The sequence below is a fragment of the Chitinophaga sp. genome (genome assembly GCF_019236475.1).
In the GTDB taxonomy this organism is placed as follows: Bacteria; Bacteroidota; Bacteroidia; order Chitinophagales; family Chitinophagaceae; genus Chitinophaga.
On sequence record NZ_JAFAIX010000004.1, the window covers coordinates 576,714 to 634,384 of the forward strand.

The 57,671-nt window shown below is 44.4% G+C and carries 46 protein-coding genes and 1 tRNA gene (2 of these 47 cut by a window edge); 26 read left to right on the forward strand and 21 right to left on the reverse strand.

Annotation, left to right across the window (positions count from 1 at the left end; all coding sequences use genetic code 11):
* Positions 1-1,070, reverse strand: partial view of an FUSC family membrane protein gene (locus JO154_RS06395; RefSeq protein WP_291942940.1) — the beginning only. 1,153 nt of this gene lie to the left of the window's left edge; the window shows 1,070 of its 2,223 coding nt (coding positions 1-1,070); it begins with the start codon at positions 1,068-1,070; its stop codon lies beyond the left edge, outside the window.
* A gap of 270 nt (positions 1,071-1,340) precedes the next feature.
* On the opposite strand from JO154_RS06395, the gene smc reads away from it, so the two are divergent.
* Together smc and JO154_RS06405 are read left to right on the forward strand one after the other, a co-directional pair.
* Positions 1,341-4,871: a chromosome segregation protein SMC gene (gene smc / locus JO154_RS06400; RefSeq protein WP_291942942.1), complete on the forward strand. Its 3,531-nt coding sequence runs from the start codon at positions 1,341-1,343 to the stop codon at positions 4,869-4,871.
* A 75-nt stretch (positions 4,872-4,946) separates the two neighbouring features.
* Positions 4,947-5,345 (forward strand): DUF4259 domain-containing protein, encoded by a 399-nt coding sequence (locus JO154_RS06405; protein ID WP_291942944.1) that lies wholly within the window; start codon positions 4,947-4,949, stop codon positions 5,343-5,345.
* Between the two features lie 87 nt (positions 5,346-5,432).
* Here JO154_RS06405 and JO154_RS06410 read toward each other — a convergent pair whose 3' ends face one another.
* Positions 5,433-6,698 carry a nucleoside transporter C-terminal domain-containing protein gene (locus JO154_RS06410; protein ID WP_291942946.1) on the reverse strand — a complete coding sequence of 422 codons (1,266 nt, stop codon included), beginning with the start codon at positions 6,696-6,698 and terminating at the stop codon, positions 5,433-5,435.
* Positions 6,699-6,833: 135 nt separating this feature from the next.
* Between JO154_RS06410 and JO154_RS06415 the strand changes: the two genes are divergently transcribed.
* From JO154_RS06415 to JO154_RS06430, 4 genes are all read left to right on the forward strand, one after another.
* On the forward strand, positions 6,834-9,104 hold the full coding sequence (locus JO154_RS06415) for a c-type cytochrome (protein ID WP_291942947.1): 2,271 nt from the start codon (positions 6,834-6,836) through the stop codon (positions 9,102-9,104).
* 390 nt (positions 9,105-9,494) lie between these two features.
* Positions 9,495-11,057: an FMN-binding glutamate synthase family protein gene (locus JO154_RS06420; protein ID WP_291942949.1), complete on the forward strand. Its 1,563-nt coding sequence runs from the start codon at positions 9,495-9,497 to the stop codon at positions 11,055-11,057.
* 556 nt (positions 11,058-11,613) lie between these two features.
* Positions 11,614-12,279: a hypothetical protein gene (locus JO154_RS06425; RefSeq protein ID WP_291942952.1), complete on the forward strand. Its 666-nt coding sequence runs from the start codon at positions 11,614-11,616 to the stop codon at positions 12,277-12,279.
* Positions 12,280-12,319: 40 nt separating this feature from the next.
* Positions 12,320-12,871, forward strand: a complete 552-nt coding sequence (locus JO154_RS06430; protein WP_291942954.1) for a hypothetical protein — start codon at positions 12,320-12,322, stop codon at positions 12,869-12,871.
* Between the two features lie 128 nt (positions 12,872-12,999).
* Here JO154_RS06430 and JO154_RS06435 read toward each other — a convergent pair whose 3' ends face one another.
* From JO154_RS06435 to dnaE, 5 genes are all read right to left on the reverse strand, one after another.
* Positions 13,000-13,530: a DUF192 domain-containing protein gene (locus JO154_RS06435; RefSeq protein ID WP_291942955.1), complete on the reverse strand. Its 531-nt coding sequence runs from the start codon at positions 13,528-13,530 to the stop codon at positions 13,000-13,002.
* An 11-nt stretch (positions 13,531-13,541) separates the two neighbouring features.
* Positions 13,542-14,723, reverse strand: a complete 1,182-nt coding sequence (mqnE, locus tag JO154_RS06440) for an aminofutalosine synthase MqnE (protein ID WP_291942957.1) — start codon at positions 14,721-14,723, stop codon at positions 13,542-13,544.
* Positions 14,720-16,864: a M43 family zinc metalloprotease gene (locus JO154_RS06445; RefSeq protein WP_291942958.1), complete on the reverse strand. Its 2,145-nt coding sequence runs from the start codon at positions 16,862-16,864 to the stop codon at positions 14,720-14,722. Before JO154_RS06445 ends, mqnE begins: the two co-directional genes overlap by 4 nt.
* A gap of 209 nt (positions 16,865-17,073) precedes the next feature.
* Positions 17,074-17,391: a thioredoxin gene (gene trxA / locus JO154_RS06450; RefSeq protein ID WP_291942959.1), complete on the reverse strand. Its 318-nt coding sequence runs from the start codon at positions 17,389-17,391 to the stop codon at positions 17,074-17,076.
* A 123-nt stretch (positions 17,392-17,514) separates the two neighbouring features.
* The gene (gene dnaE, locus JO154_RS06455) at positions 17,515-21,156 is read right to left on the reverse strand and encodes a DNA polymerase III subunit alpha (RefSeq protein ID WP_291942961.1); all 3,642 of its coding nucleotides are present in this window, start codon (positions 21,154-21,156) and stop codon (positions 17,515-17,517) included.
* A 149-nt stretch (positions 21,157-21,305) separates the two neighbouring features.
* On the opposite strand from dnaE, the gene JO154_RS06460 reads away from it, so the two are divergent.
* On the forward strand, positions 21,306-21,983 hold the full coding sequence (locus JO154_RS06460) for an NlpC/P60 family protein (RefSeq protein WP_291942962.1): 678 nt from the start codon (positions 21,306-21,308) through the stop codon (positions 21,981-21,983).
* Between the two features lie 178 nt (positions 21,984-22,161).
* Here the strand turns inward: JO154_RS06460 and JO154_RS06465 are convergent, their stop codons facing one another.
* On the reverse strand, positions 22,162-23,646 hold the full coding sequence (locus tag JO154_RS06465; protein ID WP_291942963.1) for a polysaccharide biosynthesis C-terminal domain-containing protein: 1,485 nt from the start codon (positions 23,644-23,646) through the stop codon (positions 22,162-22,164).
* A 112-nt stretch (positions 23,647-23,758) separates the two neighbouring features.
* Between JO154_RS06465 and JO154_RS06470 the strand changes: the two genes are divergently transcribed.
* The 8 genes from JO154_RS06470 (at position 23,759) to JO154_RS06505 (ending at position 30,919) form a co-directional block, all read left to right on the forward strand.
* Positions 23,759-24,409 (forward strand): methionine biosynthesis protein MetW, encoded by a 651-nt coding sequence (locus JO154_RS06470; protein ID WP_291942964.1) that lies wholly within the window; start codon positions 23,759-23,761, stop codon positions 24,407-24,409.
* A gap of 140 nt (positions 24,410-24,549) precedes the next feature.
* A complete protein-coding gene (locus tag JO154_RS06475) occupies positions 24,550-25,455 on the forward strand; it encodes a hypothetical protein (protein WP_291942967.1) in 906 nt (301 codons plus the stop codon).
* Between the two features lie 28 nt (positions 25,456-25,483).
* Positions 25,484-26,209 (forward strand): class I SAM-dependent methyltransferase, encoded by a 726-nt coding sequence (locus JO154_RS06480; RefSeq protein WP_291942969.1) that lies wholly within the window; start codon positions 25,484-25,486, stop codon positions 26,207-26,209.
* A 12-nt stretch (positions 26,210-26,221) separates the two neighbouring features.
* Positions 26,222-27,223 (forward strand): hypothetical protein, encoded by a 1,002-nt coding sequence (locus JO154_RS06485; RefSeq protein WP_291942971.1) that lies wholly within the window; start codon positions 26,222-26,224, stop codon positions 27,221-27,223.
* A 14-nt stretch (positions 27,224-27,237) separates the two neighbouring features.
* Entirely contained in the window at positions 27,238-27,624 is a 387-nt protein-coding gene (locus JO154_RS06490; RefSeq protein WP_291942972.1) for an FdtA/QdtA family cupin domain-containing protein, read from the forward strand.
* A complete protein-coding gene (locus JO154_RS06495) occupies positions 27,621-28,703 on the forward strand; it encodes a DegT/DnrJ/EryC1/StrS aminotransferase family protein (protein WP_291942973.1) in 1,083 nt (360 codons plus the stop codon). The genes JO154_RS06490 and JO154_RS06495 overlap by 4 nt, the downstream gene beginning before the upstream one ends.
* 2 nt (positions 28,704-28,705) lie before the next feature.
* A complete protein-coding gene (locus tag JO154_RS06500) occupies positions 28,706-29,464 on the forward strand; it encodes a glycosyltransferase family 2 protein (RefSeq protein WP_291942974.1) in 759 nt (252 codons plus the stop codon).
* Positions 29,465-29,512: 48 nt separating this feature from the next.
* Complete coding sequence (locus JO154_RS06505) at positions 29,513-30,919, forward strand: hypothetical protein (protein ID WP_291942975.1); 1,407 nt, start codon at positions 29,513-29,515, stop codon at positions 30,917-30,919.
* A gap of 123 nt (positions 30,920-31,042) precedes the next feature.
* Here JO154_RS06505 and JO154_RS06510 read toward each other — a convergent pair whose 3' ends face one another.
* Positions 31,043-31,957, reverse strand: a complete 915-nt coding sequence (locus JO154_RS06510; protein WP_291942977.1) for a hypothetical protein — start codon at positions 31,955-31,957, stop codon at positions 31,043-31,045.
* A gap of 196 nt (positions 31,958-32,153) precedes the next feature.
* On the reverse strand, positions 32,154-34,694 hold the full coding sequence (locus JO154_RS06515) for a YfhO family protein (protein ID WP_291942978.1): 2,541 nt from the start codon (positions 34,692-34,694) through the stop codon (positions 32,154-32,156).
* A 343-nt stretch (positions 34,695-35,037) separates the two neighbouring features.
* Here JO154_RS06515 and JO154_RS06520 point away from each other — a divergent pair, with 343 nt between their 5' ends.
* Positions 35,038-35,844 (forward strand): queuosine precursor transporter, encoded by an 807-nt coding sequence (locus JO154_RS06520; protein ID WP_291942980.1) that lies wholly within the window; start codon positions 35,038-35,040, stop codon positions 35,842-35,844.
* Positions 35,845-36,026: 182 nt separating this feature from the next.
* On the opposite strand, the gene JO154_RS06525 is transcribed toward JO154_RS06520, so the two are convergent.
* The 4 genes from JO154_RS06525 to JO154_RS06540 form a co-directional block, all read right to left on the reverse strand.
* Positions 36,027-36,479, reverse strand: a complete 453-nt coding sequence (locus JO154_RS06525; protein ID WP_291942981.1) for an NUDIX domain-containing protein — start codon at positions 36,477-36,479, stop codon at positions 36,027-36,029.
* 12 nt (positions 36,480-36,491) lie between these two features.
* The gene (locus JO154_RS06530; protein ID WP_291942983.1) at positions 36,492-37,430 is read right to left on the reverse strand and encodes a magnesium transporter CorA family protein; all 939 of its coding nucleotides are present in this window, start codon (positions 37,428-37,430) and stop codon (positions 36,492-36,494) included.
* Positions 37,431-37,462: 32 nt separating this feature from the next.
* A complete protein-coding gene (gene dapF, locus JO154_RS06535; RefSeq protein ID WP_291942984.1) occupies positions 37,463-38,248 on the reverse strand; it encodes a diaminopimelate epimerase in 786 nt (261 codons plus the stop codon).
* A gap of 96 nt (positions 38,249-38,344) precedes the next feature.
* Complete coding sequence (locus JO154_RS06540; RefSeq protein ID WP_291942985.1) at positions 38,345-39,223, reverse strand: nucleoside phosphorylase; 879 nt, start codon at positions 39,221-39,223, stop codon at positions 38,345-38,347.
* A gap of 204 nt (positions 39,224-39,427) precedes the next feature.
* On the opposite strand from JO154_RS06540, the gene JO154_RS06545 reads away from it, so the two are divergent.
* Positions 39,428-39,498 (forward strand) — tRNA-Cys (locus tag JO154_RS06545).
* Between the two features lie 57 nt (positions 39,499-39,555).
* Here JO154_RS06545 and JO154_RS06550 read toward each other — a convergent pair.
* Both JO154_RS06550 and JO154_RS06555 read right to left on the reverse strand, forming a co-directional pair.
* Complete coding sequence (locus JO154_RS06550; RefSeq protein ID WP_291942987.1) at positions 39,556-40,146, reverse strand: NAD(P)H-dependent oxidoreductase; 591 nt, start codon at positions 40,144-40,146, stop codon at positions 39,556-39,558.
* A 425-nt stretch (positions 40,147-40,571) separates the two neighbouring features.
* On the reverse strand, positions 40,572-41,282 hold the full coding sequence (locus JO154_RS06555; RefSeq protein ID WP_291942989.1) for a HAMP domain-containing sensor histidine kinase: 711 nt from the start codon (positions 41,280-41,282) through the stop codon (positions 40,572-40,574).
* A 345-nt stretch (positions 41,283-41,627) separates the two neighbouring features.
* Here JO154_RS06555 and JO154_RS06560 point away from each other — a divergent pair, with 345 nt between their 5' ends.
* The 7 genes from JO154_RS06560 to JO154_RS06590 all read left to right on the forward strand — a co-directional run bounded on the left by JO154_RS06560 (position 41,628) and on the right by JO154_RS06590 (position 50,975).
* The gene (locus tag JO154_RS06560) at positions 41,628-41,870 is read left to right on the forward strand and encodes a helix-turn-helix transcriptional regulator (protein WP_291942990.1); all 243 of its coding nucleotides are present in this window, start codon (positions 41,628-41,630) and stop codon (positions 41,868-41,870) included.
* A 21-nt stretch (positions 41,871-41,891) separates the two neighbouring features.
* Positions 41,892-42,656, forward strand: coding sequence for a sigma-70 family RNA polymerase sigma factor (locus JO154_RS06565; protein WP_291942991.1), 765 nt, complete (start codon positions 41,892-41,894; stop codon positions 42,654-42,656).
* Between the two features lie 79 nt (positions 42,657-42,735).
* Positions 42,736-43,890 carry a FecR family protein gene (locus JO154_RS06570; RefSeq protein WP_291942992.1) on the forward strand — a complete coding sequence of 385 codons (1,155 nt, stop codon included), beginning with the start codon at positions 42,736-42,738 and terminating at the stop codon, positions 43,888-43,890.
* A 270-nt stretch (positions 43,891-44,160) separates the two neighbouring features.
* Complete coding sequence (locus JO154_RS06575; protein ID WP_291942993.1) at positions 44,161-47,634, forward strand: SusC/RagA family TonB-linked outer membrane protein; 3,474 nt, start codon at positions 44,161-44,163, stop codon at positions 47,632-47,634.
* An 11-nt stretch (positions 47,635-47,645) separates the two neighbouring features.
* Positions 47,646-49,100 (forward strand): RagB/SusD family nutrient uptake outer membrane protein, encoded by a 1,455-nt coding sequence (locus JO154_RS06580; protein ID WP_291942994.1) that lies wholly within the window; start codon positions 47,646-47,648, stop codon positions 49,098-49,100.
* Between the two features lie 30 nt (positions 49,101-49,130).
* Positions 49,131-50,318 (forward strand): thioredoxin family protein, encoded by a 1,188-nt coding sequence (locus JO154_RS06585; RefSeq protein ID WP_291942995.1) that lies wholly within the window; start codon positions 49,131-49,133, stop codon positions 50,316-50,318.
* 180 nt (positions 50,319-50,498) lie between these two features.
* Positions 50,499-50,975: a GNAT family N-acetyltransferase gene (locus JO154_RS06590; protein ID WP_291942997.1), complete on the forward strand. Its 477-nt coding sequence runs from the start codon at positions 50,499-50,501 to the stop codon at positions 50,973-50,975.
* 120 nt (positions 50,976-51,095) lie between these two features.
* Here the strand turns inward: JO154_RS06590 and JO154_RS06595 are convergent, their stop codons facing one another.
* Entirely contained in the window at positions 51,096-52,394 is a 1,299-nt protein-coding gene (locus JO154_RS06595) for a Gfo/Idh/MocA family oxidoreductase (RefSeq protein ID WP_291942998.1), read from the reverse strand.
* A 156-nt stretch (positions 52,395-52,550) separates the two neighbouring features.
* On the opposite strand from JO154_RS06595, the gene JO154_RS06600 reads away from it, so the two are divergent.
* Positions 52,551-53,204 carry a hypothetical protein gene (locus tag JO154_RS06600; RefSeq protein ID WP_291943000.1) on the forward strand — a complete coding sequence of 218 codons (654 nt, stop codon included), beginning with the start codon at positions 52,551-52,553 and terminating at the stop codon, positions 53,202-53,204.
* A 67-nt stretch (positions 53,205-53,271) separates the two neighbouring features.
* Positions 53,272-53,709 carry a hypothetical protein gene (locus JO154_RS06605; protein ID WP_291943002.1) on the forward strand — a complete coding sequence of 146 codons (438 nt, stop codon included), beginning with the start codon at positions 53,272-53,274 and terminating at the stop codon, positions 53,707-53,709.
* A 92-nt stretch (positions 53,710-53,801) separates the two neighbouring features.
* Here JO154_RS06605 and JO154_RS06610 read toward each other — a convergent pair whose 3' ends face one another.
* The 4 genes from JO154_RS06610 to JO154_RS06625 all read right to left on the reverse strand — a co-directional run.
* Positions 53,802-54,179, reverse strand: a complete 378-nt coding sequence (locus JO154_RS06610; protein ID WP_291943003.1) for a hypothetical protein — start codon at positions 54,177-54,179, stop codon at positions 53,802-53,804.
* A 95-nt stretch (positions 54,180-54,274) separates the two neighbouring features.
* Positions 54,275-54,736 (reverse strand): hypothetical protein, encoded by a 462-nt coding sequence (locus tag JO154_RS06615; protein ID WP_291943004.1) that lies wholly within the window; start codon positions 54,734-54,736, stop codon positions 54,275-54,277.
* A gap of 342 nt (positions 54,737-55,078) precedes the next feature.
* Positions 55,079-56,575, reverse strand: coding sequence for a sigma 54-interacting transcriptional regulator (locus JO154_RS06620; protein WP_291943005.1), 1,497 nt, complete (start codon positions 56,573-56,575; stop codon positions 55,079-55,081).
* Positions 56,576-56,604: 29 nt separating this feature from the next.
* A protein-coding gene (locus JO154_RS06625) for a VWA domain-containing protein (protein WP_291943006.1) crosses the window boundary here: on the reverse strand, positions 56,605-57,671 show its 3' portion. 28 nt of this gene lie beyond the right edge of the window; only the last 1,067 of its 1,095 coding nucleotides appear in the window; its start codon lies off the right edge, out of view; it ends in the stop codon at positions 56,605-56,607.

Below are 57,671 nucleotides of genomic sequence, written 5' to 3' on the forward strand. Positions count from 1 at the left end.
CGATGAAGGTTGTAGATGCGTTGGGACATATCCTGCAAGTTGGAGAGGATATTGGTCAATGGCATCGTACGGGTCCTTTCCTTCAGGGTCGGGAGTTTGAGGGTAATGTCGGCAATGGTTTTGCGGACTTTTTCCATACCCAGTTTGAGATTGGCTTTAGGGAGACTGCGTTGGCCTGCGGCGACTGCCAGTCCTATGGTTTTCAGTTCCTCTACAAAGTCGAGGATGAGGGTATGAAATTTATCCAGGATTTCATCGTCTTTGAAATCGCGCTGTAATGCCTTGTAATCCGTTTGGGAGGCCATGATCTGCTCTTGCAGGTCCACCATGTCTAGGAAGATCAGCACCATGCTTTTATTGATACTGGTAGTACCTTGTTGGTCGGAACGTCTTTTCAGCAGCAGTTCCCGCACATTTTCCTGTTTTTCATTTACCAGTACTTGCTGTGCCAAAACGGCCCGGTAGTTTTCGTCTACATGGATGCCAGGCGTATAGAAATTAGCCCGGAGTTCCAGGTATTTAGCCGTTTGCAGGATACAATCGCCCAAAGCTTGTTGAACGTTCAAGTAGGGGCGAATCTGCCAGAGTAGGAGCGCCAGCAGGGAATACCAGATACATCCCAGCAGTACCATGCCTGAGTGCAAAAATACGGTGGACGGGGATTGTAGGGATTCTCCCAACATAGATACCAGAATCAGGAGGCAGCCTGTTCCGATGTTCCCGCCACGGTTGCCATACACCAGCAGCATCGCGAAGAAGAAGCAGCAGCCCGCGATCCAGAAGATCATGGGAATGGTGTATGGAATCAGGAGCCCGGTTATAAGCGCAGTCAGAAAAATCAGGATCGTACTGATAATAAGGCCGTTCCGTTTATGGATGATGGTACCTGGCACATCGCTCAGGGCAGTACAGAGGGCGCCCATAGACATGGCAATGCCAAGTCCCAGTTGTCCTAAGGCTGCAAATACCAATGATGGCACGACTACACTGATGGTAGTACGTAAACCGTTGCTGAAATGATAACTGTAAAGGAAAGTCTTAACGTCGTTGATCCAATTTTCTGTACGCAATCTCTTACGGGTTTTTCGAGCCACAAAGGTAGATAATACCCTTTGTTAAAAGAATAACCTGTATTAAATCTGACAGGAATTTAAATTTTAATTATTGTTTTCACTATATTTATAATCAGACCATTATAAATCCGGTAGAATGTTTGGGAATATTAAATTATTCACAACTGTGAATAAAAAAATGCCGGAGATAATGAGTTCTCACTTAATTTACTTTTCCTTCGGGTAAAATTATATCTTTGACGCCTTAAAAAATCTCGGAGTAAAGTCGTGCGCTTAAAAACACTAGAAATTAAAGGCTTTAAAAGTTTTGCAGATAAGACCGTTTTGCAGTTCGATGAGGGGATTACTGGGGTAATTGGGCCGAATGGTTGTGGCAAAAGTAATATTATCGACTCTATCCGCTGGGTGATCGGGGAGCATAAAATCAGTAACCTGCGTTCTGAGAACCAGGCAGGCCTGGTTTTCAATGGCTCGAAGACACGTTCTTCCAGTGGTATGGCGGAGGTGAGCCTCACGTTCGAGAATACCAAGAATGTACTGCCTACCGAGTTTACTACGGTAACGATTACCCGTAAATTCTACAAAAATGGGGACAGTGAGTACCGCCTCAATGATGTAGCCTGTCGTCTGAAAGACATCCACAACCTGTTCATGGACACCGGTGTAAGTACCGATTCCTATGCGATCATTGAGCTGGGTATGGTGGACGACATCATCAAAGATAAGGAGAACAGTCGCCGCCGCATGCTGGAACAAGCTGCGGGTATTTCCATTTACAAAACCAGGAAAAAGGAAGCTAAAGCCAAACTGGACGCCACTGAGGGCGACCTTAACCGCATTGAAGACCTCCTCTTCGAAATCAACAACAACCTCAAAACATTGGAAAGCCAGGCCCGTAAAGCCGAGCGTTTCTATGAGGTGAAGAAGGAATACCGCGATGCGAGTATAGAACTGGCAAAAGCTGCCCTGGAAGGCTTTAATATCACTTTCAAAGACCTGTCCGAAAAGCAACAGGAGGAAAGCGATCGCAAACTGGCCTTGGAAACGGAGATCAAATCTGCCGAGGCTGCCGTGGAAGAAGATAAACTTCACTTCGTCGCCAAGGAAAGAGAACTCCAGACCCTCCAGAAATCGTACAACGAACTGGTAGCCACCATCCGTACCAAAGAAAACGACAAAAACCTCGCTTCCCAACAGCTCACTTATCTGAAGGAACGCGAAAAAAATATTACCGACTTTCTCAATAATGCGGAAGGACAGCTCTCCGGGCTGACTTCCTCCATCGAATTTTCCGAAAAACAAGTGGTAGAAGAAGGTGAAATCTTCGAAACCATGACAGATGAGCTGGAAACACTCCGGGAAATGGTGGATGAGAAAAAGGATAAATTCCAGCAAAAGAAACAAGCCCTCGAAACGCTCCGTAATGACCAGCAGCGCTGGCAGCGTCAGCAGTTCGAAGCGGAGAAAAAAGTGGCCGTTGCCGATACCTCCGTTCAAAACTTGCAGCGTAGCATGCAGCAGTTGCAAGAAGAAAAGGTAGGCCGTCAGCAACAAATCACACAGTTGGAAGGGGAGAAAACGACCCTCCAACAAACCCTGGAAACAGAAAAGACTGCCCTCGAGGAAATGATCCGATTCCAGGACGAAACCAAAGAAAAAATCCTCGCTACCCAATCCGATATTGAAGGGCTCCGCGATCAACTCGTAGACGAGAATCGTAAGCTGGATTCAAAAAAGAATGAATACGACCTGCTTAAGTCGTTAGTAGACAGTCTGGAAGGTTATCCTGAAAGTATCAAATTCCTCAAGAAGAACCCCGACTGGAATAATGCCGCTCCCATTCTCTCCGATATCTTTTTCTGTAAGGAAGAATACCGCACTTGCGTAGAAAATCTCCTGGAGCCTTACCTGAACTATTACGTTGTCAATAATGCTGCGGAAGCTGTACAGGCTATCCAGTTGCTGGATAGTAACAAAAAAGGAAAGGCGAATTTCTTTATCCTGGATCAGTTCCGTCAACAGGCAGAAAATATTCTGACGCCACCTGGTACCATTCCGGCCTTGCAGGTAGTGGAAATCGAAGAGAAGTACAAAGGACTGGGTAATTTCCTGCTGGGGAAAGTATTTATAGGGGAAGACATCAGCCGCTTAGAATTCAGTCAGTTGTCCAGTGATGAGATATTTTTGCTGGAGAAATCTGGCCGTATGCATCGCGGGAAATATAATATCTCTGGAGGTTCTGTAGGACTCTTCGAAGGTAAAAAACTCGGACGTGCTAAGAACCTAGAGAAGCTGGAAGCTGAAATCAAAGACCTGGAAGCTATTGTAGGCCGATTGAAAGTGGCCATACAAGAGAAACACAACCAGGTGTTGGGATATAACAGTCAGCTCAATGAAAATAATATCAATGCCGGGAAGGATAAGATCAACCAGTTGAACAACCAACTGTTTGGCCTCCAGAACAGGATTGAGAACTTCCATCACCTCATCGAAGCAGGGGATAAGCGCCTGGCTGAAATGCAACAATCCCTGGAAAGCAACCAGGAAAGCATTTCTGGTGTAAGAGAAGAACTCGATAACCTGAACGACCGGGTAAATGAATTGCAGGATACTATTGTTGAGGCAGATAGAAATGCCCAAGAATCGGAACAGCAATTCAATATGGCGAATGTGCAGTTCAATAACCAGAACTTGCAACAAACCCGCCAGCAGAGCAAGGTACAGGCCCTCAAGCAAGAACTTGAATTCAAACGCAAGCAACTGACAGACCTGCATACCCAGATCACTAGCAACAAAGCACAACTGGAAGATGCAGTGGCCAATATCGCTGCTGCCCAGGATAAACTGAACCATGCAGATGATGGCCTCGTAGAACTGTTCCGTCAGCGCGAAGAGGAAGAAAAAGCCCTCAACGAAAAAGACCAGGAATACTACAACTTCCGTAACCATCTGCAAGAGTTGGAAACGACCCTGCGCAACAAGCAAAAGGCCCGTGAACAGTTGGACCAGCAATTGAATACCATCAAGGATAAGGTGAACGAACTGAAACTGCAATTGGCCTCCATGAAAGAAAGGCTCAGCGTAGAGTTCAAAGTAAACCTGGACGAGATCATTGATGAACAGCGTAGTTCACAGTTGCCAGTGGAAGAACTCCAAGCTAGTGCTGAACGCCTGAAGAAACGCCTGGAAAATATGGGTGAAATCAACCCTACTGCTATTGAAGCATTCCAGGAAATGAAGAAAAGATATGAGTTCATCTTGGAACAGAAAACAGACCTGGTGAATGCGAAAGACTCCCTGCTGGCCACGATCCAGGAAGTGGAATCTACCGCCAACCAGAAGTTCCTGGATACTTTTAATACCGTAAAAGAGAACTTTATCCGGGTATTTAAAGCCCTGTTTACAGAGGAAGACCAGTGTGATATGATCCTGAGCGACCCTGAAAACCTGGCAGATACCGGTATTGAAATTATTGCGAAACCGAAAGGGAAACGTCCGGCGGCGATTACACAGCTCTCCGGTGGTGAGAAAACCCTCACTGCTACGGCGCTGTTGTTTGCCATCTATCTCATCAAGCCAGCACCATTCTGTATCCTGGATGAGGTAGACGCACCACTGGACGATGCCAACGTAGGTAAATTTACCAACATGATACGCAAGTTCTCCGATAACTCTCAGTTCATCATCGTTACCCACAATAAGCAAACTATGGCTGCTGTGGACGTTATTTACGGCGTAACGATGCAGGAACCTGGCGTCAGCAAACTAGTTCCGGTAGATTTCCGAAGTTTGAACTGATCGCAGGTTTGAGTTGTTGTAGATAATTGACTGCTAAATTCTTTATTCTAAAAAAATAAAAAAACTGTAAACACTATGGGCGCATGGGGCACCAGGAACTTTGAAAACGATGGATCACAGGACTGGGTTTTTGACCTGATTGAAAGCAAAGACGGCGGGCTGGTTACTGATACACTGGCACGTATCATCAACAATCACGAAAAGCTGGAAGTCTCTGATTGTGAAGAAGCACTGGCGGCTGCTGAAACAGTTGCCGCACTGGTAGGTAGACCCAGTGAAGATTATCCGGAAGATCCGCTGGACAAACTGGATATCCTGAATCTGATCGGAACCAAAGCATTAAGAAACCAGGCTATTAACGCAGTAAACAAGGTTATCAATAGCTCCGAAATGCGTAGCTATTGGGAAACTGAGGGTAACCTCGAATCTTGGGAAGCTGTACAGGCAGGACTGATTAAAAGACTTGAAATCTAATGTCCAAACAGACATACAGATAAAAAAATAAAACCCGTCCGGATTATCCGGACGGGTTTTATTTTTTTATGATGAAGATCTTGTCTTTTACATCAAAATACCTGCAATGGTAGCAGATAGGTAAGAAGCCAATGTACCACAGAACAGGGCTTTCAGGCCTAGTTTTGCCAGGTCACTTCTTCTGTCTGGGGCCAGTTCTCCGATACCACCGATCTGCATACCTACACTGCTGAAGTTTGCAAAACCAGCAATCGCAATGGTGACGATGGCAATACCTTTAGGTGAAACCACAGGAACGGTGTGGCTGGTCATACTTTTGAACGCTACAAACTCATTGATGGTGAGTTTTTGTCCGAGTAAGGTAGCAACATTATTGACATCAGTAGTTGGAACACCCATGGCCCAAGCCATTGGAGTAAAGAGTTTACCGAAAATCCAGTCGAGGCTAAGGTTGAAATTAGGATTGAAGATATGACCGATGTGGATCAGTAACCAGTCGATACAAGCAATGAGCGCGATGAAACCAATCAACATGGCTATAACGTTCATGGCTATCTTAAAACCATCGCCGGCGCCATGAGAGATAGCATCGATTACGTTGGTATAGTTACTTTTTACTTCCATTTTCACGCGGCCCATGGTCTGGCTTTCTTCTGTTTCCGGGAAAACAATTTTAGAAATTACCAGTGCACCTGGAGCAGCCATCAAGCTGGCGGTAATGAGGAAAGGAGCGATGTCCATACCTGCTTGGAAGCCCATGTTGGCGTATACTACAAGGATACCACCAGCGATACAGGCAAGACTTCCACTCATAGAAGCGAGCAATTCACTTTTGGTCATAGTAGGGAGGTAAGGACGAATCATTACCTGTGCTTCCACTTGGCCTACGAAGGCACTGGCCACATTACTCAGCGCTTCTGCACCACTCACGCGCATCACCACATTCATGGCGCGAGCAATCACCGCTACTACGCGCTGCATGATGCCATAGTGATATAAAATAGCTACCAGTACGCAAACGAGGATAATAGTGGCTGTAACGTTGAATGCGAAAACAAAACCACCGCTGGCAAAATCACCAAATGCGCTACTACCGGGTTGGGCTACACCAATACCACCGTAAACAAAGGCAGCACCTTGACGTGCGAATGATTCTAGTTTACCCATTGCATGGCCTACTTGCTGAAAAAACCAGGTTACGGGAGGAACCTTAAAAACCAGTATGCCAATTACTACCTGTAATGCGATGCCACTAAATACTAATCTGTAGTTGATCTTACTCCTGTTGTTGGAAAATAAGTAGGCTATACCCAGAATAAGTATTATGCCTATCAAGCCCTGAAAGCGTTCCATAAATGCAAATAAATCGTAAAATGTATGCAATGAAGCGACGAAGATAGGATTTTTTTCAAACGGGGAACGCTTATGTAATAAGGAATGAAAAAAACAGTTGAAAAATGTATTTTTAACCCTTGCAACAGATTCAAGATGGGTTTTTATAAATTCCTGGGTATATCCACGTTAGCGCTGGCATTTTTTGCATGTGGCCAGCCACAATCTTCTATATTTAATAGTGCAGCCGCAGATACGGCGGCAGCTCCCACGTTGGGAGGCAAAGAGGCTATTGGCCATATGCAGGTCGATTCCGGGCTGGAAGTGCAATTGGTGGCGCAAGAGCCAATGGTGGTAGCTCCCGTGGCCATGAGCTTTGATCCGCAGGGGAGGATGTGGGTAGTAGAGATGATGGGCTTTATGCCCGATACCAGTGGCACCGGAGAAGATGTACCGGATGGAAAAGTAGTCATCTTGCAAGATACCAATGGAGATGGAGTAGCAGATAAACGCACGGTATTCCTGGATTCCCTGGTACTGCCAAGGGCTATCTGTTTGATAGACAGTGGTATACTCGTAGCTACGCCGCCTCAACTTTGGTATTATGAAATCAAAAACGACCAACCCGGCAAACGTACCCTGGTAGATGATAAATATGCCGATGGCGGCAACGTAGAACATCAGCCCAACGGGCTTTTACGGGCAATGGACAACTGGATTTACAGTGCAAAATCGGATAGGCGTTACCGTAGGATCAATGGTAAATGGGTGAAAGAAAACACGCATTTCCGTGGCCAGTGGGGTATTAGCCAGGATGATGAAGGGCGACTCTTCTATAATAATAACTCTCAGAACCTGTTAGGAGATTATTTCCTGCCGGGGATGGCCGCTAATAACCCCCATCAGCGCGATGCTGCGGGCTTTGATGAAAAAATTGTACGCGATAACCGCGTATTCCCTATTCGCCCGAATAGGGGCGTCAATAGAGGATATGTAAAAGGAGTGTTGGACGATAGTGGCAGGTTGGTTTCTTTTACAGCGGCTTGTGGTCCGCATATTTATCGAGCTATGACTTTGCCTTATCAATATTATGGCAATGCCTTCGTAGCAGAACCTGCGGCCAACCTGATTAAGCGGGACATCCTCTTAGATAGTGGCGTGGTAGTTACTGGTCATGAGGCGTACCAGGATATGGAGTTCTTGGCCAGTACAGACGAGCGTTTCCGACCGGTGAATATCACCACTGGGCCTGATGGTACGCTCTATATTGTAGATATGTATAGGGGAATTATCCAGCACAAAACGTATCTCACAGGCTATTTAAAACAACAGATTGCTTCCCGCCAACTTACGCGACCCTTGAACTGTGGCCGTATTTATCGCATTGTGCCTAAAGGCCAGCGGGTAGAAAACCATCCGCTGTTGCTGAACCGCCCGGCGAAGCTGATAGAGCTATTGCATGATGCCAATGGTATGCGCCGAGATATGGCCCAACAGTTGATTATAGACAATCACCTGGTCACATTAGCGCCTGCTTTACGGCAAATGTTACAGGATACGACGCAGCCACTAGGGCAGCGACATGCCCTCTGGACCTTAGAAGGACTAGGGCTGTTACAGTGGGATGATGTCTCCCGAATCATACATACCAACACAAAACCTTTACAAATACAGGCAATAGGCGCTATTCCTGCTGTGTTAACCGCTACTACTATCAAACCTGCGGTTATTTTGATCGATAGTTTGCTGGCCGATAAAGCCCTGGCGCCTTATGCAGCTTGGCTTTTGCCCGTTGTAGGAAAATTGGATAAAGCTGCTGCCAAACGGATGGAATTGCAATTAGTGAAATCGTATGCCCATGACCGTTATATCGCAGCCGCGTTGATCAATAATGCTTATGACCGGGAACCTGCTATGCTAAAGGAATTGCAGGCCATCAATTCAGATACTTCGTTGGCATTGAATAAGGCATTAGTTCATGTATTGGAAGATATGCAAAGTGCAGAAGAGAAGAAGCGTATGGCAGCATTGGAGCTGACGTATCCGCGGGGGCATGAGATATTTACCACCGTTTGCCAGACTTGTCATGGTAAAAATGGGAAAGGGATTGCTTCTATGGCGCCGCCGCTGAATGAAAGCAATTGGGTGAATGGGAATAAGCAATCATTGATATCCATTGTATTATATGGCCTCACCGGTCCGGTGACGGTACATGGAAAAGTATATCAGGCCCCAGAAATCAGTGGAGATATGCCTGGCATTGGCGGAAGTGCAGAGTATAGTAATGAAGATATATCGCAAATAATATCATATATCCGCAATGCTTGGAAGAATAATGCAGATAAAGTAACAGCAGCAGAGGTAAAAGCGGTGAGACAACAGTACAATGGCCGGCAAAAACCATTTACTGTTGGGGAATTGCAATAGGTGCCACTGGATAATCCTAAAATACTGCCGGAAATACTGGGTAAATATTCAATGTTGTGTTGGCAGCATTGAATATTTACAAAAGAAAAAGCAACAATATTTAATGTATTATAATCATATTATAAGTTCATTTCCGTGAAGGAAATTAACCCTATCTTTGCGTCATTATATGAACAACGCAACGAATATATTACCGCAGAAGAACCTATGTACAACATGCAGTACTTGCGGTTTTTTGTTGCCATTTTTATCCTGCCCCAAAGACTTCAACACTTGAACCCGGACAACATTAAAAAAAGCGATTAGTTGTTCGGGGAGGATGACTACCTGTCGTACACCAGACAGTTAGATCCAGAGAAAATTACCAAACAATCTTATAAAATCAATTTTATGAATCATCGGATTGCACGATGGGCAGTTTATGCTTTATGCCTCATATTGGATATTAGTGTAGCAGTGGGGCTTTATCGCGGCTACATCACCGGGTGGGTATTGTTACCAGTTGCGGTTGGATTGAGTATTCTGACTTTATATGACCGTTTTCAGGGCAAGCATGCATTATTGCGTAACTATCCTGCTCTCGGACGTTTGCGTTACTTATTGGAGAACATCCGTCCGGAGATGCGTCAATACTTTTTTGAATCAGACACTGATGGTCGTCCTTTTAGTCGCCGTCAGCGTTCCGTAGTATATCAGCGTGCAAAAGATGTAAAACAAACCGTTGCATTTGGTGCGCTGGCAGATATGTATGAACCGGGTTATGAGTGGGCATCACACACTGCATTTCCGGTGAAAGTGAAAGCAGAATCATTGCGTGTAAATATTGGTAACGAACAATGTTCCCAGCCATATAATGCGAGTTTGCTCAATATCAGTGCTATGTCTTATGGTGCGTTGAGTAAAACAGCGGTACTGTCGCTCAATGGCGGTGCGCAGTTGGGAGAATTTGCACATAATACTGGTGAGGGTGGTATCAGTCCTTATCACCTAGAAAATGGTGGTGCGCTGATCTGGCAGATTGGTACTGGATATTTTGGTTGTCGTGATGAGCAGGGTAATTTCTCTCCGGAGGAGTATACCAGATCCGTTGCGGCGCCTTCTGTTAAAATGGTTGAATTAAAGCTGAGCCAGGGTGCGAAACCTGGTAAGGGTGGGGTACTGCCTGCAGCGAAGAATACGCCTGAAATTGCGGCTATTCGTAAAGTTAAACCGGGGGTGAGTGTATTATCACCTGCCGCACATACCGCCTTCAGCAATGAATATGAAATGCTCGCATTTTTGCAGCAGTTAAGAAAACTCTCCGGTGGCAAGCCCGTAGGTTTTAAATTGTGTGTTGGTCGCGCTGACGAATTTGAAAGAATCTGCACCGCTATGGTAAATACTGGAATTTACCCGGATTTCATCACTGTAGATGGTGCAGAAGGCGGTACTGGTGCTGCTCCGTTGGAGTTTACTGACTCTATCGGTATGCCACTGTACGATGCATTGGCAATGGTCGTGAATATGCTGAAACATTACGATCTGAAAAAACATATCCGTATTCTGGCCAGCGGTAAAATTATCACTGGTTTCGACATCATGAAAGTGCTGGCACTGGGTGCTGATGCTGCTTACAGCGCACGTGGCATGATGCTTGCATTGGGTTGTATCCAAGCGTTACAATGCGACAGTGGTAGTTGCCCTGTAGGTGTTGCTACGCAAGATCCAACACTGTATCGTGGTGTGAATGTAGAAGATAAACGTGTACGTGTAGCTAATTTCCATCGTAATACAATTTATGCACTGTCAGAACTGATGGGTGCATGTGGATTTACCTCAGCCGACAAGGTTGTTCCGGACGCATTATTCCGTCGTGTAACTAGAACGGATATACGTTCTTACGCGGAGATTTATGGTCCTCGTGTAAATAAAGCTGGTACGCCGCTTTATCCGGAGCATGTCGCGCATAATTAATTCAGCTATAGTGTTAGCAGTCAAATATGTATCAAAAGAGCAAGAGAACTCCGCTGTCTAGCGGAGTTTTTTTATGCGTGTAGATCAGTGTATTTTTATCAACCTTTAATGATAAACCTATTCATAAAGGATAGCACTTGATAATCTGCTGCTAAAACATAAAATTGTACTGCCCTTACGGTTACTGGATCTTCGGATGTATGTATAAAAATCCTTTTAAATAATTGGGTATCCTCGCCGCTTTCTTTAGATTTGAATACATTTTACCACGTTTAACCCGGTATAAGATCTAGTTAAATTGTATCTATGATTTTATTGACCCAGAATCCATAAACCCACAATTATGAAAAAAATCACCCTTGTATTGTTGCTTGGCAGTCTTATGTTGACCTTATCCTGTAGAAAGGAACAGATGGACATAGATCCTGTTAGCTGAAAACCTGATAACCTTACTGTTTGGGATGTTTCCGTTACTTTATCACAACAGGAGTATGAAAATGCCAATATTTTAATCAAGAATGGTAGCTATGATGGGCTTAGCCGGTTTATTAGCGGATTGAAGAGCAGGCGCCAGGAAGCTTCCGTCAAACCTACTACAGAACTAGCAGATGAGGTTCCCAACGGAGCAGACGAGGTTTATACTTTTACGAACGCGAGCAAACAGCCAACCACTTTAGTCGGTCCAGATGGGGGATATAATGTAAATTTTGCCACTAAGATTTTAGAAACCTTATATTTCCCCACGAGACGCACACAGGTACAAATTTTAATTCCCTATTATGCAAGAATGCGAACCAATGGTACATTGTATGGCGTTAGTCTTAATCCTGGGTTTTATCCGCAAATACTTCCTTTAGGGCCTTATTGGGGAGAAGTTACCCAAGGTAATGGCGCCGTAACAGGAGGAAATAGTATTAATGTTTCTCCTACCACTTACTTGGCTCCCATCTCTGGTTATTCAACCGCACAGGAAAAACGGACGCAGATAGTTTCTATGTCAGGACAGATAAAGATCAGTACCAATTTGAATCTGGCCGTATTTACGGTAGGTTCGGAACTAGAAGCTGGCTTCACGATTCAGAGAGCAGAATATATTTATAATAACTATGTACTAGATTTTAACGGAGATATTGTGCAGGATTCACCTTCCTCCCCAGTCGATCCACAGGTACATTTCCGAGGTACGATTAGTTGCAAGGGGTACGGTGTTCTCCAAAACTAGCATATTAAGGAAGCATCCATTAGTCCAAGTATTTAATATTATGAACAGATTTGTATTTGCATGGTTGATACTACCCGTTTTATGGTTGCATGCCTTTGGGTGTAAGGAGGTTCCAAATCATCCCATTTATAGTTATTCTTGGATACACTTTGAGTTTATATCCAGGGATTCCACCGGGAAGATTTCTAGTATGCCTCAATGGAATATGCCTGTACAGTTGAATATACCGGATACCTTTGTGGTCTATCCGAATACAGATAGTATCAGAATGATTACGCCTGACATGCCAGGAGGTAGTCTTTTTGTCCGCACTTCACTGGATAGCTATAAATGGAAACCCAGACCTTCCTATGGAAATGGGTTGCAATTGCTAGGATTGTTCGAGAGACGCGATCTACCCGGAATGCTTTTTTCCTTCTATGCTACAAAAGACAGGAGTAGCCTATTGCAGGTAGTATATACCAATCCTGGAAACATGAATACAGCGATGCTTTTTTCCAGCGATTCCGCAAACGTATTAAAGCTATCGAATATAATCATTGATCCTGCTGGAGAGGAGTCAGAACCTGAAAAAGGAGTAGTTCGGCAGTAGTACGGTACTATTAATATACCCAGAAATGAAAGCCCCGTCCATGGACGGGGCTTTGTGTTGTATGTCAGATATGTATCAAAGAGGCAGGACCATAAAAAAATCCGCTGTAGGGCAGCGGATTTTCAGTATTATAATTTGGTATATGCAATTTTATCACCGTATGCAATGTGGTATTTGTCCGCAAATCCGCCATTAACTTCCAGTACATACTGGGCCTTTTTGAAGGAAGGCAGGCTGGTTTCGGATAATGGCGTAGCATATTTCTGAATAGACACGATCTCCATTTTATCATCGATATAGATAATGTCCAGGGAGATATAAGTGTTCTTCATCCAGAAAGAGCGTTCATCCATATCCGGGAAGATAAATAACATCCCTTGGTCATCCGACATGGATTTGCGGTACATCAGTCCATCTTCCCGTTGCTGGTCGGTTTGTGCCAATTGAATATCAATCTTGCGCAGTGTATCTGCGCCGGATTTGGATACAAAAGCCAGGTTGCCTTCTTTTTTGAACGCGCTACCATTTGCTGTTTCCACCGATTGAACTTCGGCGGGCATGGTAGTGGTATCTGTGGCAGACTGGTTACTATTAGCCGACTGGTTACATCCAGTGATGTAGAGACCTGCAGCCAGTAAGAGTTTCAGATGTAAATGCATAAGTGTAAGGCTTATTTCAGCAGCAGTTCTTCATCGGAGAAAACTACGTCTGTATAGTCTTTTATTTCATTGTATACGGTATCTCTTTCCACTGGTCTGCGGCCGGCTTGACGAATCAGCATAGCCAGTTGTGCAGTGTTCATGGAAGGATTTTGTTCCTCAGCGCCTGCCATGGAGTAAATTTTGGTGGTATCATCGATGGTACCGTCCAGGTCATTTACGCCGAAGGAGAGGGTGAGTTGGGCTGTATTTCTTCCCAGCATTGGCCAGTAGGCTTTCAGGTGAGGGAAGTTGTCCATATAAAGGCGGGCAATTGCATACAGCCGCAGATCTTCAATTACAGAAGTCTCTGGAATGTCTGACATATCATTGCCTTTATTGCGGAATTTCAGTGGAATGAAGGTATTGAAGCCATGGGTTTCGTCTTGCAGTTGACGCAGACGTTCCATATGATCCACGCGGTGTTCGTAGTTTTCGACATGACCATACAACATGGTAGCATTGGTATGCATACCTTGTTTATGTGCTGCGCGGTGGATAGCCAGCCATCCGTCTCCATCTACTTTATCATGGCAGATTTTAGCGCGTACATCTGGGTGGAAGATCTCAGCACCGCCACCAGGCATAGATTGCAGGCCTGCTTCATTCAGGATGCGCATTCCTTCTTCAATGCTAACTTTCGCTTTGCGGAACATGTAATCGAGTTCCACCGCGGTAAAGCCTTTGATATGGAGGTCTGGACGATGTGCCTTGATTTTCTGGATCAGTTCCACGAAGAAGTCCAGTTGCATTTTTGGATGTACACCACCCACGATGTGTACTTCTGTAACTGGCTGGTTGTCGTATCCTTTAACGATATCCAGCATCTGGTCTATACTCAGTTCCCAGCCTTCTTCCCGGTTTTTGTACAGGCGGGAATAAGAGCAGAAATGGCAAGTGAATACGCAGACGTTCGTGGGTTCAATATGAAAGTTACGATTGAAATAGGTTTTGTCGCCATGCATGCGCTCTCGAACGAGATTGGCTAATGCGCCCAGGTAACCGACATCCGCTTTTTCGAATAGGGTGATGCCATCTGCTGGCGTCAGCCTTTCTTGTCTTAATACCTTCTCGCCAATAGTTTTCAGCGATTGGTCCAGTGCGGGATGCTGTAATAATGCTTCAACAGCAGGATATTCTTGTCTCATCGTCATCTTACTTTCATTAATTTAATGGTGTTGGCCCTGTTCCTGTAAATTAATTTCACAAAATAAACACCATTTGGCTCATTTACCAAATTAAAGGTCATTCGGTTGGCACTGTTGATAGCAGATTTAGGGAGACTCGTTACAAACTGTCCGGCAGCGTTGTAAATGGATACTTGTAACAGATCCTCTGGTACTTGGTAAAAAGTCACCCATACGAGTCCGCTGGAAGGGTTGGGATTTACCAATACACCTTGTTTCCGCAGGTCCTCATTGACATCTTTGGTAACGATAGTTATATTATCGATATATATATTATTCTCTGAATTAGAGATATTTCTAAAGACTACTTGAAATTTCCCTTTACGTACAGCCGCTGTTAAATCTACGGAATCTCGCCGCCATTCGTTGGGGGCGGGAACGAATTCCGTTTGTAGGGCGGTGGGATGTGTAATGAGGTTAGGGCCCCATTTCTGGTAGAGCATTGTACTGGAATTCATACAATCTGTGGTCACGAGCACTTCTAGGGTATCCCATTGATTTCCTGTTGCATTTGGGTTCGTATAGACCGCTGCAGCCACATCAAAGAAGAGGAACACGGAATCGCGCCCCATGGGGTCCAGGATGGGCGTGAGCAGGTCGTCTACCTGGAAATTGGTATTATAACCTAGGTTACGCATCAGTGCTGACGCTTTACTTTTACTGCCTACATCGCGGGCGCGTTCCCAGGTGAAGCTTTGATCCGGATTACGTATAGCCCATCCCGGGGGTGGGAAGCTATCGTTTTCGAAACCTTCAAAGAAAGGCAGTTGTGCCTCTGCATCATAGTTAAAGTGGTTGCGGGCTGTATCATTGGAGGGATCTCCATCTGGCTGGCCATTCGGTAACTGCGTATAGGCTTTGATGTTATAGATACCGATGTTCACCTTGCTGGAAGGGAGCGTCAGGGTAGTTTCTGTGAAACTGGCTAGGTTGCCGGTCCATTTGTAGGTGACCAGTGGACCATTCCCTACTTGGTAATTGATATTAGCACTGGTGAGAGGCTGGGAGCCTTTGTTGCGCAGCACCACCAGGGGCGTAATATTTTGGTCGCATATTTTGCCGGCGGGGAGTGGGAGCTCGCGGATAGCAGCATCGTTGGGAAAAACTACAGGCGGCGTACAGCCGTTGGAGTTCATCAGTGACGTTACGATGCTTTCCAGGACATAGCGCATCCGCACTACCTGACCTGCGGTAAACAGATGCATACAGGCATCATCGGTGTAATCCATGTAGTTCATGAACATAACGCCCGGAGGGGTAGGGCTGCATGGGTCCAACTTTGGAAACGAAGGACAGCCGAAGGTATTTGTGCTTTGCTGCGGCGTATCCGCAATACCGTCATCGTCCGTGCAGTTGCCAGTATTATCACCCCAAACATGTTTCAGGCCGAAGAAATGGCCGATTTCATGTGTAGCAGTGCGGCCTTTGTTATAGGTGCCACTTAATGCTGGGCCTTCCGTGCCGAAGGCGCTGTACATAATCACCACGCCTAGTTGATCGGCAGGGTAGCCATAAGTGGCAGGAGCAGCCACGCCCAGGTAATTACCTGCGAGCCTGGTCACCCAAATATTCAGGTAGCGTTTGGAGTCCCATATATCTGATCCGCCGCTGCTACTGTATTTCACATCCGGCGCACCATTATATATCTGGAAACTGCGGCCAGGAGTGGTTTTTACGCGTACAATACCATTGGTAGGTTCTCCATCTGGTGTTTGTTGGGCCAGACAAAAATTGATATTGGAATTGCCTATGATTGCCTGCCATACAGCGGGTGTTTGCATCACATCGCTGTTGGTGGCGGTATAATCTTTATTGAGGACAGCTATCTGTGATTGCACTTGCGCATCCGTAACGAGATCGGGATTATCCAATACGATGTGCACTACCACAGGGATGGTTACTGCCTGCGGAAGGGCTTCTGTATGCGGTTTCAGTTGATATTGCATTTGTGCCTTCAGCATAGCATTGTTATAACTGCTAACAACTGTGGCTAGTTTGGGGTTGTCCTTTATCATTTGCTGCAAAGCTTCACTGGTACCGCAATTGCGTTGGGCGATCAGTGGGTTGAAACAAAATAAGGTCAGCAGGATAAGGATGAGTTTGCGCAATGGCTGTGAATTTGAATAGTTTTGAATATGAAAATATTGAGATGTAAGATAATGTATAGATTTTACATTATCGTTCAGGGAGGGATGAGTGGGGTATAAAAAAGACGAAGCTTTAATAAAAACGGGAAATGACGTCATAGACGTCATTTCCCGTTTTTATTAAAGCTTCGTCCGAGCCCGCCGGGCAGGGATGACAGCAGCGTTTCTAATTAGAGGTTTGCTTGGATTTTCTTGTCCAGCACTGCTTTAGGAACAGCACCTACTTGTTTGTCAACTACTTTACCACCTTTCACGAACAGGATAGCCGGGATGCTGGTGATACCGAAATTGATAGACAGTTGAGGATTTTGATCCACGTTTACTTTACCGATGTTTACTTTACCATCATAATCTTTAGCAAGCTCTTCGATTACTGGACCGATAGCGCGGCAAGGTCCACACCATTCTGCCCAAAAGTCAATAACAGTGAGTTTATCGGAGTTCATAACTTCGGTTTCGAAGTTTGCGTCTGTGAATTCTAAAGCCATATACTACTTTAATTTAATGATTTGTATAATGATTGTTTTGATTTTATCTGATTTATCAGGTTCAATCGTGCCTTATAACTGTCAAATCTTGAACCGAGTGCAAATTACTGCTTTTTTGACATCTTACTTATTGATAATATCGATATAGACATTGATGTCAGGTTGTTTCGCCAGGAACTGTGCCAGTTCGTCATTCATTTCAATATTCCTGTTGAAGGTATGCAGTTTTGCTTGCAGTTGATGATCCTCGTCTGTAAGGTGCACGTGCATGGTGCTACTGCCCGGATAGCGATTAACATTCTCTACGAGGAAGTCGATCGTATTGCGGGTGATTTGCTTAGGAGTGGTCATCAGGTAAACCTGCTTAGTATGGGTCTTTTTAACCTCTTGGAGCAGTTGAATGCTGTTTACCTTGAACTCGTATTCATTATCATTAAAACGCTTGGATTTGAAGCCGCCATTGATAAATAAACACAGTCCTGGTTTCAGGTATGGTGCGAAGCGGATGAAGTCTTCACTCCAGAGGGCGAATTCAAATTTCCCGGTATAATCCTCAATGGTCATGATACCGAATTGGCGGTTATTACGGGAGATTCTTTCCTGTGCATTGGTGATGAATACAGCCAGGCGGAAGTTACGTTCCCTGGCTCTACCGCCGGTGCTGCCAGGAGTAGTGATTTCAGATTGGTAATCTAATAATTCCTGTACGGTATTCATTTGATAGTGCTTCATTTCGAAGCGGTAATCATCCAATGGGTGGCCGGAGATATAGATACCTGTTACATCTCGCTCGTTATTGAGCTTCATGATGAGCGGCCATGCATCGCAGGCAGGAATTTTAGGTGGTTCTACATCTGGCAATTCGTCGGCGCCAAAGAGGCTACCAATGGTAGAAGAGCCGGCACTTACCTGTTGACCGAATTTCACGATACGATCGATGCCGGTCAATGGATCATTGTCTGGTTTGTGGAAATACTGGGCTCTGTGGAGTTCCGGGAAGCAGTCGAATGCGCCGGACATCGCGAGGGCCTCCAGTGATTTCTTATTGACAGCGCGTTGGTTCACGCGTTTGATAAATTCGAAGATGGTTTTGTAGTTACCTTCTTTGCGTCGTTCTTCCAGCAGGCTTTCTACGGCTGCTTCGCCCACGCCTTTCAGGCCGCCGAGGCCAAAACGAATCTGGCCTTGTTTGTTTACCGCAAAACCTTTGAAAGATTCGTTTACATCTGGCGCCAATACGTCGATGCCCATACGTTTACACTCTTCCATGAAGAAGGTGATTTTCTCAATATTGCTGGCGTTGTTCAGTACAGCCGCCATATATTCAGCAGGGTAGTGGGCTTTGAGGTAGGCTGTCTGATAGGCCACGAAGGCATAGCAGGTAGCGTGGGATTTGTTGAACGCGTAGGATGCGAATGCCTCCCAGTCGGTCCATACTTTATCACAGATCTTCAGGTCGTGCCCATTTTTTTGGCAGCCTTCCATGAACTGTGATTTCATTTTATCCAGAACGGCTTTTTGTTTTTTACCCATTGCCTTACGGAGTACGTCCGCATCTCCTTTGGAGAAGCCGGCCAGTTTCTGGCTGAGCAACATTACCTGTTCTTGATATACGGTAATACCGTAGGTATCGTTCAGGTATTCCTCCATTTCTGCGAGGTCGTAGGTAGTGGGTTCCAGACCGTGTTTACGGCGGATAAATGCCGGGATATACTCGAGTGGTCCTGGACGGTACAAGGCGTTCATGGCGATCAGATCGTCGAAACGGTCCGGTTTGAGTTCGCGGAGGTATTTCTGCATACCGGCCGACTCGAACTGGAAAGTAGCGTTGGTTTCGCCTTTCTGGTACAGCTCATACGTTTTGGCATCATCCAGTGGGATATAATCGATATCGATTTCTATGTTGTGGTTCTGTTTGATCAGTTCCAGTGCGTTTTTGATAATGGTGAGGGTCTTCAGACCCAGGAAGTCCATTTTGATAACGCCGGCCGACTCAATGATACTTCCTTCGAACTGTGTAACGAGGAGGTCGGAGTCTTTCGCCGTGGAAACAGGAATAAGATCGTACAGGTCTTGTGGCGCGATGATGATACCTGCCGCGTGGATACCCGTGTTACGCACGGAGCCTTCCAATACGCAGGCTTCGCGGAGTACTTCTCCTTGGAGGTCTTCTCCTTTGATGAGTTCCCGGAGTTTCTTCACGTTTTCCAGGTCTTCACCCGCGAGGCCTTCTTTATCAGAGAGGCTTTTATCGCCTTCGAGGGGTGCGTTGAAGATACGATCCAGTTGGATTCCTGGTTTTTCAGGTACCAGTTTGGCGAGGGCGTTGGAATCCGGCAATGGGAGGTCCATTACGCGGGCCACGTCTTTGATACTCATTTTCGCGGCCATGGTACCATAGGTGATGATTTGTGCCACCTGGTTACGGCCATATTTCTGAACAACGTAATCGATTACTTTCTGACGGCCTTCATCATCGAAGTCCGTATCAATATCGGGCATGCTCTTACGTTCCGGGTTAAGGAAACGCTCAAACAGGAGGTTGTATTTAATTGGGTCGATATTGGTGATACCGATACAGTAGGCCACTGCGGAACCGGCAGCGGAACCACGTCCTGGGCCGATGAATACGCCCAGATCGCGACCCGCCTTGATAAAGTCGGATACAATGAGGAAGTAACCGGCGAAGCCCATGTTTTCGATAACCTGCAATTCGAAGTTGAGGCGTTCCTCTACTTCGGCGGTCATCTCTGTATAGCGGGTGCGTGCACCTTCAAACGTAAGGTGGCGCAGGTATTGGTCTTGTGTAAAGAATTCTTTCGGGATAGGGAAGTTGGGCAGCAGGATATCTCTTTTCAGGTCCAGCAGTTGTACTTTATCCACGATTTCGTTGGTATTGTCGATCGCTTGTGGGAGATCATGGAACAATGCCGACATTTCCTCTGTGGTCTTGAAATAGAATTGGTCGTTATAGAAGGCGAAGCGTCTATTTTTCATAGACACATCGTCGTCTGCGAACTCCTTCATGGTAGGCGTACTTTTCTTTTCGCCGGTGTTGATACAGAGGAGGATATCGTGTGCATTGGCATCCGCTTGATCCACGTAGTGGGAATCGTTGGAAGCAATGACTTTTACATTATACTTTGCAGCGAATCGCAGTAAGACAGCGTTTACTTGTTCTTGTTCGGGTATACCGTGTCTCTGCAATTCCACATAAAAATCTTCGCCGAAGATATCCAGCCACCATCTGAACTCCTTTTCACCTTCTTCTTCTCCTTTGCGAAGGATAGTTTTAGGAACAGAGGCGCCGAGGCAGCAGGTAGTAGCGATCAGCCCTTTATGGTATTGCAGAACCAGTTCTTTATCGATACGGGGATATTTCCCGTATAGGCCTTCCATATATCCGAGGGAGCAGAGCTTGATCAGATTACGATAGCCTTCATCATCTTTCGCCAGGAGAACTTGGTGATAACGAATATCTTTTTCCTCGCGGGTGAAAGCGCGTTTATGCCTGTTTTCTACCAGGTAGAATTCACATCCTACAATAGGTTTTACTTTCAGGCGTTTATCTTTAGGATCGGCGGGATTCAGCTTGTTGTTATATGCTTCTGCCACAAATTGAAACACACCGAACATGTTGCCATGGTCCGTTATGGCTAGGGCAGGCTGATTAGATGCCATCGCCTTTTTATAGAGCGATTTGATATCAGCAGCACCGTCCAGAAGGGAATATTGTGTATGTACGTGTAAGTGGGAGAAATTCATCTTGCTATCCTATTTCGTCAAGGAGCAAATGTCGGAAAATATTCGGGAAGTAGGGCAAGCGATTTTATAAGTATTTAAATTTCAGTGAGATTCATGGAAAATTGAAAATCTTAAAATATTTTAGCGAAAAATTAACCAGTCAAAAAGCTATGAAGAGCGTCAAGAGGAATCTAATTGTGAAACTCTCGGTTTGTGCATTGTCACTCAGTTCCTGTTCAGCGCTTCATAAGAGTACCACCAAAACACCCGCCGGATCATCATCTGCAACGGCAGGCAACACAGGTACCAAGGTGGAGTTTATTGAGGGCATTCACACCAGGGCCAAACCTAAACCGATTGCATCCCATAACAGTAAGAACGTTGGCATTAGTAGCAACGTGACGATGGGAAGCGCTATTTTGGAAAACGCCAGCAGTTGGCAGTTTAAATACGCGCAAATGTTGGATGTACCCGTAGAAAATGTACTGAACGGCCGTTTGTACAGTTTCATTGATGAATGGATGGGGACTCCTTACCGTATGGGCGGAAAAACAAAAGACGGTATTGATTGTAGCGGATTTGTGAATACGCTCATGAATGCGGTGTTTCAACTGAACCTGATCGGCAATTCTGTACAACTGTTCAACCAAGTAACCCGCCTGAGTAAAACTCAATTGCATGAAGGGGACCTGGTATTTTTCCGTATTCATCACAAACGTATTTCCCATGTAGGGATTTACCTGGAGAACGATAAGTTCGTACATGCCAGTACTAGTAATGGCGTGATGATCAGCGACCTGAAAGAGGCATACTGGAAACGGTATTATGCTGGTGGCGGGAGGTTATAAATTGGCGCCTGCGGCGCTGTTGCAGCGAGATTTTTTGGCTCGCAAAGCAGCATAAGCAGCAAAGACGCAAAGGTTTATGTTTTGTTTGTTTATGATGTGCGTTTGTTTGAAAAGATATTAAAAAACCCGCAATGGTGTGACCATTGCGGGTTTTCTTTTGGATGTTGTCTCCCTATAATTATTTTCTGATCACTTTTGCTTTCATGTTGGACCACATGGTGTTTACATCTTCTGACAATTTTGTCATGATCACCGCAGCGCCGAAAATGAGTACATACAGCCCACTTCGAACAATCGTGTCTGCATAAATATTCCAGATAAACGGCAATTGCATGACTAATAACATAATGCCAGTGCCTATCAGTAGGACCCACAGCGTTTTCCAAGAAAACGGCTGGATATCAAAGCGAATCCAGATGAACAGGTATCGAACGATATTAAAGATAGTGACAGTGATGAGGTCTGCATAGGCAGCGCCTTTGATATCCCACCATTGTACAAAGAAGTAGTTCAAGGTGATGGAAAGCACTACCAGCAATATGGAGCAGATGAAGTCGAACCGCCAGTAGTTGGAGGTTTGTATAATTTGATTATTCACGCCTGTGACCAAGTCTACCATTCGGGCGATCCCTAAAATGAAGACCACCGCGGATATTTCCTCCCAGCCTTGTCCGAGGAAGAGTACCAGGTTGTTGGTGCTCAGCCAGATAGCGCCGAATATCCCCATGCCTACAATAGACAGCGTGATAGAGCTTTTGGTATATAGTTCCGCGATTTTAGCCATGTCCTTGTTTTTCCAGGCAGTGGCCAAAATAGGCGTGGTAATGGCGTACATGCTGCGTTGTGGTACTTCCATGAAGTTGACCACGAAGGTAGCGTAGGAGAAAAGTCCTGCTTTGGCAAGGCCTTTCACGCTGGTAATGATGAGTACATCATTCATTTTACGCAGCAGTGTGAATACGTGGGACGTAAATACATAGCTGCTGAAAGTAATCATGCGTTTGCCCAAACGGCGGCTAACGCTGCTGAGACCTCCTACTATTTTCAGTTCACCTGTTCGCCAGATAACGATCAACAGCGCGATAGCAGCAAGAGCATACGGTACGCTGAACAGGTCGATGTATAATTTGAAATCGAGTTGGGTGATGCCGAAAAAGACCAGGATCACGGTGGAAATCATGCGTAGTCCTGCTTCTTTCCAGAAATTGGACGCGATCGTTTTATGCAGTCCCCAGGAAAATCCTTCCAGCATGTTGTACACTAGGATGCAGAGTGTTAGCGGATAGAGGGCATAGAAGTAATCTATCAGCATTTTACTGTTGCCGCTAAATTTGCGTACGATCAGGTCGTGGAAGATCCAGGCGAATAACAAAAAGAGCAGATAGCCGAGGATGGATACTATGATCGTAATTTTTGGGAGATCGTTTTTCTTCGGTGTGAGATAGTCTTGGTAAAAGGGGAAGAACTTATTTATCACCGGAACGGCGCCCAGGGAGGCGACAGTAGCCAAGAGTGTAGCTATATCTATCAATACACGGGTGAGGCCAATCTGTTCTTTGTTGAAGATGTGGGGCATTAACACCATCAGGTTGAATGCGCCAAAGGCAAAACCGATGTAGATAGATATAGATGAATAAAGACTCTGTTTTCTGACGATTCCCATGTAATTGTTCTGTAAACCTGCAAATATAAGGAAGGTGGTAATATCCGGAAAGATATGCAATTGTTTTATGTTTTATTCTTGCACATCCGCTAGGATTAAGTTTAATTTGCGGATGCGTAACGACAACCGGAATTACAACTACAATGATTACCCTTCTGAGAAACGAATGGAATATGAGCTGGTAGCGGATTTGATACCTACTGGCGCCCGCGTACTGGACCTCGCCTGCGGTAATGGCGCACTGATGGAACAGTTAATCGAAACGCGTCAAGCTATCTGTGAAGGCATGGAGCTTTCACCTTCCGGGGTAGAAGTCTGCCGCAAGAAAGGTTTGGAGGTAATAGCAGGCAGGGTGGATGAAAAACTGCCTTATGCTGATAATCAGTTTGATGTAGCGGTATGTAATGTGACTATCCAGATGCTGATGTACCCTGAAATGTTGCTCTCTGAGATGAAGCGGGTAGCGCCTCGACAGATTATATCTTTCCCTAATTTCGCCTACTTTAAAAATCGCTTGGAGCTATTGCTCAAAGGCCGTATGCCAAAGCAGTTGCTATTTGGCTATCAGTGGTATAATACGGGGCATATTCATCAGTTGTCTATTCGGGATTTTGAGGAGCTGGTAGGCGCCGTAGGTGGATTGGAAATCGCTACCCGTAGTTTTGTGCCGATGGGGATGAAACCCATTGATATGCTAGGAGGGGTGTTTCCAGGTTGGTTCCGCAAGGTGGTGATTATGGAAACCCGCCGGACCAATGGTTAGCCTGCGTTTCCGGATTTAACAACATATTAAGAAAATCGAGCGACTGATTCTGTTTTAATTTGAAACAGTTGTATATTTTTATACCTATTTTTGCAGGGCGCTGTTTTAGAATGTAAATTTGCGCCAACCTGAACAGGAGTATGGGAAAATTCGCACCTATTATTTTTATGGCTTATAAGCGGCCGGAGTTGACCAGAAAAGCACTGGAAAGCTTGGCTGCCAACCCCGAAGCGGCCGAAAGTGACTTGTTTGTTTTTGCGGATGGTCCGAAAGACAATGCGACCGAGCAGGACTTACAACAGATTGCCGCTACCAGGCAAATCATTCGGAGTCGTGATTGGTGTGGAACCGTGCATTTGCAGGAAAAAGTGAAGAATGAAGGCTTGGCCAAATCCGTGATCAATGCCGTAACGGATGTGCTGGATAAATATGGTCGTGCGATTATCTTGGAAGACGACTTGGTATTAGCGCCTTGTTTTTTACAGTATATGAATGAGGCTTTGGAGATGTACGAAGAGGAGCCGATGGTGGCCTGCATTCACGGTTACGTATATCCGGTGGCAGAAAGATTACCAGATAGCTTTTTTGTTCGTGGGGCTGATTGTTGGGGATGGGCCACTTGGAGCCGTGCTTGGAAACAGTTTGAGCCAGATGGCCAGAAACTGTATGATGCCATTCGCCTGAAAGGAGAGACCGCCGCCTTCAACTTTGATAACAATTACGACTATATGAAAATGCTGCGTAAGCAGACGGAGGGAAAGAATGATTCCTGGGCTGTTCGCTGGTATGCGTCCGCATTTTTGAAGAATATGGTCACGCTGTATCCGGGAACTTCTTTGGTGCAGAATATTGGGATGGATGCTTCGGGAACGCATATGAGTGAGTCGGATGCAGCCACCTTTGACGTAACCCTGGCGAGTAAGCCATTGAAGCTCGTGAAACAGCCCGCAGTAGCCAGTACGGAAGGTACGCAGGCATTCATAGATTATTTTAAGTCGATAAAACCAGGTTTCCTGCAACGTATTAGGACAGCCTTCAAGAAATAAGTCAACATTAAACAGAGGAGTTCAATAAATGGGATTTTTCCAGCAGCTACTTCAGAAAGAAACATTTAACCCGGGCCCTCTCGGGATTATCATCAACCCGTTTTATATTGCCCGTCGGGGGCTGTATAATGAGATGTCTAGGGTAGGCGCTCAGCTTTCCGGACGTTTGCTGGATGTAGGCTGTGGCACAAAGCCTTATAGGCAGTTGTTCCAGGTGGATGAATATATCGGTTTAGAAATTGACACCACCTATAACCGTGAGAAGAAAGATATTGATGTATTCTACGATGGTACTGTATTCCCTTTTGAAGATAATACCTTCGATTCTCTCTTGTGTAACCAGGTATTGGAGCATGTTTTCAACCCGGAGGAGTTCTTGCAACAGATCAATCGCGTGCTGAAGCCTGGAGGGAAAGGTATTATCACCGTTCCTTTTGCTTGGGATGAACATGAGCAGCCATATGATTATGCGCGTTATTCTTCTTTTGGATTGAAAAGTTTGTTGGAGAAAAGTGGTTTTGAAGTGATAGAGCTGCGTAAATCTGTTGCAGATTTGCGGGTGCTGACCGTGTTGATGAATGGCTATCTCTACAAAAAAACGGTGAAGTATCGCTTCCTGCGCATCTTTACCACCTTATTACTGATGTTCCCAAATAACGTGATTGGTTCCTTGATTGGACTGATTATGCCTCGCAATGAGGATCTTTACTTGGATAACATTGTATTGTTTAAAAAAGTGAAAGCGACTAAATAAGAGGAGGAAAGGATGAACGGGAAAAACGCAACATTATATTACTGTACCTTATTTGACAGCAATTACCTGTCGCGCGGATTGGCCATGTATGAGTCGCTCGCCGCGGTATGTAACAGTTTTCATCTGTATGTATTTGCATTCGATGATAAATGTCTCCAAGTGTTGAAAGGCATGCGGTTGGCCAACATGACTGTCGTCTCCCTAAAAGAATTTGAAGATCCGGAATTGCTGAAGATAAAGCCTACTCGCAATAGAGCCGAGTATTGCTGGACTTGCTCTTCCTCGACAATATTGTACTGTATCCAGCAGTTTCAGTTGGATCATTGTACTTACATTGATGCGGACCTGTATTTTTACAATGATCCGCAGGTATTAATGGATGAAATGGGCGATCGATCTGTGATGATCACAGAGCATCGTTATACGCCCATGTATGATAAGAGTAAACTGAGTGGTAAATACTGCGTGCAGTATGTAACCTTCCGTAATACCGAAGAGGGCATGACAGCCCTGCAATGGTGGCGGAATGCGTGTTTGGATTGGTGTTACGACCGTCATGAAGATGGTAAGTTTGGCGACCAGAAATATTTGGACGACTGGACCACCCGATTCAAAGGCGTATGGGTAATGGAAAACCTCGGCGGAGGATTAGCACTTTGGAATATTCAACAATACCAAGTGTTTGAAGAGAAAGGGAAATTAATGTGCAGAGAAATTAGTACTGGTAAAGTGTTTGCACCGATATTTTATCATTTCCATTACCTGAAATATTTCAGTGATGGAACCATAGAACTGGGGCGTAGGATTATTACGCCAGATGTAAAAGAACTGTTCTATAAGCCTTATATCAAAGCGTTGGAAAAGGCAAAACAAGCGATCAATGCAGCAGACAACAGTTTTGATCCGCATGGGTCCCGTATGCGTCCGGGAGGGCTGAAAGCTATACTGGTAACGGCCTGGAGGAAACTGAAAAACGTGTATCATATTTATTCACTGCAGGAATTAGGCCTGTAAGCAACGGAAATCACATGGCACATATTATAGAACTGACCACACATAGCGACAAGCGAGGCAATCTCACTGTGATAGAAAAGCAGATACCGTTTGACATCAAGCGTATCTTCTATATTTATGGTGTAGATGATTCTGTTAGAGGCGGACATCGTCATCATACCACCATACAAGCCGCCATCTGTGTACATGGCAGTTGTATTGTGTCTAACAATAATGGGCAGGAGAAGCAAGATTTTGTGATGGACCATCCGAATAAATGCCTCATCCTACAGCCGGAAGACTGGCATACCATGCATCATTTCACACCTGATGCCGTATTGCTGGTAATGGCTTCCACCGCTTTCGATGCGAAAGATTACATCTATGAACCTTACGATATAAACGACAAACTAGGGTTATGATCGATTATGAAAACCTCGGCTTGCTGAACAAGCCCTTCTTCGAAGAATTAAAAGCCTCTTTCAATGAAACACTGGAAAGCGGTTGGTATATACTGGGAAATAAGGTAAAAGAATTTGAAAACGCCTATGCCGCCTATCATGGCAGTAAGCATTGCATTGGTTTGGCCAATGGATTAGATGCGCTGACATTGGCTTTGCGTGCCTTCAATTTTGAGCCGGGTGATGAAGTGATTGTACCTTCCAATACTTATATCGCTACTATTCTCTCTATTGCGCAATGTAATCTGAAACCCGTGTTGGTGGAGCCAGATATCCATACTTATAACATTGATGCTTCCAAGATAGAAGCCGCTATCACTCCCCGTACGCGGGCGATAATGGTCGTGCATCTGTATGGCAAGAGCTGTGAGATGGATAAGATTGTGGCCATCAAAGAAAAGTACGACCTGAAGTTGATAGAAGACTGTGCACAATCGCATGCCGCGAGTTTCAAAGGCCAGTTGACCGGTACTTTCGGCGAGTATGGCGCCTTTAGTTTTTACCCTACCAAAAACTTGGGGGCTTTAGGTGATGCCGGCGCCATTCTCTGCAATGACGATACTTTGGCAGTAGCCATGCGCAGGTTGCGTAACTATGGCTCCGATGTAAAATATCACAATGAAGTAGTAGGCGTGAACAGTCGCCTGGACGAAATGCAGGCTGCATTTCTGCTGGTAAAATTCAAGTACCTGCAGCAGATCACCGAGCATAAACGTAAGCTGGCAGCTATTTATCATGAAGGTATTAAAAATGACTTCATTAAGCCGGTAGTACATCCTGATTATTTCGACGTATATCATATCTATAATATCCGCCATGAGCGCAGAGATGCGTTGAAGCAGTATCTGCTGGACAATGGTGTGAAGACGGATATTCACTATCCAATACCGCCTAATAAGCAGAAGGCTATGCAAGGGATCATTTCTGGTGATTATCCTATATCAGAGGAGATTCATCGGACTACATTAAGTTTGCCTTGCTCTTATTGTCACACTACTGCCGATATTGAAAAGGTGGTGGAAGTAATAAATAAATTCTAACTGTGACGGACAAACGATTTTCACCGGTTATCAGCATTATAACTGTTTGTTATAATGCTGAAAAATATATTGCACATACCATTGAGAGTGTGTTATCGCAGACGTATCCTCATATTGAGCATATCATTGTGGATGGTGCGTCTAAGGATAAGACGATGGAAGTGGTGGAGAGATATCGTTCATCTTCTATGAAGGTGCTCTCCGAGAAAGATAAGGGGCTGTATGATGCTATGAACAAGGGTTTGCAGTTAGCTACCGGCGATTATGTTTATTTTCTGAATGCCGATGACGTCTTTTTGGATGCGCAGGTATTGGAGAAAATGATTGCGAGTTGTGATCATGCGGATGTGTATTATGGAGAAGCCATGTTTTTGGATGCGGAGGGGAAGGCGTTGGGTTTGCGTTCTGAGCTGACCCCTCAGAAAGTGCCTGAAAATCTGGACTGGAAAAGCTTGCAACATGGCATGGTGGTGTCCCATCAGGCTTTTATTGTTAAGAGAGACATTTGTCCTCCATATGATTTACGTTACAAAGTGAGTGCAGATATTGACTGGATGATCAAGGTGCTGAAACAGACCAAAGTGGCCTGTAATACCCGCCTGGTGGTGGCTGGCTTCCGTGTGGGCGGTACATCCAAGCAGCGTCAGCGACTGGCATGGAAGGAGCGTTACCAGATATTGAGCCATCATTATGGGAAGATTTCTAATTTTTTGCATCATCTGTACATCGCAGGTAGATATATAGTATCGAAGAAATATTAAATAGATTCTCTATTTTGCGGGGATTATTTTTAAACGAATATCCCAACTATGAAGCAAATTAACCTACGCAGTATACTGTCGGCTGCGTTTCTGCCTATTGTCATGGTAGCATGTAATCCTGGACATCCTGACAAAGAACCACCTGTTACTCCGCCAAAATTTGAGATTCCCAAAACGCATGGTGATACACTGGCTTATTTCTACAAGAAGACATTAGGGATTGATAGTACTCAGATTAAAGGAGATATTATTGATGGCGACATTTTCCTTCCGAAGACTACCTTATCGAATTTATTTGCCTCATTCCCATTTGAGGAGAGCAAGGATAGTACAAAGCACGCTCTGAGTCCATTGAAGGCATCTTCCAACATTGTTCGTACGATCAAAATCAAGGCAAGCAACCTGAGTGGGGAATGGTTGAATGCTGCCAGAGGGGCTATTGGCTACTGGAATAGTTTTCTGATCAGTAAGGGCTCTCTGGTAACCTTCATGTTATATACAGATCCGGCTCCTACCGAGGTTGAAATTGCCTTTGATTGTAATTATACCGGCACTACTGCTATCACCAACTTCCCTACTGGAGATGGCAGAGTAGGTAATAGTATTTCGATCAATACTTGCAACGCTACTATAGCAGCTTATACTACTAAACAGAAAGCTTATTTCCTGGCGCACCAGTTGGGACATATTCTAGGCATGCCGCATTCAGATGGTTTGGGTAAAACCTACTACGATTACGGCTATGCTACCGGCGATGTGAATTCACTCATGCAAAGTAAAATGCCTTCTACTATTCCTTCCCAGGTTTTCTCTGCCGGTGATATCGCAACGATCAACAAAATGTATCCTCGTGTAGATATGACCGAGGTATCAGCGGGAAATCTTTCTGAATTAGTAGGTATGGATTTTGGCAGTGACGACGGCGTTTTATACTACCATCCAAATGGTAAAGTTACCAGAGGAACGCTGGCTACTACATATGGTCCAACGACCACGTATGTAGCTTATTCCAAGCTGACCAGAGATCAGATTATCACTATTACCGTTTCCAGCCATAACCGTTACTATGCATGGTATAAGAATGGAATGGTGTCTAATGGAGACAGATATGATTTTAACAGCAATCCATTTGATGATTATCGTCCTTTTACCCTGCCATATAATAAAACAGTAAATGATATTGTGGGCATCACCTGTAACAAGGCAAATGATGACATCTATACCTATTACAAAGATGGTACTTATTCTGTAGGCAGAACCTCCAATTTGGCACAGTACTATTATGGTTTGGCTTATACTGTACCAGTTGGTAAGCAGTATTCAGACATCAAGGCAGTTGGTAGTTCTACTGATGGCACGTATTATTTCTGGTATAATGATAATACCGTGTCTTATAGTGCTAGTCCATCCCATTCAAATGCGCAAGGACCTATAAAGGTTTCCACACAAAAATAATAGTCGATACAGTATTATAATCAAAAAACCGTAAGTAACGTCTGTAGTAGATGTTACTTACGGTTTTTGTCTTTTTCGTTGTCCCTGCCCAGCGGGCAGGGACAACAGATGTGAGTGATATAATTATCTGTTCTCCACTTTTTGTAATCTGGCTTTCAGCGCTGTGATTTCCTCTTGTTGTTGGAGGAGATATAAAGTCAGCTCTTCCACTTTTTGTAATAAACGTTTATTCATATCTCCGACATCCAGGCCGTTCTGCTCTACTTCTGCTGCAGCAGGCATATCGGGGAGGTGTTTATGCGTATTTAGATATTGTTTAAGGTCATTTAGAGATGGCAATGGGTAATTCTCCTGGAATACATAGTCTGGCCACTCAGTCATGGTTACCTTCACTTTTTGCGCTGTTATCGTTCCGGCTACTGCCAATTTAGATTTGGGCGTGGAGGTACCGATGCCCACATTTCCGTTATTTAAAACAGACATTCTCACTGTATAGGCAGTTCCGTTATAGTCACCGAATGTTAATCTTCCTCCAGCAGCTGAAGGAAAGTATACACTATATTCGTACGGGCCATTATCCATATCGGTACCTAAGCCCATCCAGGCTTGTGGATCTATCTCTAATCCGAAGACCTGTAGTCTGGGACTACGGGCATAGTTGCCGCCAATCATTATTGCCGGTTGTGTGGATGTTTTCTGTATATGGAGATTTGCCAGTGGGTTCATGGTCCCGACCCCTACAAAGCTGTTATTTATATTTATTGTCAGTGCATCCGATTGTGTACCATAGCTATAGATGTGAAAATTATTGTCTCCGATTTCTCTTTGCCCGATAAAGAAATGGTTCACCTGATTGGTTTGCCAATTTAAACCGAGGAAAGAGTTGGAGGTAGGTCTGTTTAAGATCAGAAATTTATTGTCTGCATTAATGCTATTTCCACTTTCGAAAACGGATTGTAATGGTGGTACCTGGCTCTGCCCTTTTACAGAGAGTGCGAGAGAAAATGCAACAGTGCTACTCAGTAAGAATTTCTTCATAGATGAAGGGGATTTAGGGCAGCAAATTAATTAATAAGTACTGAAAGAGCTGATTATTATTGGGTTTAAGTTACCAAGCAGTATGATAAAAATAAAAGAAAAAGGAATTGAAGCCGGAGACTTCAATTCCTTTTTCTTTTATTTTCGTTGTCCCTGCCCAGCGGGCAGGGACGACAGATGTGAGTATTTTGCTTTATTAAGCAGTTTTATTCTTTTTGTCGCTCATATATTGCCAGATGAATCCACCTGCAGCGATGAGCAGTACGAGGATAGAGGAGATATATGAAATGGTGGCCGTCTTGTAGAAAGTTTGCGGTTGGAATTTCATTTCTACCTTATGCTGGCCTGCAGGGATTTTCAATCCACGCAGTGCGTAGTTGGTGCGGATGATATCTGTTTCTTTACCATCGATAAATGCTTTCCAGCCCGCAGGGTACCAGATATCGGAGAATACTGCGAAACCTTCCTGACTGTTGTTGGAAGCGTATTCCAGGTTATTCAGGCCGTATTTAGTCAGTTTGATGCTGGCAGTGGTATCGGCTACTGGTTGGAAGGAACCACCCAGTTTAGGTTCGAAACGTTTGTCTACTACAGCGCTGTCTTTTACATTCAGGAAGCCGAGTGTTTTCATTTCAGTATTCGCATCTGGTGCATATACGATACCTTTTACAAACCACGCATTACCGTATGCTTCTGGATTGCGTTGAGCTACCAGTTGACCGTTTTGGCCAGGGAAGATCAGGTATTTGGTGTTCAGCATGTCTAGGATGCGCATATCCTGTGGCTGAGGTTTACCGGAAGCGATGTGCTGGTAAGCAGGAACGAGCAGATGATCCAGCATATCTTGGTAAATCCACAGTTTAGCAGGACTGTAACCACCGATGTTTTTATGGAAGTAAGAAGGAGCCGCATTATCGAGTGGAGCGGTGAGGTTCCATACGCGGTAATAAGGATCTGGATCTTTCTTGATTTCCAGGTCGGCGGCAGTAGGTTGCAGTTCAGCCATGAAAGTAGAATCGTCTACAAAGCTGTCTGTATTCAGGTATTTTTTGTCTTGTTGCCAGAGATCGATCGTAATAGCGCCAATAGTAATTACTGCCAGTACGGTCATATTGATTTTGTTTTTCAGGAATGCCCAGAGTGCACCTGCGCCGATGGCGATAAAGAGGAGGGAGCGGAAGCTGTCTTTCAGCATCAGGTCCGCACGGTCTTTTTCCAGTCCGCGTATGATCGACTTAGCGTTTTCTTCGCCACCGAAATATTGACTGAAGCTGCTGAGCAGTCCTGCATCGTGGTGGCTGGTGAAGTTCATGGTATAGCTACCAGCGATACCAAATACTACCACCACACCTGCAGTAGCGAGGGTAGCGTATTGCAGTTTTTTCAGCAATACAGCGGTACCGAGAGTACCATCCACCACCTCTTGTAATGCGAGGATAGCCAGCACCACAAAAGAGAAAGACGGTATAATCAATGCCATAGCAGGGGCACGGAATTTATTGTAGTAAGGGAGGTGGTAGAAAAGGAATTCGTTTACAATCATGAAGTGGTTGCCCCATGCCAGTACAAAACCTACGATCGTGATAGGAATCAGCCACCAGATATGCCAACTGCGAACTATCAGTAACGACAGTACGAAAAGGAGGCAGATGATAGCACCTACATATACCGGACCAGAGGTACCCTTAGGCTGATCGCCGTGGTACATAGGGAAAGGCGCCTGTTGCAGGATTTGTTCTGCTTGTGCTTCTGGGGCGCCGATTTTCACCAGTGCCTGATAGGTATTGGAACCTACGCCTGGTTTGGCGCTGGAAGCGTTACCTGCATAGCCTGGGATCAGGAAAGTGAAGGATTCTTTTATACCATAGCTCCAATCGTATGCGTAATCGATATCCAGACCAGTAGATTTGGTGTCTTTTTTAGCGCCGCCTGATTCTTCTGGAGAGTGGATGGTCAGTTCGGATTTGCTACCACGCATGGTGTACTCTGCATACTCCTGTGTTACTAGCAGGGTATTAATAGAAGGCAGTACCCCCATTACACCTGCTACCAAAAGGATAGCAGATGCTTTTATGAAAGTGGAAAGTTGTTTTGTTTTATAGAAATGTATAAACGCTGCGATCACTACAAACACGATACAAATGAAAGTGTAGTAGATCACTTGCAGGTGGTTATTATAGATAAAGAGCGCGGTGGCTACCATGGTGAGGGCGGCGCCGCTGAAATATTTACCGCGATAAGTGAGTAGGATACCCGCAAAAACGGCTGGCATCAGGGCGATATCGTACATTTTAGTGACGTGCCCTACATCAATCAAAATCACATTATAGGTACAGAATGCGAATGCTATTGCCCCAGCAATTCGGATCCAATATTTAATGTTGAGTACGCATGCCAGGATATACATACATATCATGGCGAGGAAAAGCATGTTAATAGGGTCGGGCAGAAAGAGGCAAACAGCTTTATTGAGAAAAGCTATCTTGTTGGCATTAGGGCCGGTATAAACCACATAGGTGGGCATTCCCCCGAACATGCTGTTAGACCAGAGTGGGATATCGCCTGTCTGCTGGTAATAGTCTTTCGCTTCTTTGGCCATTCCCTGCACGTTCATCATGTCCGACTGGTTTACAACCTTGCCTTCCATTGCTGGAGCGCAGTAAATTGTAGCCAGGATCAGGAAGATTCCTATTGCTGCCAGATGTGGTAGTATGGCTTTTAGCCAGTTTTGCTTCATCGGATATTTTGGATTTAGTTTTAAAGAAACAAAAATAACTGTAATTTATCCGAAATTTCAATATGCGCTGGATACGTTTTCTATTAAAATTTGTGTTTATCTGCAATGTGTGCTTTATTATCGGCGAAATCCTCCGCATTACGGCATATAATCATGAGTGGGATGCGTTGTTAATGCACATCCTGGTGTTGGGAGTAGGGATTGCATTCCCGGTTAACCTGGTTGTCAGTGTTTTAGTAGCTTTATTGTTGTTACTGAAAAAAATTGAGTGGAAATCTTTGCCACCGTGGGTATATTTGCTGAATCTAGCAATACTCATCGTACAACTTTATATAACTTTCTGATGATTAAAAATATGTTGAATGATAAGCCGACGAAGCTGTTTTTGGCTTTTTCGTGCTTTTTTGTTGCCAATGCCCTCATAGCCGAATGTATAGGCGGAAAGTTATTCTCTTTGGAAGCGTTGTTTGGTCTTCCGGTACATACCTTCTCCTTATTGGGACAAAGTGGACTATCCCTTACACTTACTGCAGGTGTGCTATTATGGCCGCTGGAGTTTGTTATGACAGATATTGCCAATGAATATTATGGTCCTAAAGCGGTGCGCAGGATTTCTTATACGGCAGTTATCCTGATCTCTTATGCCTTTCTGATGTTTTATGTGGCGATCAAAGTACCTGCATCTGAATTCTGGAAAGGGAGCAGGGTTACAGAAGGTATTCCGAATATGCAAACTGCCTTTGATAGTATTTTCGGTCAGGGGATGTGGATTATATTAGGTAGTCTTATCGCCTTTTTGGTGAGCCAGATTGTGGATGTAACCGTGTTTCATAGGATTAAGAAACGTACTGGTGAGAAGCATGTGTGGCTCCGTGCCACTGGATCTACACTGGTATCTCAGTTGGTCGATAGTTTTATCGTATTGTTTATCGCATTCAAAGTAGGGCAGGGATGGAGTTGGCAACTAGTGCTGGCTATCTGCCTGGTCAATTATGCATATAAAGCAGTGGTGGCTATTGCATTGACACCATTGATTTATTTCTTGGAACATAGGATTAACAAGTATCTGGGGCATGAAACCGCGGCGCGTATGAAAGCGGCGGCCATGGGGAAAGAGCATCCGTTGGTGGCGCCGGTTAATGTTGATTAACATAAAGTATTGCAGATAAAACAAAAGGGATTGACGTCTACGACGTCAATCCCTTTTGTTTATTATTTCGTCGTCCCGGCCCGTCGGGCCGGGACGACAGGAAGGAGATTTTGCCTTCATCCCTTTTGGGGCAATTTTGATGTAAACTGCCCAATGATGAACTCCTGATAGTGTATTGCCTATTAATATTTTTTCTTCACCATATCCGCCACCACTTTATCGATGGGGAGAGTGACAGCACTTGAAGAGAAGTCTTCCCAATCAATCCATCTGGCTCTTTCCATTTCCTCTGTACCTTCGGGAACTTCAAAATCGAAAGGTGCCGTGATCACAGGCGCTATAAACGCAGATACAGGTGTAACGAGGTAATAGATAGAGATAATCTGTGTTACATTATCGAAAGCAGAGATTTGGAAGAAATCAGTGGTATAGATATGTTCCACTACTTTCACATCTTGTCCTAGTTCTTCTTGCCATTCTCGCACGATACATTCTAGGGTACCTTCTCCGAATTCGAGGCCACCGCCTGGGAATTTTGTATAGTAGCCACCGCGGATGTATTCATCGCTGACGAGGACTTGTTTTTTCTCATTGATCATGATGCCGTATACCCGGACATTGAAACCTGTTGTCATAATATCAGAAAGCTAGAACCATCTTTTCTTCATGAAATACCAGCTAATAATCACTGATATTGCCAGGGAGAGCATGATGGGGATATAAAATGCGTGAACGGTATGCTGATAGGGAATATCCACGTTCATACCGTAGATACTGGCCACCAGCATAGGGAAAGTGAGTACGATGGTGATAGATGTCAGCCGTTTCATCACCACGTTCAAGTTGTTGGAGATGATGCTGGCAAATGCATCCATGGTACTACTCAGGATATTGGTGTAAACGTTGGCCATTTCCAATGCTTGGGAAGTATCAACGATTAGGTCGTTGAGGAATTCCTTTTCATCTTCATTGAGGCCGAGGAAATTGGTACGTTCCAGTTTCATCAGGAGCAGTTCGTTGCTGCGCAGGGCAGTGACGAAGTATACCAGGCTTTTCTGGATACGCATGATGGCGAGCAGTTCCTCGTTACGATTGGAATCGTACAATTTCTGTTCCAGCATGTTTCTGCGCTGATTGATTTCCTTGAGATAGTCGAGGAAGTTGACTACTACTTTTTCGAAGATCTTCAGCACCATCATATTCCTTTTCTCTGGAGAGCGGTTATGGAAGGTATTGAGGAATTTCTTAATTGCAGTATTATCGAATGAGTTGACCGTAATAATCTGGTTGTGGGTCAGAATGATAACGATAGGAATAGTGATGTAAAAGGCATCGCTATCGGTAACAGCATTATTTTCTGTAGGTGTTTTGATGACGATCAGGCGAACTTTATCCTCCAGCTCATAGCGGGATCTTTCATCGATATCGAGTGAGTCCGTGAGGAAGTCCAGTGGGATGTCCAGTTCTTCAGACAGTTGATCGAATTCGCTTTGTTTCAGTGGGGGGGTAATATTAATCCAGGCGCCATCTTCCGGCGCCTGGATTGCCACTGTTTTTGCATCAATATTTTTGAAATACTGGATCATTAGGTGGGTAGGAAAGGGAGGGAGACACGGATTTATCGGATCTGCATTTGCCCTTCGAAAACGAGGGTCGCAGGGCCGCAGAGCCAGATATTTTCGAAGCTACGTTCGCCGGTTTTGGTGAATTTTACTTCCAGTTGTCCGCCCAAAGTTTGTACAGGTACAACATATTCGTGTTCTTCTTTTCCAGCAAATGTCAGTGCAGCGGCGGTAACGCCGGTTCCGCAGGAGTAGGTTTCATCTTCCACGCCTCTTTCGTAGGTACGAACGAAGATACCATCTTCATAAGGTTGAACGAAGTTGACATTGGTACCCACTGCAGCAAATCTTTCGTTGTAGCGGATTTTGCGGCCTTCGTCGAAAACGTCTGTGGATTGAACGTCGTCTACGAATTTCACGAAGTGAGGGGAGCCGGTATTCAGGTAGAAGTAGAGGGGACCATGTTCCACATCATCTACATCCTGCATTTTAAGGTTGACCCAGCTATCGCCATCGATGGTGGCTTCGTGGGGGCCATCTACTGCGATGAAGGAGAGTGAACCGTTGCCGATACCCATTTTATGGGCGAATGCCACGAGGCATCTGCCGCCATTGCCGCACATGGTACCTTCGCGGCCATCAGCATTATAATATTTCATCGCGAAGTCGTAATCTTCGCTGTTATTGAGCAGCATAAGTCCGTCTGCGCCAATGCCGAAGCGGCGGTCGCAGAGTTCGTGCACTTGTTCGTCTGTCAGCCAATTGTACTGACCATCGCGGTTGTCCATGATAACGAAGTCGTTGCCGGTGCCCTGGTATTTATAGAAATGAATCTGGTTCATGAGCACAAATATAATTTAGATATCCTGGACATGCAAAATATCAAATGGTTATATAAAGGAGCCATCCTCATTGTGGGGAATGGCTCCTGTTAAGTATTATATCGCTGCGATAATTTCCAGGCCTTTTTTGATCAGGTTAGACACAGCAGCGCCGCCGTCTTTACTGAATTCCTGGCGAATTCTGTTGGCAACAATAGCGCTCACAGAGAGGCATTGATGGCCGAGTACGCGTCCCATACCGTAGATACCAGAAGTTTCCATTTCGAAGTTGGTAATACGGTGATGATTATACGAAAATCCGGTGAGGTTATCAATCAGGTTAGGATTGGAGAGAGTACCTCTGAGTACGCGACCTTGTGGGGCGTAGAAGCCAGGGCAGGTAACGGTGATACCATGATGGAAACCTTCTCCGAAGTGGCTGGAGAGGGAGTTCGCGGCTGCGAAGATGGTAGGACTAGCGCTACCAGGGTGCAGGGCTACTTGACCTCGGAAAGCTTCCAGCAGTTGTTTTTCTTCTTCTGTTGTTTCGAAAGCGTAGTAAGGCATGAGGTTGTCCAGGCCAAGACCGTAGGATGAAACCACGAAGCTATCTACCGGAATGCTCTCTTGCAAAGCGCCGGAGGTACCGAGGCGAATGATTTGCAGGGAGGTCAGGTCTTTTTTTACCAGGCGGGTATTGAAATCGATATTTACCAGTGCGTCCAGTTCATTGAAAACGATATCGATATTATCTGTACCGATACCAGTAGAAACCACAGATAAACGTTTATTGCCGATATATCCGGTATGTGTCACAAATTCGCGGTGTTGGAATTTACCTTCAATTTTATCGAAGTGTTGACTAACAGCAGGAACTCTGTCGGGGTCGCCAACAGTGATGATGGTGTGTGCCAGTTCTTCAGGTCTTACATCGAGATGATATACGGCGCCGCGGTTATTAATAATCAGTTCTGATTCAGCAATACGTTTATCCATTTTATAAATTTTTATTTTCACTAATTCGTTTCAAACTCTTATTCAGAGCCCAATATTCATATGTTCTGACCTATTATCAAAATATTTTTTTAGATATTTTTTAAATAATATTTGGTGGTTATCAGAATTTTCCTACTTTTGCAATCCCAACAACGAAACAGCATGTTGCTAAACGGGTTAAAAATAGTAACATTGCAAATATAAGGTTTCATGGCCGAGTGGCTAGGCAGAGCTCTGCAAAAGCTCGTACAGCGGTTCGAATCCGCTTGAAACCTCTGAAAAGAGCTGCTGAAAAGCAGCTCTTTTTTGTTTTATGCTAGTGGGAGACGCATTTACAATTCCCTAATAATCTCCTTGTAATCTACCTGAAAACCGGGCATGGCAGTGCCTTCTACTCTGAAAGTCCATACTTCCGTATTTCCAATATAGGTATTAAACACAGCTTTGATGTGGGCAGCAATGAAGTCGGGCTGATTTTCTAATTTCCCACCGGAGGCGATCGCCAGGTATATTTTTTTGCCATTAAAGCGGCCTTTTCTGGCGCCATTTTCATCATAATCATACGTTACGCCCACGCGGACCAGTTGATCTATCCAGGCTTTTAATAAGGCGGACATTCCAAAGTTGTGCATAGGTGTACCAATCACCAATATATCTGCATTCCTTACATCGTTCACCACTGCATCGGCATATGTCAACCATTTTTGTTCGGCTTCATTTAAGGCAGCAGGATGCTTATAAAAACCGTCTATCAGATTGCCATCTAAAAACGGTGGTGCTGTTTTCGTTAGATCCCTTTCCATGACTACATCAATTTCCTGTTTCCTGATTAATGTATCAATAATAGCTGAGCTCAGGCCCTTGCTATAGGATTTGCTTTCTCGTGCACTGGAAATAATATGCAGCGCAGTTTTCTTTGTCATAAAATGATATGTTTATCATTATGACGATTGATTATTCAAAACGGGGACAGGCTGGAGACATTTTAATCAGCATGTACTGTCTGGGATTAAGCAGCAGCAGCTATTTTTAGGGAGACAACTACTGCACCATACTCATTTTGTTACACTAATGATCGAATTGAAATTTCTATTATCTCTCGCGTATTTTTTTCAAAAATAGATGCTATTTATTTAGTACTTCGCCTGTAGCAATGTGTCTTTAGTGTGGTAGATCTTTCGGTTGTTTTTAAAAAAAGCAGCCGGCCAGGAATGGCCGGCGATGCAGGAATTTACCTCCCGGAAAACGGAGGTAGAAAAGCGCGCTGTAGAAACAGCGAGCATACGTATAACAATCGAATGTGCGTTTAGGTATTTGTTTGATTATGGTGCTTATAAATATTTAGAGATCAGACTGCCGGCAGTCTGATCGCGATGCTAAATGTTTGTGGTGTGCAGGTGGCACTGATAGTACCGCCTAGCAATTGTATATTTTTCTGACAGATGTAGAGGCCAAGTCCGCAGCCAGTGTGATGATGGTCCAGTTGCACGGCGGGTTGGAAAATATCTTGTAATCTATCTTCTGGAAAATGATCGAATTGATTGGTGACAGTCATCATGAGTACTCCAGCGAAGAATGCTACTTCCATGTGCACATTTGTGTTGATGGGAGCATATCTGATCGCATTGGAAAAAACATTATCCAGGATGAGGTCTAGTCGAGAGGTATCTGTGTAGATACTTCCTTTAGGGAAAAAAGAAGTTGTGAGGGTGCGGTGTTGAAGTTCTGCCTGTTGTCGATAATGGGAGAAGGCAGTGCTGCAATAGTCCGCGATACTACAGATATCCTTTACTAGGTTATCTTCCTGTGGTTTTGAAAACCGGTAGATATTATTTACCTGTGTTTTCATTGCCTGTACCTGGATCATAATTTCTTCCAGGGTTTCGGCCGGATTGGAGGGGGCCAGCCGGTAATTGTTCCAAGCTGCAAAAATGTTGCTCAGTTTATTTTGCAAGGTATGACTGAGGGCATACATGGATAATAATAATTGCTCCCGTGTTAAGTTATCATCGGGGAGGCTGCCAGTGACAGTTGCTCTTTGGGTTTCGGAATCCGCCATCAATTGCAGGTTTTGAGGTAAAAAAAACAGTCACGTGCAATATAAATAAAAAAATATGCGCGGGACTCTTACGATGTCGCGATCGGGCGGTTGTAGGAAACCTTTTGAGCACGCACAAAGAAGAGCCCGCGCAATGACGCAGGCTAGCTTCTCCGTCTAGTGGCTCCTTCGAAATTTCCTACATTTCCCGATCCACGGTGACGAAAAGCAGCGTCCAAATATTTTTGGGGCTGCAAAATACAAAATACGCAAATTAAATTGAAAAGTCTATTAAAATAGGCCCTATTAACAGGTGGTTAACTTTAATAGGTGCTATATTAACATGGCCTATGTAAATTTGACTGAATGTCAGTCAAAAAACAACATATAACCGACGAAGAATATTATGCAAGGCTGGGCCATCGGATAAAGCAACTCAGGGTAGATGCTGATTTTATCAGTGCAGAATCCTTTGCACGGGAATATAATATTGGGAGAACCCAATATCTGGCGTATGAAAAAGGTAAGAATATGACACTGGAAACCCTTTTACGTCTTGCCCGCGTCCACGAAATGACGGTAGAGGAGTTGATACGTGGCATAGAATAATTTTACTTCCAATCTTTTCGAATGTGTGCCAGGAAGATACTTCTCCAGGGTATACTTCCGTATGCCATCTGCTGTCTCTTTTTTCCAATTTTCCTCCAAAAGATCAGTGCTGTTACGGATCTCTCCTTCTTTTTTATTTTACTACTCGTATATTTATCCCCGGATTCACAAGATAAAATCAACAAGGAAAATATCGGTGGAGTGAGTGTAGCGTATCATTTATACCAGGAGCAGGAATTGCTGGAACGCATCGGAGAGGGCGATGAGCAGGCGTTTGCCGTCTTCTTCCGAGAGTTGGCGCCTGTTGTTCGGGCGCATATTCGCTGTATCCTCCAAGATGATGAAGAGGCTTTGGAAGTGCTCCAGGAAACTTTCATCCGGGTATGGTTGCAAAGGGATAAACTCGCAGCCATTGAGCACTTGGTAGCCTATATTAAGCAAATTGCAGCCAGGCAGTGTTTTTCCTTAATGCATCGGAATGCGCTGCGTAGGAAAAGACTGGAGGAGCATATACCTGGTACTGTTGTGAACAATGAAGGTGAACAATTATTATCGTATAAAGAAGCGCAGCAAGTGCTGCATGATGCTGTAGCAGATTTACCAGCACAACGCAAACAAATTTACCTATTGAGCCGATCCAAAGGGCTTAGCACCTTGGAAATCGCCAGTGAACTGAATCTTTCCCATAGTTATGTACGCAATACTTTAAGTACTGCTCAGCAATTTATCCGGGAACGCCTGCGTAAAGCAGGAAAGCATCTGCCTATCTTACTGCTGATGCTCTAAAAAAATTTTTTTATTGAGATGAGTACAACCGGATACTTACCATGGTTTAGTATGTGATAGACCTTTATTCCGGCATTTTATGGAGCAGCAACGAATTGTGTATTTATTGGGCCAGCGGGCAGCCAACCGGCTTTCTGTAGCAGAACAGCAGGAGTTTGAACAGCTCTTGGAAAATCCTGCTATGGAGGAGGCTTTTGTGCAGGCTGCGGCATCCATGGAAGTACCGCCGGAGTGGGTAACCGCCTACGATGAACCACTGGAAAGAATATTGGAGGCTACGCTGGCATATGACCGCCCACCGGTGCGTCGCATGACGCCTGTGTTCAGAAAACTGGCTGTCGCGGCAGCAATAGCTTTACTGGTTGGCGCAGGTTTATATATGCTGCAATCTCCTCGTCAGCAACCGCCATTGGCATATGCACATCCAGCGCCCATTATACCTCCCGGCCATACGGGGGCTATTCTCACTTTAGACGATGGATCGCAGGTGGTGTTGGACAGTTTGGGTAACGGTTGGAGAACTACGCAGTCGGGCGCCCGCCTCCAGATTACCAATGGGCAGCTCCAATATACCAGCGAAGGGACAGGTGGTAAAATAGCTATTAATACCACCGGAACGCCCAAAGGACGCCAGTTTGCACTGGTATTGCCAGATGGAACGAAAGTATGGCTCAATTCTGAGAGTAGCATTACTTATCCGACCGCCTTCAGCGGAAAAGAGCGTTCTGTAAAGCTCAACGGCGAAGCTTATTTTGAAGTGGCGGCAGATCCTCATCATCCATTTATTGTACAAGTAACCGACCAGACATCTATTGAGGTGCTGGGAACTGATTTTAATATTAAAGCCTATAGTAATGATGCCCGCATGGAAGCTACTCTCGTGAGTGGAGCGGTTCGCGTGGCACATGGTCAGGATAAAAACCTCCTGAAACCAGGACAGCAGGCCCGAATGACATCGTCCGGCATGACAGTACTGTCGGATGTAGATATAGAAAACGTCATAGCATGGAAGAACGGACTATTCAACTTTGAAGGTATTCAATTAGCGGATGCCATGCACCAGATTGAGAGATGGTATAATATAAAGGTGCAATATGAAAATGGTATTCCGGATATACGGTTTGGAGGTAAAGTCAACCGCAATATTTCACTGAATGAGTTACTGCGTATCCTAGCACGCGCTGATCTCAAATTCAGACTGGAGAGCGACAGACTAACCATTTTACGCAGATAGCACTGGATTAACAGCTTTTCAGGCTTACCAACTAAAAATTCGCAATGGTCTCCATTGTATCGGCATTGTATTGCCATTATGACAACGGGATGTAAAAGAGAGCCGTAAAAAACAAAACCGTTTCAGGGTGAGAGCTGAAACGGTGGCGGTCGGGTCAATTTTTCAGATATAGCTTTTATTAACCAAAACCGTAACAAATCTATGAAATTAAGGCAAAGGAGGAAGCTCCCTCCCGGAGTTAATTTGCTGTCGCGTAAAAATGTACTGATCATGAGATTCTTAGCCGGCTTTTTGCTTGCAGGGTGCTTACAAGTGCATGCCAGTGGGCTTGCACAGACGGTAACACTTTCCTGTAAGGGGATGCCTATGAAGAAAGTGTTTGAAAAAGTGGAAGCACAAACGGGCCTGGTGATGTTTTACAACCAGGATATTCTGTCTGGCACAACGCCTGTGACGTTACAGGTAAAAGAAATGCCCATCACGCAGTTTCTGACCACCATTTTTCAGAAAGAAGCCATTTCTTATGAAATCATTGGTAAAACTGTTTCCCTTTCTCGCAAAGCATTGCTGAAAAAAGACCAGCCATTATTTGCTACCATGGCGGATTCGGTAATACTCGTATCCGGACAGGTAATAGATGAAACCGGACAGCCGGTTCCTGCGGTTACCATTCGTCAGAAAAGCACTGGTAAAACGGCTTTCAGCGATCAGGATGGTCGGTTCAAAATAGAAGACGCTTCCCCTAAATCAACCTATATTTTTAGTTCTATTGGTTATGAACCTGTGGAGACGGCATTTACTGTTGCTGCCCATAACCTGCGCATCGTCATGAAGAAGCAGGTAAACCAATTGGGTGCAGTAGCCGTAGTGAGCACCGGTTATCAGACTATTCTGAAGGAGCGCGCCGCTGGTTCATTTGCAACGGTATCTGCTGATGATATGGGCGGTAAACTCCAAACCAATATCATGGATCGCCTGGAAGGTATGGCCGCAGGCTTGACCAGTTATAGAGGCAATATTCAAATCAGAGGTGTTTCCACTATCAAAGCAACACAAACGCCGCTGATCGTGGTGGATGGTGTGCCTTTTGAAGGAAGTATGGATGCCATCAATCCTGCTGACGTGGAGACGGTAACAGTATTGAAAGATGCGACAGCGGCGTCTATCTATGGCGCCCGTGCAGCGAATGGCGTAATCGTATTTACTACCAAAACCGGTAAGGCAGGTCCTGCACGTATCGCGTATAACGGTACAATGAAAGTAACGCCACTGCCAGACAGAAATTACGCCAATCGTATGTCCAGCGCAGAGTTGGTAGATTTTCAAAAAGAGATGTTTGGCTATAACTCCGGCGATCCTAATACACTGGACCCACGTAAATCTATGAACGATGTGTTTGCATTGCTCTATAAAAACAAGGCTGGTAAAATAACAGCGGCAGAACTGGAACAGCAGTTGAATGTATATCGTAATCGTGATAGATATGATCAGATGTCGGAGTTAGTACGTAAACACAGTCTGCTCCAACAGCATAACCTGGGCATCTCCGGAGGGTCTGATGTCTACCGTTATAATCTTTCTGGTAATTACATGGGTACTACTCCTTTCGAAAAGAATGGTGGAAGCCCCGTACGTTATGGTTATAATCTGAAGAATACCTTCAACCTTACTCGTTGGATGAAGCTGGATGCAGGTTTGCTGGGAAGTTATACCAAGGAAGACAATGATAACGGCTTTGTAGGTATGAATTACCTGAATACCGGTAAGGCTTCTTATTACATGTTGCGGGATGCCGATGGAAAACCTTCCCAATGGCTACAGAATAAATCGCAGTATGAAATCGATCGACTGAAAGGACTCGGATTAATGGATGAAACCTATCGTCCGTTGGATGAGATCAGCAGAATGCATCGCTTGGCTACTACCAAATATAACAACTTGAACTTGGGTGTAAATTTCAAACTGATGCCAGGTTTGACATTTGATGTACGTTACCAGACAGAAAATACAGTAGGATATATCAAGCAATTCAATAATAAAAATGCATGGTCTGTTAAGACCATGATTGATGATGCTACTGTTATTGATAAAGTTACAGGGAAGATTACCAATTATATCCCTAAAGGCGGTCAGATGCGCGAAACACGTTCTGACGACCAGTCTTATACTTTACGTGCGCAGTTGAACTACAATCAGAATTTCTCCAGTAAACATCAGTTGAATGCTATTGCAGGTGCGGAGCGTCGTAAGATTGTGAGAACCAGTACCGATGTTTACAAATACGGTTATGATGATTATAACCTGAACTATAAGCCAGTGGATGAATTGCTGTTGAGCAATTATATGTATGGTACCGAAGCGCTGTTCAAGCAGTTCATGCTTTCCAGGGCAGAAAAGGGTTTTGTATATAAAGACGATCGTTTTGTATCCTTCTATGGTAACGGTTCTTATACTTATGATAACAGGCTGACCGCCACTGCGAGTATCCGTATGGATCAGTCTAACCTCTTCGGTACAGATCCAAAATACCAATATAAGCCTTTATGGTCCGCTGGTTTACTGTATGTGATTGCGGAAGATAAATACAAGTGGCTGGATCGGTTGTCTGTAAGAGCCACTTATGGTATCAACGGTAACATCTGGAAAGAAGGTGGTCCATACCTGATTGCAGCAGATGAATCTAATACCAACTATTGGACGAACGAGTTCCAATCATATGTTTCTAGTCCCCCGAACGCTGGTCTGCGTTGGGAAAAAACGCAGGTAACCAACTTGGGCATTGACTTTATGGTTTTAAATAAACGCCTGTCTGGTAGTATAGACCTGTACAACAAGAAAACCAACGACCTGCTAGGAGCGCGTAATACAGATCCTACCATTGGTTGGAGTTCCGTAGTGATGAACTATGGTAGCATGATTAACAGAGGTATTGAGTTGACGTTGAAGAGTCGGAATCTTGAAAGCAAGGTGATGTACTGGAATACCAGTTTGAATTTCAGCTATAACAGGAATAAGATCACTGCCCTGGAGAATTCCGGAAATACCCCTTACAGTTATTATTCAGGTGCGCAGAACAGGGTAGGTAAGCCAATGGGATCGCTGTACAGCATCCGTTATGCAGGATTGGATGAAACAGGCCGTCCGCAAGCGTATACAGCGGATGGTAAAATAGTGAAATCCACCCAACAGTTGTCTGTACAAGACTTGGTATACTCCGGTACTTCTGTACCGCCGTTTGCTACTTCTTTGCTGAATAATATCGGCTACAAAGGGTTTGACCTGTTCTTTATGTTTACTTATTACGGTGGTCATGTATTGAGAGATGTACATTCTCCTTACCTGACGCTGTTCCCTGAGCTGAACTATACGAATAACCTGGATCGTTTGGCGTTGAAGCATTGGAAGAAAGCAGGAGATGAAAAAGATCCCGATATGGCTCCAGGCTATGCGGCCGCCACCAGCGGTGTGATTACAGATCTCTGGGATGCTGCTGATAAGCATATCCGCAAAGGGGATTACATCAAACTGAGGGATGTCACCATGAGTTATACTTTACCCAACAAGTTGATTAGTAAGGCTGCTTTCAAGAATGTGAAAGTGAGTCTGCAACTGCAGAACATCTGGCGTTGGACAGCCAACAGTCAGAATATTGATCCCGAAGTATGGAATGGTACAACGTTGTCGCCTACACGCGGAAGCTTACCGCCTTCCACTTATACCATTGGCCTTTCTGCAAACCTTTAAAATGAATGATGATGAAAAAAATAGTAGCATTCCTTTTTACTGCTGCCTCGATAATATCTTTTTCTTCCTGTAAGAAGTACCTGGATGTAAAGCCGAAGGGGTATACGATTCCACAGTTTTACGACGACTATGCAAAGTTGATGAATAATGGCTCGTTGGTACGTGTCTCCTCTGCTTATCCTAACTACCTGACAGATGACGTACAGGCCGGAGAGGATGGAGATGTAAATACTTCCGCGAGTTATAAAAACCTGTCGGATTTTAAGAAGAACCTTTATACCTTCCAGAAGGGGGCGGTTTTTATTCCTGGTTCATCCGATCCTTACTGGGAGCCTGCTTACAGCCATATCTATACTTACAATGTTGTCATCAACAACATCATGAATGTGCCGGATGCTGCAGAAGCAGATAAAAAACAATTGCGAGCAGAAGCATTGTTTGGCAGAGCGTTCGAATATTTATCGTTAGTAAATGGTTATGCCAAGCATTATGACGCGACTACAGCCGGTAAGGATATCGGGGTGCCGTTGGTATTAACGGAAGATATCACTGCGGCTTATAAATGGGGTTCTGTGCAAGAAGTGTATGATCGTATCAAAGCCGATTTGGAAATAGCCGTAAAAGATTTGCCGGAGAAGAGTGTCAATATTTTCCATCCTTCCCGTAGTGTAGGTTATTCTTTCCTCAGCAAAATGTACCTGTACATGGGTAAATACGATGAGGCATTGGCTAACGCGAAATCCGCATTGGCATTGAATAGTAGCCTGATCGACTATTCCGCGTATACTACCCAGAAAGGTGTCACTTTTGGGCGTGTATGTTTGATAACGAATAAGGATACACGCTTTCCGGATGCTAATCTCAGCAGTGAAAGTGTGTGGGTACGCTTTGGCGCATCCTCTTCAGGTACTGTGAATGCAGAAGTATATGTAAGTGATGACCTCATGTCTGTATTCAAGAAGAACCTGCCAGCAGGAGCTACCGATCAGCGTAGGAGTCTTTTCTTCTGCGAAGGCGAGAGCACTTTCGGCGTTAAAACAGTTTATTTCCCTGGCAGAACCCTGTATGCGCCTTATGTTGATTTCAACTTGGGATTGAGTAGTGGAGAGATGCTGCTCATCGCGGCGGAATGTGAAGCACGCGTTGGGAATAAGGATCAGGCGATAAAATACGTGAATACCTTGCGTGATAAGCGTATCATCAATAATCAGCCGTTGGTAGCTGCGGATGGAGAAGAAGCGTTGCGCGTGGTGTTGGAAGAGCGTCGGAGGGAGTTATGTTTTGTAGGATGTAACCGATTGGTAGATCTGAAGCGACTGAATATGGATACACGTTTTGCGAAGAGCATCACGCATGTTCAGGGTGGAAAATCCTATACTTTGGCGCCGAATGATAACCGTTTTATTCTGCCGGTACCGCCAAAAGTCCTGGAGTTCGACAACAAGATACCGCAGTACGAAAGATAATTGCTTCTCCCTAAAAATAATGAATGTAACATGAGAAAAATACGTCTCACTATATCCATACTGGCTTGCCAGATACTCGCCCTTACTGCATTTGCGCAGGAAGGGATCCAGTTTCGCAGCGCGAGTTTTGCAGAACTGAAACAGCTCGCAGCCACTGAAAAGAAACTGATATTTATTGACTGCTACACCTCTTGGTGTGCGCCTTGTAAATGGATGGACCATAATGTATTTGTACTACCGAAAGTGGCGGAACAGTATAACAGTACCTTTATTAATGCAAGGTTTGACATGGAGAAAGGAGAAGGAGTGGAGTTAAGAAAACAATACAATGTAACCTCTTTTCCTACTTATCTTTTTTTGGATGCCAATGGCAAACTGATGTACCGCTCAGGTTCTCGCATGACAGCGGAAGAGTTTATGGCAGTAGGAGAAAATGCCAATGATCCTGGAAAGAGTTTAGCGTCTATGCAGCAGCAATATGATGGCGGCAAGCGGGATATGCAGTTCCTGTTGGATTTCTACACCTTATTAACGCATAATGACAGAGATAGAGCCAATAAGATGGGAGAAGAAATCAAGGCGCAATTCCCGGAAAAGGATATGGCCTCTTTAACTGGCTGGAAAGCGATACGCACCTTAAGCAGGGGGGAATCAGACCGACTGGGTGCTTATTTCATGGCGCATCAGGCGGCATTCAAGCCATTTGCTCGTCAGGGAGAATTGGACACCATGGCGAATCGCTTAGTGGCCTCTACGTTGTTTGGTTATATGAACGAGCAGAAAGATGACTTATTCTGGAAACGACTGGATTTCTTCCGTAAATCCCCTATGCCGGCGCGTAAGAAAGAAGCGGTGAGTATGGAAACGGAATTCTATTTAGCCCGTCATCAGTATGACAAATTTATTAAAGTGGCTACAGCGGCCATGAAAGGTATATTAAAAGATGATGCCGAGCAATTGAGTTTTATGGCGCGTAGAACGAATTATAAAGCAGAGGGGGAGACACGGGTCTTAGAAGTGGCTTATGCTATGGCTAAGCGCGGCGTGGAGTTACAGCCGACGGATTATGGTACATTAAGTACGCTGGCGCAGTTGTGCTTGTCGTTGAAAAAGAAAGAAGAAGGGCTTGCCGTGGCAAAAAAAGCCTATTCTGTAGCGGAGACGTCTAAAATAGAGAAGATAGTACAGCACTTGATAGATCAGTTAGAAGCATTGTAAAAATCAATATAGCCAACCATTTGCAAGGGGTGTCTCATTTATGGAGGCCCCCCTTTTTATGTACAGTAATAAATACATATGATTTTTTTATGAACTTTTATTTTTTTCCATGAAAATTGATAAAAAATCGTTAAGTTGTACGTCCCAAAATTTTTTGGTGGTAATAAAATAAGTGTGGTTATGATAGAGATACTGAAAGTAACCGCCGATGATAAAGCGAACTTGGATCAGATTAGGTCTTTGTTTCGTGAGTATGCCAACTGGTTGAATGTAGATCTAAGTTTTCAGCAATTCGAAGACGAAATGCTTCATCTTCCCGGAGCCTATGCAGCCCCTACTGGAGCGCTCTTTTTGGCAAAATCGGATGGAAAGATAGCGGGATGTGTAGCGATTAGGCAGTTTGACAATACGACTGCGGAGATGAAGCGATTATTTGTAAGAGATGCCTTTAAGGGGCACGGTGTGGGTAAAGCCTTGGCGGCTCATGCCATTGAGGAAAGCAAAAAACTGGGTTATAAGCGAATTTTGCTGGATACCCTGGCACATATGCGACCAGCGATTGAGTTATACACTTCGCTTGGATTCCAGCCAATTGCGGCATATTATGATAATCCAATAAGTAGCGCGGTGTATCTGTCGCTCAATATAGAAGCCTGAAAAATTTTCAGGCAATGAGTTTCATCGGCATCATTGCCTGAAATATAAAGGAGTTGTTTTAGTCTGCAGGATAGCCCAAATTCTGTATCGTACCTGATCGTGCCTGACAAACCAAGTTGTTTACCCTATTTTCGGAATTTTATATCCATTATGGTAAGCTGCTGCCAGGAATTTGTTGGCTTCGCTGTCGGTGAAGGCTTTCTTTTGATGATCCCAGTAGATTTTCTTGCCTGTACGGAATGCGATATTTCCCATTTGCGCGGTGGTAGCGATATGTGCGCCTGCTGCGATAGGGCAGTGGAGGTCGTCCATTTTTCTAGACTTTATCACTTCCACGAAATTCTTTGCGTGTAGATCCAGGCCGTTGTCAACAGAGGGTTTGCGGGCCACTGCCTCCATTTTACCTTTTTCAGGAATTACTTCCCATCCGCCTCGATCGAGGACCAGCGTACCGTTGTTGCCAATGAAGGCGATACCGTGGGTGCGGTTGTAAGGGCCTCCATCTATGCCGGTAGCGGATTCCCATTGGATATTATAGTTATCGAATTCGTACACTGTGGTGAGGGTATCTGGCGTTTCTGCTGCATCATTTGGGTAGGCGAATTTGCCACCGGCCGCCATGATAGATTTGGGGGCTTGTGCTTTCATGCCTATCAGTGCGTAGTCGAGCAAGTGAACGCCCCAATCCGTCATTAGGCCACCGGCATAATCCCAGTACCAGCGGAAATTAAAATGGAATCTGTTGGGATTGAAAGGGCGGGTGGCAGCGGGGCCTAGCCAGGATTTATAATCTACGCCAGGAGGGGGCGTGCCATCGGGTTGTACGGGGATGGATTTCATCCAGCCCATATAGGCCCAGGCTTTTACTAGTCGTACTTGACCGAGTTGTCCGGAGTGAACGAAATCGATCGCATCTTTGAAGTGTTGTTGGCTGCGTTGCCATTGGCCTACTTGTACCACGCGGTTATATTTGGCTTGGGCGGCCATCATGGTATTGCATTCTATGATGGAGTTACCGGCAGGCTTTTCTACGTATACATCTTTGCCGGCGGAGCAGGCATCTGTCATTTGGAGGCAGTGCCAGTGGTCTGGCGTACCGATGACTACCGCATCAATGGATTTGTCGTCCAATAGTTGGCGATAATCAGAGTAGGCTTTTACTTTGATATCGCGTTTGGCCAGTTCCGCCACGCGTTTATCCAAAACGTTTTTGTCTACATCGCATAGTGCCACCACTTCCACTGCTGGATTTTTCAGCAGAGCGTTGAGGTCGGACCACCCCATGCCATTGATACCGATAGCGCCTATACGAATACGGTCGCTGGGCGCTATGGCGCGGAGGGGGAGGGTATGTAGTAGACTGGCGCCTGCCAGCAGGGTGGAGGCGGATTTAATAAATGATCTCCTGGAATTTTTCATTGTAATAAAACTTTTAGCGGAATTCGTGGATGTTATTGGAAAACAAAATAGGGATTTTCGGGAGAAAAAGTGATTAGGGGTGATGGGTGGTATTAATCTTATCTAGATGGGTGAAAATTTTCATGGTAGCGGAAAACTTTTCATATTGCTGGTAATATGAGGCTATTTATCGCGGCTATCATTGCCATAATATTCGTTATACCTGGATATGGTCAATCCCTGAAGAAAGTGCGGCTGAATGAGGAAGATAGAAAGTCGGGTGTTTATTTAAAGTTTATCTACAGTGAGGATTATGGATTTATAAGTTTAGTGTTTAAAAAGGATAGTACTTATGCATATTATCAAAGAGGGTGTGCAACCTATTCGAGAAGTGAGGGTAGGTGGAGGAAAGTGAATGGGGTGTTTGTATTGGAGAGCACGTTCAAGGAAGATAATGTTCCAGTTGAATTGCTGGATAGCGTTAATGGAAAGTATGTTGATAGTTGTGATATTGCTATTATGTATGATGCGAAGCAGAAAGTATTGACGGAAGCGTATGTACTGATAAATAATGATTCTACCGTTTGCCTGCCCGATTTAGGGGGGTGTAATAGACCATATGGTACCATTAACAGGGTGAAAGTGAAATTTTATAATGGGATTTCGTCCATGTGGGTGCCTATTAAGCCCGGTACAAGGAAAGTACATTTGCGGGTATTAGCGGAAATGCCTTTATGGGATTATATGGTGATGGATAGATGGACGTTTAAGATTAAAAGGAGGCTCTTTAAGCCAACAGTAATTAAGCGCAATATAAATGGAGATAAATAAATTTTTCTACCTGTTTAATTAATTGGGTATTTTAAACCTAATCACTCCTCCACTAATAAAGCAAATTATGAGAGTATTCATTATCATAGTAGGTGTTCTATTATGTATCGGTATTACGGTGTTTGTTTTCCTCCCCGCAAAGAATGCGGATAAATTTACAGACATCATTGATATAGCGTCCTCCATGAGTAAATCGCATTTATATATCAAGAAGAAAGTATGGGGTATGACTGCTGAGGACCAACTCATATTGATATCGAATTCTCCAGAACGGTTATATTCCTATAATAAGCAAACAGAGGTTATTTATCATGGGATTGAACCATTTTTATATAAGTTCCAAGGTGATTCGTTAATGGTCTATACATATAGGAAAGCAGCTATTCCTACAGACTTTCACTCCGATATCAGGATTGTTCAGCATGAAATGAGCAGTTTGGAGCGGGATTCCTTGTTTGCGCATGATCGTTATAAGGAATTGGGGTTTGAAGTGGTGAGTAGATGATGGGTGTAAAAAGACACACCAAAGAGGATCACCTATAATGATGAGGAGCTGATGTGGAATTATACCATCCAATTTTGCTCCCCAAAATCTCATTAGCTTAATAATTGTTGCTTGATTACCGGTAATATATTTTCATTGTATAGTTTATCCTTATGAGCGCTCGTGAGAAATGGGCTTATCTGATATGATCTTCCATAAGGATTGTTCTTACTGGCAATTGCCATATACGGTTTCCCATTCAGGGTATTCTGCACTATCTGCACTTCATTTTTATCTATGAGCGTATGCTTGAAATATCCGCCAAAACTCATGGAAACTGCAGCCTTACCCGCTGGAATATATAGCTGTATGTCTGCGCTGAAGAATTTATACAGCAAGGCAGGGAAAACCAAACAACCACCCGTAGCCAACGGTAACTGCCAGAAATCCTGATATCTAATTGCCAGGTAAATACCTAGGCAAAGAAACATAACGCCTACAATTATAATGCGAATAGTGTTTTTGACATAACACCGGTTTGGGGTTACGATCAGATCAGTACCCTGCCAATGCATCATTTTATCGTTCATCGCTTTCCCAATATTTTTTCAGTTTCCAATAAAAGGATTTCTGTGTTTTTAGGGTTCATCAAGCTTTGTCCTAATAAGAGAGGTTCCTCCTTTCCCTTTCTGCTCACAAGTGCAAATGCAGAAGAAATCAATATCAATCCATAAATCCTATTGTTGATGGAGAAACTTTGAATATCTGAAAGCGCAATAGTTTGGCTGGAGGCCAATAGACTTGATTTTTGGGTGAGTGTCTTGTTGTCCAGGTTTATCAATACATAATTAAACATTCGGTTGACAAAGCCCAGCCCAAAACATGCAGCTATACCTGCAGTTATATAACTACTTATACCACTGTATTTTGTAGGAAACCATATTGCAACAGTAAAGAGTATCAATGCAATGACTATATATTGCGTTTTTTGGTCTTTTATCCTATAGCGATTTCCGCTTATTGGCTGATAACATTGATAGTTTGTCATTGAAGTTGTATGTTTTTTAGATTTGTATTAACTGTTATTGCTGGTCTGGTTATACATTATTTACTCATACAGAAAGCTGATAGCGCCTTCCATTTTATATCAAACTTGATAGCGTTTCAAAATTCATAGGTTTAACTTCCAATGCAAAACATTTGACGCCTACAAAACGCCTACTATCAAAAAAAAGGCGCCTACAAAACGACTACGTGTTTTTATAAATTATTAAAATGTATAGAATAATAAGTATTGTTTAAACATAATATGATAATGTGTTGGAAAATAAAAAGGTGCGCCCGAGAGCGCACCTTTTTATTTATCAGAGAAGGTTATTAATTTAAGTTACTACTCCACATCATCATCCCCACTCATACTGAAATTCATCATCGTTCCCAGTAAATCCGAGAACCTCGTCTCATTTTCCAGTACTTTCTTACTGATCAGCGAATACGCGCTAAGTCCATGCAACACAAATTCCATGAGCAGCAGGGATTCTTTGCCATTAGCTCTTGGGAAATGGTCTGCTACCAGGTCTTTCAGGCCATCTACTTTGGACAGCGCCACTTCATATTGTTTATCTGTCAGGTCTTGTAGGAGTTGCAGTTGATTCCCTTTATCGAACCATTGGATAACGGCGCGGTAAGGGTTTTCTGCGGGAATGGTTTGTTTACGCTTCTTGTAATTTTCCGGATTAGGGAAGTAATTCGCGAAAATAGTGCGAATGGATTTATCCAATAGGTTATGTGCTACCTGTAAAGGACCTTCCTGTTCTCCTTCATACACGAGTTCAATCTTACCGGTGATGGCAGGGATAATTCCTTGTAAATCCCCGATGCGTACTTGTGTTTCTTTTTCTTTATTAATGATGGCCCTCCGCTCGCCGGCACTCACTGCATTTTCAAAGGCGGCAATGGTCAGACGGGCAGATACCCCGCTTTTTTTGTCGACGTACTCACTGGTACGGGCTTCGAAAGCTACCTGTTCGATCAAGCGTTTCACCATGTCCGACATCCGTACTTTCTGCTGTTGATCCTCATGGATAGCGGCTTCTTGTTCGGTGATGAGCAGGGAATTTTCGATATTTTTTGGATAGTGCGTGATAATCTGGCTTTCTATCCTATCTTTTAATGGTGTAACGATGGATCCTCTGTTCGTATAGTCTTCCGGGTTAGCGGTGAAGATGAACAGGATATCCAACGGCATTCTAATTTTGAAGCCACGAATCTGGATATCGCCTTCCTGGAGGATATTGAACAGGGATACCTGTATACGTGCTTGCAAGTCTGGGAGTTCGTTGATAACGAAGATACCGCGATTGGAACGAGGGATAATCCCGAAATGAATCACTCTTTCATCTGCGAAGCTGAGTTTCAGGTTGGCGGCTTTGATGGGATCAATATCGCCGATGAGATCAGCTACGGATACATCCGGTGTGGCTAGTTTTTCGCCGTAACGTTGACTGCGATGCAGCCAGGAGATAGGCGTTTTATCTCCTTTTTCTGCGATCAGGTCGCGGGCATATCGGGAGAGGGGCATAAAAGGATCGTCGTTGACTTCAGAGCCTTCTATTACTGGGATATATTCATCCAGCAAGTCTACCATCTGGCGGGCCATACGGGTTTTTGCCTGGCCGCGGAGACCGAGAAAAAGGATATTATGCCGTGATAAGAGGGCGCGCTCTGTGTCCGGAATAACCGTGTCTTCATAACCTATTATACCTGGAAAAGTGGCCTCTTTCTGTTTCAGTCGGGTAATCAGGTTTTGTCTGATCTCTTCTTTTACTGACTTAGGCTGGTAGCCGCTTTTCTTCAGTTCGCCCAGTGTTTTTATGTTAGTGTCCATGCTAAATTTTTACTGATTACTAGGATAAGTTAAAATAATTTCCGTTTACCGTTTTCGAAGTCGTAAAAAAGAAACTGGCCGAGTTTATCGGTACCGGAGAAAAAGGCTTTACCATTATTGGTTTCCGTAAATTCCTGTACAAATTGTTGCAGCCATGGGTCTGTGGCTACCATAAAAGTGGTGATGGGTATTTTCAGTTTCTTACATTGCGCCGCCAGGTTGAGGGTACGATTGAGAATTTTCCGGTCTAGACCGAAGCTATTCTTATAGTACTGTTTTCCTTGTTTCAGGCAGGTAGGTTTCCCGTCGGTGATCATGAAGATCTGTTTATTAGGATTCCGTCGTCTGCGCAGCAAGTCCATAGCCAGCTCCAGACCGGCAACGGTATTGGTATGGTAAGGGCCTACCTGCAAGTAGGGCAGGTCCTTGATTTCTATTTGCCAGGCATCATTGCCAAATACAATGATATCCAGCGTATCCTTCGGATAACGGGTGGTAATGAGCTCACTGAGGGCCATCGCCACTTTTTTCGCGGGTGTGATACGATCTTCTCCGTAGAGAATCATAGAATGGGAGATATCTATCATCAACGCGGTGGAGGTCTGCGTTTTGAAATCTGTTTCCTTGATTACCAGGTCTTCCTGGTCCATGGAAAAACTTTCAATGCCGTGATTGACCTGCGCGTTATGGATAGATGCCGTGTAATCCAGTTGATCCACATTATCCCCAAATTGGAAAGGGCGGGTTTCTGCATTCAGCTCGTCGCCCATACCGGATTTGCGGATATTATGATTGCCGGTAGAAGATTTTTTCAACTTGCCGAAAATCTCTTCTAGGGCGCTTTTGCGGATGATCTGTTCTGTTTTGGAGGTGATGATGATCTCCCCGGTATCTTCCTTCTCCCGTAAATAACCTTTTTCTTGCAAATCTTGCAAAAAATCTCCGATGCCATAATCATCATTGGTAAGGCCATACTCATTATCCAGCTGGGTGAGCCATTGAAGTGCTTCATTTACATCGCCGCTGGTATAGGTAAGTAGTTGTGTGAAGAGATCCAGTAATTTCTGGAAAGGTGGCTTGGTACTGTCGCCAGGAT

What these genes read in the sequence shown, in the direction of transcription:
- JO154_RS06530 (WP_291942983.1), bottom strand. Translation starts at nt 37,430, where the DNA reads ATGATCCAGTATTTCAAAAATATTGATGCAAAAACAGTGGCAATCCAG.
- JO154_RS06610 (WP_291943003.1), bottom strand. Translation starts at nt 54,179, where the DNA reads ATGTTTCTTTGCCTAGGTATTTACCTGGCAATTAGATATCAGGATTTC.
- JO154_RS06465 (WP_291942963.1), bottom strand. Translation starts at nt 23,646, where the DNA reads ATGGGAATCGTCAGAAAACAGAGTCTTTATTCATCTATATCTATCTAC.
- JO154_RS06435 (WP_291942955.1), bottom strand. Translation starts at nt 13,530, where the DNA reads ATGCATTTACATCTGAAACTCTTACTGGCTGCAGGTCTCTACATCACT.
- JO154_RS06405 (WP_291942944.1), top strand. Translation starts at nt 4,947, where the DNA reads ATGGGCGCATGGGGCACCAGGAACTTTGAAAACGATGGATCACAGGAC.
- dnaE (WP_291942961.1), bottom strand. Translation starts at nt 21,156, where the DNA reads ATGAATTTCTCCCACTTACACGTACATACACAATATTCCCTTCTGGAC.
- JO154_RS06620 (WP_291943005.1), bottom strand. Translation starts at nt 56,575, where the DNA reads ATGGACACTAACATAAAAACACTGGGCGAACTGAAGAAAAGCGGCTAC.
- JO154_RS06540 (WP_291942985.1), bottom strand. Translation starts at nt 39,223, where the DNA reads ATGGATAAACGTATTGCTGAATCAGAACTGATTATTAATAACCGCGGC.
- JO154_RS06615 (WP_291943004.1), bottom strand. Translation starts at nt 54,736, where the DNA reads ATGACAAACTATCAATGTTATCAGCCAATAAGCGGAAATCGCTATAGG.
- JO154_RS06420 (WP_291942949.1), top strand. Translation starts at nt 9,495, where the DNA reads ATGAATCATCGGATTGCACGATGGGCAGTTTATGCTTTATGCCTCATA.
- JO154_RS06430 (WP_291942954.1), top strand. Translation starts at nt 12,320, where the DNA reads ATGAACAGATTTGTATTTGCATGGTTGATACTACCCGTTTTATGGTTG.
- JO154_RS06550 (WP_291942987.1), bottom strand. Translation starts at nt 40,146, where the DNA reads ATGACAAAGAAAACTGCGCTGCATATTATTTCCAGTGCACGAGAAAGC.
- JO154_RS06490 (WP_291942972.1), top strand. Translation starts at nt 27,238, where the DNA reads ATGGCACATATTATAGAACTGACCACACATAGCGACAAGCGAGGCAAT.
- trxA (WP_291942959.1), bottom strand. Translation starts at nt 17,391, where the DNA reads ATGGCTTTAGAATTCACAGACGCAAACTTCGAAACCGAAGTTATGAAC.
- JO154_RS06570 (WP_291942992.1), top strand. Translation starts at nt 42,736, where the DNA reads ATGGAGCAGCAACGAATTGTGTATTTATTGGGCCAGCGGGCAGCCAAC.
- JO154_RS06600 (WP_291943000.1), top strand. Translation starts at nt 52,551, where the DNA reads ATGAGGCTATTTATCGCGGCTATCATTGCCATAATATTCGTTATACCT.
- JO154_RS06585 (WP_291942995.1), top strand. Translation starts at nt 49,131, where the DNA reads ATGAGAAAAATACGTCTCACTATATCCATACTGGCTTGCCAGATACTC.
- JO154_RS06555 (WP_291942989.1), bottom strand. Translation starts at nt 41,282, where the DNA reads ATGGCGGATTCCGAAACCCAAAGAGCAACTGTCACTGGCAGCCTCCCC.
- JO154_RS06565 (WP_291942991.1), top strand. Translation starts at nt 41,892, where the DNA reads ATGTGTGCCAGGAAGATACTTCTCCAGGGTATACTTCCGTATGCCATC.
- JO154_RS06480 (WP_291942969.1), top strand. Translation starts at nt 25,484, where the DNA reads ATGGGATTTTTCCAGCAGCTACTTCAGAAAGAAACATTTAACCCGGGC.
- JO154_RS06560 (WP_291942990.1), top strand. Translation starts at nt 41,628, where the DNA reads ATGTCAGTCAAAAAACAACATATAACCGACGAAGAATATTATGCAAGG.
- JO154_RS06410 (WP_291942946.1), bottom strand. Translation starts at nt 6,698, where the DNA reads ATGGAACGCTTTCAGGGCTTGATAGGCATAATACTTATTCTGGGTATA.
- JO154_RS06575 (WP_291942993.1), top strand. Translation starts at nt 44,161, where the DNA reads ATGAGATTCTTAGCCGGCTTTTTGCTTGCAGGGTGCTTACAAGTGCAT.
- JO154_RS06510 (WP_291942977.1), bottom strand. Translation starts at nt 31,957, where the DNA reads ATGAAGAAATTCTTACTGAGTAGCACTGTTGCATTTTCTCTCGCACTC.
- JO154_RS06485 (WP_291942971.1), top strand. Translation starts at nt 26,222, where the DNA reads ATGAACGGGAAAAACGCAACATTATATTACTGTACCTTATTTGACAGC.
- JO154_RS06505 (WP_291942975.1), top strand. Translation starts at nt 29,513, where the DNA reads ATGAAGCAAATTAACCTACGCAGTATACTGTCGGCTGCGTTTCTGCCT.
- mqnE (WP_291942957.1), bottom strand. Translation starts at nt 14,723, where the DNA reads ATGACGATGAGACAAGAATATCCTGCTGTTGAAGCATTATTACAGCAT.
- JO154_RS06520 (WP_291942980.1), top strand. Translation starts at nt 35,038, where the DNA reads ATGATTAAAAATATGTTGAATGATAAGCCGACGAAGCTGTTTTTGGCT.
- JO154_RS06580 (WP_291942994.1), top strand. Translation starts at nt 47,646, where the DNA reads ATGAAAAAAATAGTAGCATTCCTTTTTACTGCTGCCTCGATAATATCT.
- JO154_RS06595 (WP_291942998.1), bottom strand. Translation starts at nt 52,394, where the DNA reads ATGAAAAATTCCAGGAGATCATTTATTAAATCCGCCTCCACCCTGCTG.
- dapF (WP_291942984.1), bottom strand. Translation starts at nt 38,248, where the DNA reads ATGAACCAGATTCATTTCTATAAATACCAGGGCACCGGCAACGACTTC.
- JO154_RS06605 (WP_291943002.1), top strand. Translation starts at nt 53,272, where the DNA reads ATGAGAGTATTCATTATCATAGTAGGTGTTCTATTATGTATCGGTATT.
- JO154_RS06515 (WP_291942978.1), bottom strand. Translation starts at nt 34,694, where the DNA reads ATGAAGCAAAACTGGCTAAAAGCCATACTACCACATCTGGCAGCAATA.
- JO154_RS06495 (WP_291942973.1), top strand. Translation starts at nt 27,621, where the DNA reads ATGATCGATTATGAAAACCTCGGCTTGCTGAACAAGCCCTTCTTCGAA.
- JO154_RS06590 (WP_291942997.1), top strand. Translation starts at nt 50,499, where the DNA reads ATGATAGAGATACTGAAAGTAACCGCCGATGATAAAGCGAACTTGGAT.
- JO154_RS06415 (WP_291942947.1), top strand. Translation starts at nt 6,834, where the DNA reads ATGGGTTTTTATAAATTCCTGGGTATATCCACGTTAGCGCTGGCATTT.
- JO154_RS06475 (WP_291942967.1), top strand. Translation starts at nt 24,550, where the DNA reads ATGGGAAAATTCGCACCTATTATTTTTATGGCTTATAAGCGGCCGGAG.
- JO154_RS06460 (WP_291942962.1), top strand. Translation starts at nt 21,306, where the DNA reads ATGAAGAGCGTCAAGAGGAATCTAATTGTGAAACTCTCGGTTTGTGCA.
- JO154_RS06525 (WP_291942981.1), bottom strand. Translation starts at nt 36,479, where the DNA reads ATGACAACAGGTTTCAATGTCCGGGTATACGGCATCATGATCAATGAG.
- JO154_RS06470 (WP_291942964.1), top strand. Translation starts at nt 23,759, where the DNA reads ATGCGTAACGACAACCGGAATTACAACTACAATGATTACCCTTCTGAG.